The sequence below is a fragment of the Pseudomonas sp. SIMBA_041 genome, from assembly GCF_046535095.1.
GTDB lineage: Bacteria > Pseudomonadota > Gammaproteobacteria > Pseudomonadales > Pseudomonadaceae > Aquipseudomonas > Aquipseudomonas mucoides.
This window is the reverse complement of sequence record NZ_JAWRXJ010000011.1, coordinates 57,672-114,818: the sequence shown is the minus strand read 5'-3', so window position 1 is coordinate 114,818 and position 57,147 is coordinate 57,672. Positions and strand designations below refer to the sequence as shown.

Annotated in this window: 52 protein-coding genes and 1 tRNA gene (1 of these 53 cut by a window edge); 26 read left to right on the top strand and 27 right to left on the bottom strand. The window is 60.3% G+C overall.

Annotated elements, in window-relative coordinates; translation table 11 throughout:
- Positions 1 to 2: 2 nt before the first annotated feature.
- Positions 3 to 404 (top strand): heme-binding protein, encoded by a 402-nt coding sequence (locus SB725_RS24570; RefSeq protein ID WP_410922695.1) that lies wholly within the window; start codon positions 3 to 5, stop codon positions 402 to 404.
- 74 nt (positions 405 to 478) lie between these two features.
- On the opposite strand, the gene SB725_RS24565 is transcribed toward SB725_RS24570, so the two are convergent.
- The 5 genes from SB725_RS24565 to SB725_RS24545 form a co-directional block, all read right to left on the bottom strand.
- A complete protein-coding gene (locus SB725_RS24565) occupies positions 479 to 808 on the bottom strand; it encodes a hypothetical protein (RefSeq protein ID WP_027924744.1) in 330 nt (109 codons plus the stop codon).
- A gap of 144 nt (positions 809 to 952) precedes the next feature.
- Positions 953 to 2,494, bottom strand: a complete 1,542-nt coding sequence (locus SB725_RS24560; protein WP_027924745.1) for an ArnT family glycosyltransferase — start codon at positions 2,492 to 2,494, stop codon at positions 953 to 955.
- Between the two features lie 3 nt (positions 2,495 to 2,497).
- Entirely contained in the window at positions 2,498 to 2,776 is a 279-nt protein-coding gene (locus SB725_RS24555; RefSeq protein WP_027924746.1) for a lipid-A-disaccharide synthase N-terminal domain-containing protein, read from the bottom strand.
- Positions 2,773 to 3,513: a glycosyltransferase gene (locus SB725_RS24550; RefSeq protein WP_059182679.1), complete on the bottom strand. Its 741-nt coding sequence runs from the start codon at positions 3,511 to 3,513 to the stop codon at positions 2,773 to 2,775. Before SB725_RS24550 ends, SB725_RS24555 begins: the two co-directional genes overlap by 4 nt.
- A gap of 43 nt (positions 3,514 to 3,556) precedes the next feature.
- A complete protein-coding gene (locus SB725_RS24545) occupies positions 3,557 to 4,534 on the bottom strand; it encodes an NAD-dependent epimerase (protein ID WP_194940307.1) in 978 nt (325 codons plus the stop codon).
- Positions 4,535 to 4,679: 145 nt separating this feature from the next.
- Here SB725_RS24545 and SB725_RS24540 point away from each other — a divergent pair, with 145 nt between their 5' ends.
- Complete coding sequence (locus SB725_RS24540; RefSeq protein ID WP_410922694.1) at positions 4,680 to 6,101, top strand: M15 family metallopeptidase; 1,422 nt, start codon at positions 4,680 to 4,682, stop codon at positions 6,099 to 6,101.
- A gap of 31 nt (positions 6,102 to 6,132) precedes the next feature.
- On the opposite strand, the gene SB725_RS24535 is transcribed toward SB725_RS24540, so the two are convergent.
- The 6 genes from SB725_RS24535 to speB all read right to left on the bottom strand — a co-directional run bounded on the left by SB725_RS24535 (position 6,133) and on the right by speB (position 13,384).
- A complete protein-coding gene (locus SB725_RS24535) occupies positions 6,133 to 6,591 on the bottom strand; it encodes a GNAT family N-acetyltransferase (protein ID WP_027924750.1) in 459 nt (152 codons plus the stop codon).
- A gap of 23 nt (positions 6,592 to 6,614) precedes the next feature.
- Positions 6,615 to 7,268: a peroxiredoxin gene (locus SB725_RS24530; protein ID WP_059182676.1), complete on the bottom strand. Its 654-nt coding sequence runs from the start codon at positions 7,266 to 7,268 to the stop codon at positions 6,615 to 6,617.
- Between the two features lie 214 nt (positions 7,269 to 7,482).
- A complete protein-coding gene (gene betA, locus SB725_RS24525; protein WP_410922693.1) occupies positions 7,483 to 9,171 on the bottom strand; it encodes a choline dehydrogenase in 1,689 nt (562 codons plus the stop codon).
- Between the two features lie 2 nt (positions 9,172 to 9,173).
- On the bottom strand, positions 9,174 to 10,742 hold the full coding sequence (locus SB725_RS24520) for a purine-cytosine permease family protein (protein WP_027924753.1): 1,569 nt from the start codon (positions 10,740 to 10,742) through the stop codon (positions 9,174 to 9,176).
- Positions 10,743 to 10,842: 100 nt separating this feature from the next.
- Positions 10,843 to 12,351, bottom strand: coding sequence for an aldehyde dehydrogenase family protein (locus tag SB725_RS24515; RefSeq protein ID WP_027924754.1), 1,509 nt, complete (start codon positions 12,349 to 12,351; stop codon positions 10,843 to 10,845).
- Positions 12,352 to 12,379: 28 nt separating this feature from the next.
- Positions 12,380 to 13,384: an agmatinase gene (speB, locus tag SB725_RS24510; RefSeq protein ID WP_027924755.1), complete on the bottom strand. Its 1,005-nt coding sequence runs from the start codon at positions 13,382 to 13,384 to the stop codon at positions 12,380 to 12,382.
- 151 nt (positions 13,385 to 13,535) lie between these two features.
- On the opposite strand from speB, the gene SB725_RS24505 reads away from it, so the two are divergent.
- The 5 genes from SB725_RS24505 to lipA all read left to right on the top strand — a co-directional run bounded on the left by SB725_RS24505 (position 13,536) and on the right by lipA (position 19,110).
- A complete protein-coding gene (locus tag SB725_RS24505) occupies positions 13,536 to 14,450 on the top strand; it encodes a LysR family transcriptional regulator (RefSeq protein WP_027924756.1) in 915 nt (304 codons plus the stop codon).
- Positions 14,451 to 14,529: 79 nt separating this feature from the next.
- The gene (locus SB725_RS24500; protein WP_410922692.1) at positions 14,530 to 16,038 is read left to right on the top strand and encodes a sigma-54-dependent transcriptional regulator; all 1,509 of its coding nucleotides are present in this window, start codon (positions 14,530 to 14,532) and stop codon (positions 16,036 to 16,038) included.
- Positions 16,039 to 16,364: 326 nt separating this feature from the next.
- Positions 16,365 to 16,748 carry a glycine cleavage system protein GcvH gene (gene gcvH, locus SB725_RS24495; RefSeq protein WP_027924758.1) on the top strand — a complete coding sequence of 128 codons (384 nt, stop codon included), beginning with the start codon at positions 16,365 to 16,367 and terminating at the stop codon, positions 16,746 to 16,748.
- A gap of 32 nt (positions 16,749 to 16,780) precedes the next feature.
- Positions 16,781 to 18,037 carry a serine hydroxymethyltransferase gene (glyA, locus tag SB725_RS24490; protein ID WP_410922691.1) on the top strand — a complete coding sequence of 419 codons (1,257 nt, stop codon included), beginning with the start codon at positions 16,781 to 16,783 and terminating at the stop codon, positions 18,035 to 18,037.
- Positions 18,038 to 18,129: 92 nt separating this feature from the next.
- Positions 18,130 to 19,110 carry a lipoyl synthase gene (gene lipA, locus SB725_RS24485; protein ID WP_410922690.1) on the top strand — a complete coding sequence of 327 codons (981 nt, stop codon included), beginning with the start codon at positions 18,130 to 18,132 and terminating at the stop codon, positions 19,108 to 19,110.
- Positions 19,111 to 19,183: 73 nt separating this feature from the next.
- Here the strand turns inward: lipA and SB725_RS24480 are convergent.
- The 5 genes from SB725_RS24480 to SB725_RS24460 form a co-directional block, all read right to left on the bottom strand.
- Positions 19,184 to 19,258, bottom strand: a tRNA-Gln gene (locus SB725_RS24480).
- Between the two features lie 133 nt (positions 19,259 to 19,391).
- Positions 19,392 to 20,498, bottom strand: coding sequence for an agmatine/peptidylarginine deiminase (locus SB725_RS24475; RefSeq protein ID WP_059182673.1), 1,107 nt, complete (start codon positions 20,496 to 20,498; stop codon positions 19,392 to 19,394).
- 70 nt (positions 20,499 to 20,568) lie between these two features.
- Positions 20,569 to 21,672: an extracellular solute-binding protein gene (locus SB725_RS24470; RefSeq protein WP_027924762.1), complete on the bottom strand. Its 1,104-nt coding sequence runs from the start codon at positions 21,670 to 21,672 to the stop codon at positions 20,569 to 20,571.
- Between the two features lies 1 nt (position 21,673).
- Positions 21,674 to 22,582, bottom strand: coding sequence for an N-carbamoylputrescine amidase (gene aguB, locus SB725_RS24465; RefSeq protein ID WP_059182672.1), 909 nt, complete (start codon positions 22,580 to 22,582; stop codon positions 21,674 to 21,676).
- A gap of 4 nt (positions 22,583 to 22,586) precedes the next feature.
- Complete coding sequence (locus SB725_RS24460) at positions 22,587 to 23,651, bottom strand: agmatine/peptidylarginine deiminase (protein ID WP_027924764.1); 1,065 nt, start codon at positions 23,649 to 23,651, stop codon at positions 22,587 to 22,589.
- Between the two features lie 134 nt (positions 23,652 to 23,785).
- Here SB725_RS24460 and SB725_RS24455 point away from each other — a divergent pair, with 134 nt between their 5' ends.
- Complete coding sequence (locus SB725_RS24455; protein WP_410922689.1) at positions 23,786 to 24,643, top strand: LysR substrate-binding domain-containing protein; 858 nt, start codon at positions 23,786 to 23,788, stop codon at positions 24,641 to 24,643.
- 106 nt (positions 24,644 to 24,749) lie between these two features.
- A complete protein-coding gene (locus SB725_RS24450) occupies positions 24,750 to 24,911 on the top strand; it encodes a DUF2986 domain-containing protein (RefSeq protein ID WP_194940313.1) in 162 nt (53 codons plus the stop codon).
- 10 nt (positions 24,912 to 24,921) lie between these two features.
- Here SB725_RS24450 and SB725_RS24445 read toward each other — a convergent pair whose 3' ends face one another.
- A complete protein-coding gene (locus tag SB725_RS24445; RefSeq protein WP_027924766.1) occupies positions 24,922 to 25,377 on the bottom strand; it encodes a winged helix-turn-helix transcriptional regulator in 456 nt (151 codons plus the stop codon).
- Between the two features lie 110 nt (positions 25,378 to 25,487).
- Here SB725_RS24445 and SB725_RS24440 point away from each other — a divergent pair, with 110 nt between their 5' ends.
- The gene (locus tag SB725_RS24440) at positions 25,488 to 26,729 is read left to right on the top strand and encodes an MFS transporter (protein WP_410922688.1); all 1,242 of its coding nucleotides are present in this window, start codon (positions 25,488 to 25,490) and stop codon (positions 26,727 to 26,729) included.
- 100 nt (positions 26,730 to 26,829) lie between these two features.
- Here SB725_RS24440 and SB725_RS24435 read toward each other — a convergent pair whose 3' ends face one another.
- Positions 26,830 to 27,189, bottom strand: a complete 360-nt coding sequence (locus SB725_RS24435) for a DUF6124 family protein (protein WP_410922687.1) — start codon at positions 27,187 to 27,189, stop codon at positions 26,830 to 26,832.
- A 591-nt stretch (positions 27,190 to 27,780) separates the two neighbouring features.
- On the opposite strand from SB725_RS24435, the gene SB725_RS24430 reads away from it, so the two are divergent.
- Together SB725_RS24430 and SB725_RS24425 are read left to right on the top strand one after the other, a co-directional pair.
- Entirely contained in the window at positions 27,781 to 29,199 is a 1,419-nt protein-coding gene (locus tag SB725_RS24430; protein ID WP_410922686.1) for a DUF2252 domain-containing protein, read from the top strand.
- A gap of 213 nt (positions 29,200 to 29,412) precedes the next feature.
- Positions 29,413 to 30,735, top strand: coding sequence for a DUF1329 domain-containing protein (locus tag SB725_RS24425; protein WP_410922685.1), 1,323 nt, complete (start codon positions 29,413 to 29,415; stop codon positions 30,733 to 30,735).
- A gap of 96 nt (positions 30,736 to 30,831) precedes the next feature.
- Here the strand turns inward: SB725_RS24425 and SB725_RS24420 are convergent, their stop codons facing one another.
- The 4 genes from SB725_RS24420 to SB725_RS24405 all read right to left on the bottom strand — a co-directional run bounded on the left by SB725_RS24420 (position 30,832) and on the right by SB725_RS24405 (position 36,535).
- On the bottom strand, positions 30,832 to 31,713 hold the full coding sequence (locus SB725_RS24420) for a metallophosphoesterase (RefSeq protein WP_050590215.1): 882 nt from the start codon (positions 31,711 to 31,713) through the stop codon (positions 30,832 to 30,834).
- A gap of 383 nt (positions 31,714 to 32,096) precedes the next feature.
- A complete protein-coding gene (locus SB725_RS24415) occupies positions 32,097 to 35,033 on the bottom strand; it encodes an EAL domain-containing protein (protein ID WP_410922684.1) in 2,937 nt (978 codons plus the stop codon).
- A gap of 136 nt (positions 35,034 to 35,169) precedes the next feature.
- Positions 35,170 to 35,865: a tRNA (adenine(22)-N(1))-methyltransferase gene (locus SB725_RS24410; RefSeq protein ID WP_027924771.1), complete on the bottom strand. Its 696-nt coding sequence runs from the start codon at positions 35,863 to 35,865 to the stop codon at positions 35,170 to 35,172.
- Between the two features lie 133 nt (positions 35,866 to 35,998).
- Positions 35,999 to 36,535 carry a dihydrofolate reductase family protein gene (locus tag SB725_RS24405; RefSeq protein WP_059182666.1) on the bottom strand — a complete coding sequence of 179 codons (537 nt, stop codon included), beginning with the start codon at positions 36,533 to 36,535 and terminating at the stop codon, positions 35,999 to 36,001.
- Positions 36,536 to 36,737: 202 nt separating this feature from the next.
- Between SB725_RS24405 and gltS the strand changes: the two genes are divergently transcribed.
- On the top strand, positions 36,738 to 37,952 hold the full coding sequence (gene gltS / locus SB725_RS24400) for a sodium/glutamate symporter (RefSeq protein WP_027924773.1): 1,215 nt from the start codon (positions 36,738 to 36,740) through the stop codon (positions 37,950 to 37,952).
- A 35-nt stretch (positions 37,953 to 37,987) separates the two neighbouring features.
- Here the strand turns inward: gltS and SB725_RS24395 are convergent, their stop codons facing one another.
- From SB725_RS24395 to SB725_RS24385, 3 genes are all read right to left on the bottom strand, one after another.
- A complete protein-coding gene (locus SB725_RS24395) occupies positions 37,988 to 38,251 on the bottom strand; it encodes a hypothetical protein (protein ID WP_059182665.1) in 264 nt (87 codons plus the stop codon).
- A 58-nt stretch (positions 38,252 to 38,309) separates the two neighbouring features.
- A complete protein-coding gene (locus SB725_RS24390; protein WP_410922683.1) occupies positions 38,310 to 40,073 on the bottom strand; it encodes a SulP family inorganic anion transporter in 1,764 nt (587 codons plus the stop codon).
- Between the two features lie 75 nt (positions 40,074 to 40,148).
- Positions 40,149 to 40,808, bottom strand: a complete 660-nt coding sequence (locus SB725_RS24385; RefSeq protein WP_027924776.1) for a membrane protein — start codon at positions 40,806 to 40,808, stop codon at positions 40,149 to 40,151.
- Between the two features lie 285 nt (positions 40,809 to 41,093).
- Between SB725_RS24385 and SB725_RS24380 the strand changes: the two genes are divergently transcribed.
- From SB725_RS24380 to SB725_RS24360, 5 genes are all read left to right on the top strand, one after another.
- A complete protein-coding gene (locus SB725_RS24380; protein WP_410922682.1) occupies positions 41,094 to 42,392 on the top strand; it encodes a flavohemoglobin expression-modulating QEGLA motif protein in 1,299 nt (432 codons plus the stop codon).
- A 132-nt stretch (positions 42,393 to 42,524) separates the two neighbouring features.
- Complete coding sequence (locus SB725_RS24375; protein ID WP_027924777.1) at positions 42,525 to 44,102, top strand: DUF3300 domain-containing protein; 1,578 nt, start codon at positions 42,525 to 42,527, stop codon at positions 44,100 to 44,102.
- An 80-nt stretch (positions 44,103 to 44,182) separates the two neighbouring features.
- On the top strand, positions 44,183 to 45,016 hold the full coding sequence (locus SB725_RS24370; protein ID WP_410922735.1) for a DUF2950 domain-containing protein: 834 nt from the start codon (positions 44,183 to 44,185) through the stop codon (positions 45,014 to 45,016).
- Positions 45,017 to 45,355: 339 nt separating this feature from the next.
- Complete coding sequence (locus SB725_RS24365; RefSeq protein WP_059182663.1) at positions 45,356 to 46,546, top strand: cation:proton antiporter; 1,191 nt, start codon at positions 45,356 to 45,358, stop codon at positions 46,544 to 46,546.
- Between the two features lie 128 nt (positions 46,547 to 46,674).
- Entirely contained in the window at positions 46,675 to 47,382 is a 708-nt protein-coding gene (locus SB725_RS24360) for a potassium channel family protein (protein WP_059182662.1), read from the top strand.
- A gap of 59 nt (positions 47,383 to 47,441) precedes the next feature.
- On the opposite strand, the gene SB725_RS24355 is transcribed toward SB725_RS24360, so the two are convergent.
- A complete protein-coding gene (locus tag SB725_RS24355; RefSeq protein ID WP_059182661.1) occupies positions 47,442 to 49,409 on the bottom strand; it encodes an alkyl/aryl-sulfatase in 1,968 nt (655 codons plus the stop codon).
- Positions 49,410 to 49,806: 397 nt separating this feature from the next.
- Positions 49,807 to 50,166, bottom strand: coding sequence for a DUF6124 family protein (locus tag SB725_RS24350; RefSeq protein WP_059182660.1), 360 nt, complete (start codon positions 50,164 to 50,166; stop codon positions 49,807 to 49,809).
- Positions 50,167 to 50,594: 428 nt separating this feature from the next.
- Between SB725_RS24350 and SB725_RS24345 the strand changes: the two genes are divergently transcribed.
- From SB725_RS24345 to SB725_RS24310, 8 genes are all read left to right on the top strand, one after another.
- Positions 50,595 to 51,266: a GntR family transcriptional regulator gene (locus SB725_RS24345; protein ID WP_027924781.1), complete on the top strand. Its 672-nt coding sequence runs from the start codon at positions 50,595 to 50,597 to the stop codon at positions 51,264 to 51,266.
- 114 nt (positions 51,267 to 51,380) lie between these two features.
- Positions 51,381 to 52,313 carry a 4-hydroxyproline epimerase gene (locus SB725_RS24340; RefSeq protein ID WP_027924782.1) on the top strand — a complete coding sequence of 311 codons (933 nt, stop codon included), beginning with the start codon at positions 51,381 to 51,383 and terminating at the stop codon, positions 52,311 to 52,313.
- Positions 52,310 to 53,425, top strand: a complete 1,116-nt coding sequence (locus tag SB725_RS24335) for an NAD(P)/FAD-dependent oxidoreductase (protein WP_059182659.1) — start codon at positions 52,310 to 52,312, stop codon at positions 53,423 to 53,425. Before SB725_RS24340 ends, SB725_RS24335 begins: the two co-directional genes overlap by 4 nt.
- A complete protein-coding gene (locus tag SB725_RS24330; protein WP_027924784.1) occupies positions 53,418 to 53,654 on the top strand; it encodes a (2Fe-2S)-binding protein in 237 nt (78 codons plus the stop codon). Before SB725_RS24335 ends, SB725_RS24330 begins: the two co-directional genes overlap by 8 nt.
- Complete coding sequence (locus SB725_RS24325; RefSeq protein ID WP_027924785.1) at positions 53,651 to 54,907, top strand: FAD/NAD(P)-binding oxidoreductase; 1,257 nt, start codon at positions 53,651 to 53,653, stop codon at positions 54,905 to 54,907. The genes SB725_RS24330 and SB725_RS24325 overlap by 4 nt, the downstream gene beginning before the upstream one ends.
- A 74-nt stretch (positions 54,908 to 54,981) precedes the next feature.
- Positions 54,982 to 55,731 carry an AraC family transcriptional regulator gene (locus tag SB725_RS24320; protein ID WP_059182658.1) on the top strand — a complete coding sequence of 250 codons (750 nt, stop codon included), beginning with the start codon at positions 54,982 to 54,984 and terminating at the stop codon, positions 55,729 to 55,731.
- A gap of 232 nt (positions 55,732 to 55,963) precedes the next feature.
- The gene (locus tag SB725_RS24315; protein WP_027924787.1) at positions 55,964 to 56,782 is read left to right on the top strand and encodes a transporter substrate-binding domain-containing protein; all 819 of its coding nucleotides are present in this window, start codon (positions 55,964 to 55,966) and stop codon (positions 56,780 to 56,782) included.
- Between the two features lie 10 nt (positions 56,783 to 56,792).
- On the top strand, positions 56,793 to 57,147 hold the 5' portion of the coding sequence (locus SB725_RS24310) for an aconitase X (RefSeq protein WP_059182657.1). 1,421 nt of this gene lie beyond the right edge of the window; the window shows 355 of its 1,776 coding nt (coding positions 1-355); its start codon is at positions 56,793 to 56,795; its stop codon lies off the right edge, out of view.

Genomic DNA, 57,147 nt, shown 5'->3' with positions numbered 1-57,147 from the left:
CCATGAAGCGTAAAGCCATACTGAGTCAGGCCGAAGTCAGCCAGATCCTCACCGCCGCCCGCACCGAAGCACAGAACAATCAATGGGCCGTAACCATTGTGATTGTCGATGACGGTGGCCATCCCCTGGCGCTCGAACGCCTCGACGGGTGCGCGGCCAGCAGCGCCTACATCGCCACTGAAAAAGCCCGCACCTCGGCCTTGGGCCGGCGTGAGTCGAAAGGTTATGAAGACATGGTCAACGGCGGACGCTTCGCCTTTTTATCGGCGCCGTTGCTGACGTCCCTTGAAGGTGGCGTGCCGATTATTTACGACGGCCAGGTGATCGGCGCGATCGGCGTGTCCGGGGTCAAGGCTGAACAGGATGCACAAGTGGCCAAGGCCGGGGCGCAGTGCATCAAGTAATCCGCAAACAACACAACCCCTGTAGCAGCCGGACGCAGGCTTCGCCAGCGGCTACAAAGTGCGTTCGTGCTCGGTTACTTGCGCGCCAGCTTGTACCGAATGCACTCTTCATAAAAGCTCTGCCGCACCGCAGCCGGTTTGAACCGCGACGGACTGTCGTAGGTCTGCTCGGTAATGCCCATGGCCATCATGTGCATCCACGGTTTGTTGAATTTGTAGGTCTGAATCTTCTTGCGAGCGGCATACAGCGACACCCCGGACAACTTCAGCTCCTGGGCCCTGGCCGCCGTCCCCGCGCCCCAGTCGCACATATATCGGTCATTGGCCACCAACTCCCTGGCCTGGGCCGCACCGGCCATGCTCGCCAGGGTAAACGAGATCATCGTGATCGCTACATTGCGCAATTGCATTCCGCCTAACCACCTGAAAATAAAGTGATTTTGGCGACTGTTTTGCGCCAGCGGGGCCAGCAGTTTGCCTTATCTGCACCTAATAACCGCATTCGGACTCAATGGGCCGGGATCAGCCCCGAGCCCATGTGGTTTTTTTTAGCGCAGCGCCGCCTTCAAGTCATTGACCCGCTCGTTCCAGGTGAAGTGATAGACGTTGACGGGCGGCAACGGATGACATTTACCGTTATCCGCGTCGGCCCCCACAATCGACCACTGGGCACGCGAGGTTTCGCCCAACTCACGGGCGGTCTGGGGATTGAAACACTTCTCCAGCTCCTCGTCGGGGACCAGCGCGTACGCCTTGGGATGGTCGCGCAGCCATTGTGCGGCTTGCTCGATGGAGGAGCCGGCCATGCCGAAATGCACAATCGGCTGCCGGGCGTACAACCAGTGACCCTCACGCCAGTCGACCAGCACCAGTTCTGCGCCACCGGTCATGGTCGCGGCCTGCGCCATGATCGCGTTATGCGGGTTGGCACCGTCCCTGACCGGTTCGATGAAACCACGGGCGAACCACAGCGCAAACCAGATCACCGCCACCACCTGGAACACCTGACGACCGCGTGGGCGCTGGCTGAACCAGCGTTTGAGCAGCCAGGGAATCAGCGGTGCCGCCACCAACACCAACCCTGGAAGCGCCGGGTAGATGTACAACTTGCGCTTGCCGCTGCTGATGCAGAAAAACAGCACCACCAGCAGGACCCACCCCAGCAGCACCAACACCCGGCCGTCATGCTTTTGCAACTGCCGACGCCACGCCGGCACCAGCCACGGCAACGCCAGCACCAGCGGCAGCCAGTATTGCGGGATCACGTAAACGAAGAAGTACCAGAACGGTTCACGATGGTCCCAGGCCGCGGCATATCGCCCTGCGGTTTGACGCAGCAATATTTCCTTGGCATAGGCGATTTCCTCGGCGCCGCCATTGAGCACGATGGACAACGCCAGGGGCAGCAACCAGATCGCCGTGGCGCCCAACATCACCGCCAGTCCCAGCCACCACTTGCGCGCCTCCCCCGGCATCGCCACCACGCCAGGCCAGTCTTTGCGCACCGCATAGGCATACGGAATCAACATCAGCGCCGGGACAAACCCGACCCCCTTGGTGATTACGCCCACGCCCATGGCCGCGCAGCCGATGTAAAACCAGCGCCAGGCCGGGCCAAGCAACAAATGACGCGTGAGACCGTAGAGGCCGACCGAGGTAAACAGCACCAAAAAGCTGTCGATCTGGCCGGTCTGCAAGATGCTGTAGGTTTGATAGGTGGCCAGGTACAACAGGGCCGCGATCCGGCCGATGCGCTGGTTCCACAGGCGTCGGCCAAGGTCGTAAACCACTGCGGTGACTGTCACACCGGACAACAGGCCCGGAATATAAAGGGCAATCGCAGGCTTCCCGGTCAGCCAAGTGAAGAACGCCACGGTCCACATGAAAATCGGCGGCTTGTCGCCGTAGATCTCTGCCGCCCGGTGCGGAATCAGCCACGCGTTGTTGTGCAACATTTCCAGGGCCACGCCGAGGAATCGTTCCTCGTCGACATTCTGCGGCTGACGCAGCCCCAACCCGGCGCCGATCAGCAGCAGGGCCAGCAACATCAAGCCCAGGCACTCGACGCCGGGCGATAGCGTTCTACGCATGACTCATTCCTTAGCGGGGGTGCTTTTGGCAATCAGTTGCAAATTGCGCAGGTAGACGATCGAGCCAAATGCCTGACCGGCGATAAACACAGGGTCCTGGCGGTAAATGGCGTACGCGAGCAGCAACGTGCTGCCGACGATGCTCAAGTACCAGAAACTCGTCGGGATCACGCTGCGCTTCTGGTATTCGCTGTACAACCATTGCAGGACAAAGCGGCCGGTGAAGGCGATCTGGCCAATGAAACCGACCGCCAGCCACAGGGCTTCGCGGGAGAGGTTCATCCTTCGATCTCCTGCGCCTTGGTGTTCAAGCGCGTGCGTTTGATCAGCCACCAGACCCCGAACAGATCAAGAATGCCCACCAGAGCCCGGTCGAGGTTGCCGTACTTGGACACCCCGGCGGTACGCGGACGATGGTTGACCGGGTGGACGATCATGCGGCCGTTGTGACGCTGGATCAGCGCGGGCAGAAACCGGTGCATATGGTCGAAGTACGGCAAGCGCAGAAATGCCGCCCGCTCGATCAGCTTCAACCCGCAACCGGTGTCCGGCGTGGCATCGTTGAGCATGCGCCGGCGCAGTCCGTTGGCGAAGCGCGAGGCCCAGCGTTTACTGGCGGTGTCGCGGCGATTAACCCGGTGACCGGCCACCAGTTGAACATCGACCGGACCGTGACCGCCCCGCACCAGTTGCAACATGCCGGGAATGTCCGCCGGGTCGTTCTGGCCGTCACCATCGAGCGTCGCCAGCCACTGCCCGCGCGCGGCGAGCGCGGCATGGTAAAGCGAGGTGCTTTGGCCCAGCGAACGCTCATGGCACAGAATGCGCAGCGTGCTCAAACCGCTGTTTTTGATCTGTTGCAGTTCGTGCAGGGTGGCATCGGTGCTGCCATCGTCGACGACGATGATTTCGTACGCTTCATCCGCCAACGCCACACGGATTTCCTCAATCAAAGGCTTGAGGTTATTGGTTTCGTTTTTCGCCGGAATCAGTACCGATACGAAAATGTCTTGGCTCATAGGGTTCTCCCCCCGCTAATGGTTGTTCTCAAGGGTGAACGCTTCATCGCTGATAAAAGTGCCGATACCACTTCACAAACTCCGCCACACCGGTCTCGACTGCCACTTGCGGGCGGAAGTCGACCCAATCCGCCAACGCCGACACATCGGCCCAGGTCTTGATCACATCGCCCGCTTGCAGCGGCAAATAGTTGCGCCGCGCCTTGATGCCCAGCACGTTTTCCAGACACTCGACGAACGCCAGCAACGGCATGGGTTCGCCCCGTCCGATGTTGAAAATGCGATTGAGGCCTTCGCCGGCACTGTCCGCCAACGGCGGTTTGGGCCGCAGGCGCACGATACTTTCGACGATGTCATCGATGTAGGTGAAGTCCCGCGCCATCTCGCCGTGGTTATAGATGTCGATCGGTTCGTCGTTGAGCATCGCTCGGGTGAACTTGAACAGCGCCATGTCCGGCCGCCCCCAGGGCCCGTAAACGGTGAAAAACCGTAGGCCACTGGCGCGGATTCCGTAGAGATGGCAATAGCTGTGCGCGAGCAGTTCATTGGCGCGCTTGCTGGCGGCATATAGCGAAACCGGATGCTCGACGGCGTCTTCGACACTGAACGGCATTTTGCTGTTGGTGCCATACACCGAGCTGCTCGACGCGTAGATCAAATGCTCCGGGCGATGGTGCCGGCAGGCTTCCAGCACATTCACAAACCCCACCAGGTTCGATTGCGCGTAGACGTCGGGATTGTCCAGCGAATAGCGAACGCCGGCCTGGGCGGCCAGATGCACGACCTCGGTGAATCGATGCTCCTGAAACAGCCCCATCAGGGCCGCTTTATCAACAATATCCAGTCGCTGGAAGCGAAAACCCGGCAACGACTCCAACTCTTTGAGCCGTGCCTGTTTGAGTTCTACGCTGTAGTAGTCGTTGAGGTTATCGATACCGACGACATCAAGACCTTGCTGGCACAGCCGTTTAACCGTGTGATAGCCAATAAAACCGGCAGCGCCGGTAACCAGAACAGTCATAGCACCTCATTATTATTCGAAGCCCGATTCAACTTCATGCCCGGCACCATTGATAAGTCCTTGAGGCCCGTGACATCGTTGACACGCTGCCCCGTTACCTTGCCTGCCCAATGGTGAAATTTTGTTACATATTTATTTAATTTGTATGAAGGCAACAAGAGTGCGAAATCGCGTTTTAGCGCTACTGATAAGCCTTGTCATTTGCGGCATGGCCCATGCCGAATCAAGGCCTGAAAACATGGTGTATTTGCGCACCATCGACCCGAGCATCGAACAGGACATGCGCTACGCCAGTGCCCACAATTTCACCGGGCACCGGCTCGACGGTTATGACGCGGCCGAATGCCTGTTGTCCGTCGACACCGCCAAGGCCCTCGCCCGGGTCCAGGCGGAATTGCGCACTCAAGGCTACGGTTTGAAGGTGTTCGACTGCTATCGACCCAGCCGCGCCGTCGCCGACATGGGGCGCTTCGCGACAGAACCGGGTGACCCGCGCAAGGCCGAGTTCTATCCGCGCGTGGACAAGCAGGACTTCTGGCGTTTGGGCTATGTGGCGCGGGTGTCGGGACACTCCAAAGGCTCAACCGTAGACCTGACGCTGATCGGCCCGGATGCGCTGCCCGCCGACACCTGGACCCCGACGGCGACGCAAGTCGATTGCACCGCGCCCTATGACCAGCGCTGGCACGACGGCGCCCTGGATATGGGCACCGGTTTCGATTGCTTCGACGAGCGCGCACATACCGCCAACCCGACGATCAACGCCACCGCCAAGGGCAACCGTCAACGTCTGAGCAGTGCCATGGAGAAAGAAGGGTTTGCCGGGTATTCGAAGGAATGGTGGCATTTCACATTCAGTGGCGAGGGCGCGCCGAAGGACGTGATGGATTTCCCGATCACACCGATGAGCGCCAGCGACACGGTCGGCAGCAGTGGTCAGTTGATTGTGGTCACCAGCAAAAACTGGGATGACATTCAGGGCACCGCTCAGCGCTATGAACGTGACGGGAAAACCTTTCGAAAATACGGCGATGCCTTTCCCGTCGTGGTCGGCAAAAACGGCATGGGCTGGGGCAAAGGCGTGAGCAGTGTGGGTGATGTTGAAGGCCCGATCAAACGCGAAGGCGATGGAAAAGCACCGGCGGGAATCTTCAAACTGGGCACGGCGTTTGGTTTCAACAACACGGTCGACACCCACTTGCCTTACCTCGCGCTGACACCGACCACCGAATGCGTGGATGACAGCCAATCCAGTCACTACAACAAACTGGTCGACGGCGCAGCGACAGCTACAGACTGGAGCAGCTCGGAACACATGCGTAACGAAGAGGGGTATCGCCAAGGCATTTTCATCGAGCACAACACCTCGGCCACAGCCGGTTCGGGTTCGTGCATTTTCTTCCACATCTGGCGCGGCCCCGCGTCACCCACAGCGGGCTGTACGGCCATGGATCAGGGAGATATTGCTGCGTTGCTCAAGTGGCTCGACCCTCGCGAGTCGCCATTGCTGGTGCAGATGCCGGAGGCGCAGTACGAGCAGTTTCGTGAGGCGTGGGCGTTGCCGTGATGTGGGTGGGGGTGCATGACCACCACCCTTCTCAACCCTGCTTCAAATCAAGGCAATACGTGTAATACCCCCCATCACGCACATACCCCAACGACTCATACAACCGCTGCGCACCCACATTGTCGGTGGCGGTTTCCAGCACCATGCCCTTGGCACCGCTCAACACCGCAAAGGCACGGGCGGTGTTCATCAGCAACGTTCCCACCCCTAGCCCGCGGGCCTCGGGGGTGGTGAACAGGTCGCTGAGCAACCAGGTGCGGTGGGCGTCGATGGAGGAAAACGTCGGGTACAACTGCACGAAACCCAACGCGTGGCCCGCGGCGTCTTCGGCGAGGAAAATCACCGATTCGTCCCGGGCAATGCGTTCGGCGATGAAGTCCCGGGACTGGGTCGGGTTCGAGGGCTGGCCGTAAAAGCCTCGGTAGGCGTCGAAGAGGCGCGCCACCTTGTCGAGGTGGCTGGCGTCGGCGCGCAGGGCTTTTACGTCCATTTCGGGATCCCTCGAAGGTTGGATTACTTGGGCTGCGCCACAGTGCGCAAGTACGGTTTGATGGTTTTGAAACCGTCCGGGTATTTTTTCCGCGCATCTTCATCGGACACCGATGTCGGGATGATCACGTCTTCGCCCGGACGCCAGTTCACCGGCGTGGCGACGGTGTGCTTGGCGTTCAATTGCAGAGAATCGAGCAGACGCAGTACTTCATCGAAGTTGCGCCCGGCACTCATCGGGTAGATGAGCATGGCCTTGACCTTTTTGTCCGGGCCAATGATGAACACCGAACGCACGGTGGCGTTGTCGGCGGCGGTGCGGGTGCCGCCACTGGCATTCGGGTGGATCATGTCGTAGAGCTTCGCCACCACCAGGTTTTCGTCACCGATCATCGGGTAGTTGACCGCGTGCCCCTGGGTTTCTTCGATGTCCTTGGCCCAGCTTGCATGGTTGCTGACCGGGTCGACGCTGAGGCCGACGATCTTGGTGTTGCGCTTGTCGAACTCAGGCTTGAGCCCGGCCATATAGCCCAGTTCGGTGGTGCACACCGGGGTGAAGTCCTTGGGGTGCGAAAACAGGATGGCCCACTTGTCGCCAATCCATTCGTGGAAATGCAGCGTGCCTTCGGTGCTCTCGACGGTAAAGTCCGGTGCCTCGTCGCCAATGCGGATTGCCATGTTCGTTCTCCTTACTGTGGGGTCGTAGGGAAAACCGTCGGAATGCTGGGTGCGTCTCCAACGGCATTCAGGATCGGTGTTGAACCTGCCAACGCGGATCAGTATAGGAGACGCTGCAAGACAAGGCCGTTACCGCTAAAACCCGCCTGAAAAACACAAAAAGCCAGATCGACTCGGCGTCGACCTGGCTGTTGTTGAGCAAAAAACCAGGGCATTAAACCCGGACGTTACGCCCCGGCAACGTCGAGCGCTGGCTGTTTTCCCAATTCTCCACCAAGCCAACCGGTGCATCCGAGGCCGGCAGCATGTTGCGTCCGCGCACCAGATCGCTGGCGCGCTCGGCGAGCATGATGGTCGGCGCGTTGAGGTTGCCGTTCGGCTCGGTCGGGAACACCGACGAGTCGATCACGCGCAACCCGGCGATGCCATGCACACGCAACTCGGAATCCACCACCGCCATGTCGTCCTCGCCCATGCGGCACGAGCCGCACGGATGGTAGGTGCTTTCGAGGTTTTCCCGCACGAAGGCGTCCAGCTCTTCATCGGTGTTCACCCGCGGGCCGGGGGCGATTTCGCCGTCGCGGAAACGGTCCATCGCTTTCTGGCCGATGATCTCCCGGGTCAGGCGGATGCAGCGGCGGAAGCCTTCGCGGTCTTCTTCCCGTTGCAGGTAGTTGAACTGGATCTGCGGGTGCTCGTACGGGTCCGCCGAACGGGCGCGCACGTAGCCGCGGCTCTTGGGTTTGTTCGGCCCGGTGAGCACCATGAAGCCGTGGCCCTTGATCGGTTTGTTGCCGTCATAACGCATGGCGGCGGGCAGAAAATGGAACTGGATGTCCGGCCAGCGCAGGCCCTTGTCCGAGCGAATGAAACCTCCGGCCTCAAAATGGTTGGTGGCGCCGAGCCCGTCCTTGAACAGCAGCCAGCGCAGACCGATCATCAGTTTGCTCAGCGGGTCCATTTTGCTGTTGAGGGTCACCGGTTCCTTGCAGCCGAACTGGATGTACACCTCGGCGTGATCCTGCAGGTTCTCCCCTACCCCCGGCAGGTCATGGCGCACGCCGATCCCGGCTTTGCGCAGGACCTCGGCCGGACCGATACCGGAGCGTTGCAGCAGGTGCGGCGAACCGATGGGGCCGGAAGAAATCAGCACTTCGCGGTGGCAGTAAACCTGGTGCGTCTGGCCATCGTGGTCGTACATGACGCCAACCGCCCGTTTGCCTTCAAGGAGGATCTGGCGGGTCATCGCGTGGGTGATCACCGTCAGGTTCGGACGGCCCATGGCCGGGCGCAAATAGGCGTTGGCCGTGGAGCAGCGTACGCCGTTTTTCACCGTCATGTGCATGGCGCCGAACCCTTCCTGCATGTAGCCGTTGCAGTCTTCGGTCTTGATGTAACCGGCTTCGGCACCGGCTTCGACCCACGCCCCATACAGCGGGTTTTTCATGTGGTTGCCGTTGGTGGTGTGCAGCGGCCCGGTGCCGCCGCGATAGCCGTCGCCACCCTCCTCGTAATGTTCTGCCCGTTTGAAGTACGGCAGGCAATTACGGTAGCCCCAGCCCTGGGCACCGAGGGATTCCCACTCATCGAAGTCGTAGGCGTGGCCACGGATGTAGACCAGGCCGTTGATCGACGAAGAACCGCCCAGCACCTTGCCGCGTGGACAGTGGATGCGCCGCCCGTTGAGGAACGGCTCTGGCTCGGTTTCGTAGCGCCAGTTGTATTTCTTGGTGTTCATCGGGATCGAGAAGGCGCTCGGCATCTGGATCACCACACTGCGGTCGCTGCCACCGAATTCCAGCACCAACACCGAAGTAGCCGGGTCTTCGCTCAAGCGGTTGGCCAACACACAGCCCGCGGAGCCGGCGCCAATGATGATGTAGTCGTATTTTTGCGTAGCCATGGTTATCTCCCGGCCGTCGATTCGTTGAACACTGGGGACGGGCGATGGGTCAGCGAGTCGCCAGTGGTGTATTGCGGAGAGGTTTTCTCGATGTGCTGGATCACGGTTTCTTCACGCTTGAGATCAATCGAGCGGCTGAACCAGTAGTACACCAGCCCCGAAACGATCAGCCCGACCAGCCAGGCGATGTCGATGCTGCCCAGGGCTTTGGCGAGGGGGCCGACATAGACCTCGCGCTGCTCGACGCCGTCGTAGATGTAGAAGAACGGAATCATCGACACGAAACCGATGGCGTACGCGGCGATGCCACGCAGGCCCCAGTTGCCGTAGATGTTGCCGTGGGGCATGAAGAAGTGCGGGATGGCATAGCGGCCCTTGCGCACGAAGAAGTAGTCCGTCAGGTTGACCGAGGTCCAGGGCACGAGGAAGTACAGCATCACCACCAGGTAGATCCCCAGCACCGACAAGCCTTTGCCCGAACTCTGGATGCTCAGCGCCACGCCGAGTTGCAGCAGGATCACAAAACCAATCGCCAGGATGCGGGCCTTGCGGGTTGGTTCGATGTGCTTGATGGAGTCGACGCAGGTCAACGTGGTCAGTTTCGCGCTGTAGATGTTCATCGCGATCACCGGCAGGAACGCCAGGATCGTGATCACCACCACCGCGGTGCCGATCAGTGGCGAGACGACGTTGCCGACCTGACCGAGGGCGACCAGCACGTCCGTGGAATGCAGGTGATCCGCCAACCAGCCACCCACCGAAATCATCCATGCGCCGGACAACGAGGCGCCAAGAAACACCACGGCAATCAGCTTGCCGCTGGAGGTGTTCTTCGGCAGGTAACGGGAATAGTCGGACACGTACGGGGCGTAAGCGATGTTGTAACTGGCCGCCGCCGCGAACTGGGCGATGAACCCGGTCCAGTTGAAGCCCAACGGCGCTGGCGCGACTTCTCCCGCAGCCAGTACCGGCATCGCGGCATCCGGTACCCAGCCCATCAGCACCGCCAGCGTCACCAGGCCGTACAGCGGAATCGACAGGTACAACGCCCATTTGAAACTGCGGTGCATCCAGTCATGACCGAGGATCGCCAGGACTGCCGCCGGTATCGTCACCGCCACCGCAATCGCCCAGGGATGAAAGCCGAATAGCGTGTGCAAACCCTGCATCATCAACACCAGGTTGACGATGTTGAACCCGGCAAACACAAACAGCGTCGCCAGCAACACGAGGATCACACCGCGATAGCCGAACTGCGCCCGCGACTGGATCATTTGCGGCAAGCCCAGGTGCGGGCCCTGTGAACCATGGAACGCCATGAACAGTGTGCCGAACATGATGCCCAGCGTGCCGGCGAGTGTGGTCCAGAGCGCGGTCAGGCCGACGCTTGGGCCGACGAAGCCGATGGTCATGGTGAAGAAAGTGAAATTGCCGAGGAACCAGAACGGGCCTTGGCTCGCCAGTTTGTCGGTGCGTTCGTGTTCCGGGATGAAGTCGATCGAATGGCTTTCGACGATGGGTTTATCGTCGAGGAGCGACACGCTAGGAGCGGCTTTGGCGTCAGTGTTCATGATGGACTCTTATTGTTGGAAGATCATGACGGAACTGCATTCCTTGCGATGAGCACCTTGAGGCGAGGGAGCTTGCTCCCTCTCCACGGGTGCCGCGTGCTTAAGGCAACGTGATCCAGACGGCCTTTGTCTCGAGCAGGTAATCGAGCTGCTCGGCGCCCAGGTCCTTGCCGAAACCGGACTGTTTGTAGCCACCGAACGGCATCGACGGATCGAGGGTGCCGTGGGCGTTGACGTAGACCGAACCGGCCTTCAACCGTGGGATCAGGCTGTGCACCTTGCCCAGGTCGTTGGAGTACAGCGCGGCGGCCAGGCCGTACACCGAGTCATTGGCCAGGGCCAGCGCCTCTTCCTCATCGTCGAACGGTGCGGTGACCAGCACCGGACCAAAAATCTCTTCCTGGACAATGCGCATGTCGTTGCGGCAATGGGCGAAGATGGTCGGCTCGACGAAGAAGCCTGGGCCATCGACGGGCTGGCCGCCGTAGACCAGTTCGGCGCCTTCCTGCTTGCCGGTTTCGATGTACTCGGTGACCCGCTGCTTTTGCAGGGCCGAGACCAGCGGGCCAATGAAACAGTCTGGATCCAGACCCGGTGCAATCTTCAGGGTGCGGGTGTAGGCGATCAGCTCACGCAAAAATTCGTCGTAGACACTGCGATGAATATAGGCGCGTGTACCGGCGTCGCACACCTGGCCCGAGTTGAAAAACACACCGTTGGCGACCGCTTGCGCGGCCGCGGGGATGTCCGCATCGGACAACACGATTACCGGTGATTTTCCTCCCAGTTCCAGGGTTAGTCGCTTCATTTCGTCCAGTGCCGCACGCCCGACGGTACGGCCGACCGGGGTCGAGCCGGTAAAGGTCAATTTATCGATGCCGGGGTGCGTGGCCATGGCCGCGCCGACCACGCTGCCGCGTCCCGAGACAATATTGATCACGCCGTCGGGAATCCCGGCTTCCTGCACCAGTTCGGCAAAACGCAGGGCTGACAGCGAGGTCAGTTCAGCGGGTTTGACCACCACGGTGCAACCGGTGGCCAGGGCGGCGCCGAGCTTCCAGGCCATGGTTTGCAGCGGGAAGTTCCACGGCACGATAGCGCCGACCACCCCCACCGCTTCCTTGCGCGTATACGCCAGATAGTTGCCCGGCAGCGAAGGCTCGACGGTGCGTCCGTGCAGCTTGGTCGCCCACCCGGCGAAATAACGCAAGGTATCGACGGTGCCCTGGATATCGACGTCCTTGGCAAACGCGACCGACTTGCCCATGTCGATCGATTCGATTTCCGCCAGTTCTGCCGCATTCTGCTCGATCAGGTCCGCCAGGCGTTGCATCAAACGCTCGCGTTCCACCGGTTTGGCCTGGCTCCAGGCGCCACCGTCGAACTGTGCGCGAGCGGCTTGCACGGCGCGGTCCAGATCCTCGGTGGTGCCCATCGGAATGCGTGTGATCAGGCCTTCGGTCGACGGCTCGATGACGTCGGAAGTCTGTCCGTCGCTGGCCTCGACAAAGGCGCCACCGATGAACATCTTCTGCACCTTGCCGAGGAAGGTCTGGGTCGCTTCGCAGACACCGAATTTCTGCAGGTACTGCTTAACACTCGCGTCCATTTTTCATGCCCTCTGTGCGGCGGTCAGTTCACGCCGATTCGGTGGTGGTTGCGCTCACGGCGTGCTTCGCCTGAGCCCGTTCATGGAAGATGAAACCGATACTGTTAAGCAGCAGTTGCGCCGCCAGAATCGAGGTCATACCGCTCGGGTCATACACCGGTGCAACCTCCACCAGGTCCATGCCGACAATGTTGCCTTTGCTGCGCTTGGCCAGGGCCTGGATGATTTCCAGCACTTCGTAGTAGAGGAAACCGCCGTGGCTCGGGGTGCCGGTGCCGGGGGCGATGGACGGGTCGAAACCGTCGATGTCGATGGTGATGTAGTAGTTGATGTTCTGCGGGATCAGCGCCAGCACTCCTTCGACGCCGAGGCGGCGGACATCCCTCACCGAGAGGATTTTCGAACCGGCGGCGTGGGCCGCTTCGTAGTCATCGCGGTTGGACGACGAGACGTTGCGAATGCCCATCTGGGTCATGCCGACAATGTGGTTCATTTCCGAGGCGCGGCGCAGCGGGTTGCCGTGGCCGTAGCGCACACCGTGCCGTTCGTCGACGAAATCCAGGTGCGCATCGAAGTGGATGATGTGGATCGGGCCGCGGCCCTCGAAAGCCTTGATCACCGGCGCGTGCACCGAGTGGTCGCCGCCGAGCACCACCGGCATGACGCCGGCATCGAGGATCTTGCGCACAGCGTATTCGGTGTTTTCGTTACTGGTGACCATATCGGTGTGCACGATGTCGGCGTCACCGACGTCGACCATGCGCACGTCGGCGGCGGTCAGGTACATCACGTCGTCTTCGTGGTCGTAAGCGCCGGCGTGGCCGAAGGAAAACAGCGTCGATGCTTCGCGAATCCCGCGTGGTCCGAAGCGTGCGCCGGAGCGCCACTGGGTGCCCATGTCATTGGGCACGCCGAGCACCGCGACGTCGGCATCCAGCGCGTCCCAATCGGTGCACACCGGGGATTTGCCAAAGGTGCAATGACCTACGAATGGCAGGTTCAGGCGACCGGATTCATAACCGTTATTCGACATTTCAAGCCTCTCCACTTTTTGTTATCGGCTGGGCGGACTGCAAGGCGACCGCCGTTGGAATGACTATGGGCGCAGGTTTTCGTGGAAAAAATGCTAAACATCAGATACTCATATCGGCATTACCGATGCATCCACGTGCGGGAGGTCCAAGGTGATTCAGCTACACGATGTCGATCTGAAATTGCTCAGGGTGTTTGCCACGATTGTGCGGTGCGGGGGCTTTTCCGCCGCGCAGGCCGCGTTGAACGCCGGTCAGTCGACGATCAGCGAACAGATGACTCATCTGGAAACCCGGCTCGGGGTCAAACTCTGCCAACGCGGGCGCAGTGGGTTTCGCCTGACCGAGCAAGGCGTGGCGATACATGAAGCCACCCAACGCCTGCTGTCGGCGGTGGAAAATTTCTGCATGGACGCCGACGTGCTCAAGCAGCACATCAGCGGCAAACTCAACCTGGGAATTATCGACACCACCATCACCGACCCCGATTCGCCGCTGCCACGCACCACTCAGCGCTTCGTGTCCCGGGGGCATGACGTGCACCTCAACGTCTACGTCGGCACCCCCGCCGAACTCGAAGAACGGGTGCTCGACGGCCGCCTGCACCTGGCCATCGGGCACTTCCCGATCCATGTACCGGGGTTGCTGCACACACCGCTGTATCAAGAGGCCTTGGGCTTGTATTGCGGGCGCAGGCATCCGCTGTATGGCAACAAGGCCGAAGGCGACGAACTGCTCGAAGAAATCGCCGCGAGCCGCATTGTCGTACGCGGCTACATGCAGCAATACGACCTCGAACATTTGGGTGTCAGCAAAGCCGCCGCGACCGTGGACAATATCGAGGCGCTGGCGATTTTGCTGATCTCCGGGGCCTACCTGGGCTTTCTGCCAGCGCATTTCGCCGCGCAGTGGATCAAGACCGGGGAGATGCACCAACTGGCGCCGAACAGCCTGCAACTGGTGTCGCCGTTTGACGTGATTACCCGACGCGGCACGGCCCCGCCACCGATCCTCCAGGCCTTCCTGGAGGACCTGGCGGCCAGCTCGCGTAAAACCGCCAATGGCTGATCTGCGCTCGCCACAGCCACGCAGTGCCCGGCATACTCATTGATGCAATCACCCCGCTCACCACCCTTGCAGGCCCGTTATGCGCATCCACGTCACCTTCATCGACCGCGTCGGCATCACCCAGGAAGTGCTGGCCCTGCTCGGTGGGCGCCGGTTCAATCTGGACGCCGTCGAGATGGTGCCGCCGAACGTTTACATCGATGCGCCGACCCTCGGTGCCGAGGTGCTGGAAGAGTTGCGCGAGGCCTTTCTCGGGGTGCAGGGCGTGCAAGCGGTGACGATGGTCGACATCCTTCCGGGGCAGCGCCGCAGCTTGCAACTCGATGCCTTGCTCGCGGCCAGCACTGACGCCGTTTTGGCCGTGGATGATCGCGGTGTCGTGCTGCTGGCCAACCCGGCACTGATTGCATTGTGTGGGCGCGAACCGGCTGGTGAATCGCTGACGGCATTGTTTGATGATCCGTCCCTGCAACACACGTTGATCGAACACCACTTCCGCCTGCCCATGCACGAGGTCAGCCTGGGCGGCCAGACGTTACTGCTGGACTCCATGCCAATCACCGACGCCGGCGCCCTGCTGACCCTGTATCACCCGAGCCGCATCGGCGAACGCCTGTCGGCGCTGCACCATGACCATGCCGAAGGGTTTGATGCGCTGCTGGGCGAGTCCCCGGCGATCCGCACGCTCAAGGCCCGTGCCCAACGTGTGGCCACCCTCGATGCGCCGCTGTTGATCCAGGGGGAAACCGGCACCGGCAAAGAGCTGGTCGCACGGGCCTGCCACGCGCTCAGCACACGTCGGGAGGCGCCATTTCTCGCCCTGAACTGCGCGGCGCTTCCGGAGAGCCTCGCCGAAAGCGAACTGTTCGGCTACGCCGCCGGCGCGTTCACCGGCGCCCAGCGCGGCGGCAAACTCGGCCTGCTGGAACTGGCGGATCAGGGCACGGTGTTTCTTGATGAAGTCGGTGAGATGTCGCCCTACTTGCAAGCCAAGTTGCTGCGCTTTTTGAGCGATGGCTGCTTCCGCCGGGTGGGGGGGGATCGCGAGGTCAAGGTCAACGTTCGGGTGCTGAGTGCAACCCACCGGGATCTGGAAAAAATGGTCAGCGAAGGCCACTTTCGCGAAGACCTGTTCTACCGCCTCAACGTGCTCAACCTGCAAGTACCGCCGCTGCGCGAACGCGGCCACGACATCCTGCTGATGGCCAATCACTTCATGCAACAGGCCTGCGCGCAGATCCAGCGCCCGGTCTGCCGTCTGGCCCCGAGCACCTTTGCCGCCCTGCTCGGCAACCGCTGGCCGGGCAATGTGCGCCAGCTGCAAAACGTGATTTTCCGCGCGGCGGCCATTTGCGAAAACCCGCTGGTAGACATCGACGATCTGGACATCGCCAGGACGGCGGTGGAGCGCCAGAACGACGGTGAAGTTGGCAGCCTGGAAGAAGCTGTCGAAGGGTTTGAAAAGCACCTGCTGGAGCAGCTCTACCGCAGCTACCCGTCCAGCCGCCTGCTCGCCGCCCGCCTGCAAACCTCCCACAGCGCCATCGCCATTCGCCTGCGCAAATACGGCATTCCCGCCAAGCCCTGAAACCCTGCCCACCTCCTACAGGGGGCTATGTGCTGTCGATGCGGACTGTTTGCAAATCGATACAGCGTATCGAATTCAAGACACAGCCCTTCCACCCCGTGTTTTCTTGCCCTGCTCGCTACACGCCTGTTGCCCGTATTGATTTCAATACAGGCAACACCCTTTGCCTCTCAACAAATAACTATAAGCCATTGATTTAATACAAATAACAAACATTGGCACCCCCCTTGCTATCACTCCCTGCAACCACGCTCGCTGCCCCCGCACGAGCCTGTAAACGTCATCCGCCACCAGCAGCGGATGGGTCTGAACAATGAGGAGTGGGTATGAGCGAATTGCGTTTTACCGTCGATCACGAATGGCTGCGGCTTGAGCGTGATGGCCTGGTCACCGTTGGCATCACGCCGTACGCGCAGCAGGCTTTGGGCGATGTGGTGTTCGTGCAAGTGCCGGAACTGGGGACGTTTGGCGCCGGTGATGAAGTGGCGGTGCTGGAGTCGGTGAAAGCGGCCAGCAACATCGGCATGCCGCTAGACGGCGAAGTGGTCGAAGTCAACGCGACGCTGGAATCCTCACCGGAACGGGTCAACGAAGACTCACTGGGCGAAGGCTGGTTCTTTCGTTTCAAACCGGCCGACGCTGCAGCCATTTACCAACTGCTGGATCAGGACGCCTACGCGCGCCTGACCCAGGAATCCGCCGAAGCCTGAACCCCTTCCCGCTTACCACACAGGACACCACCATGTTCAGCAAACACGATCAGATCAAAGGCTACGACGACGAACTGCTGGCAGCGATGAATGCCGAAGACGCACGGCAGGAACACCACATCGAGTTGATCGCCTCCGAGAACTACACCAGTCAACGGGTGATGGAAGCGCAAGGCAGCGGCCTGACCAACAAGTACGCCGAAGGCTATCCGGGCAAGCGTTATTACGGCGGCTGCGAACACGTTGATGTGGTCGAGCAACTGGCGATTGATCGCGCCAAACAATTGTTCGGTGCCGACTACGCCAACGTCCAGCCGCACTCCGGCTCTTCGGCCAACAGTGCTGTGTATCTGGCCCTGATCCAGCCTGGAGACACCATTCTCGGCATGAGCCTGGCCCACGGTGGCCACCTGACCCATGGCGCCAAAGTGTCTTCCTCGGGCAAGCTGTATAACGCCGTGCAGTACGGCATCGACACTAAAACCGGGCTGATCGATTACGACGAAGTCGAGCGCCTGGCCGTCGAGTGCAAGCCAAAGATGATCGTTGCCGGTTTCTCGGCTTACTCCAAGACCCTCGACTTCCCGCGTTTCCGCGAGATTGCCGACAAGGTCGGCGCATACCTGTTCGTCGACATGGCCCACGTCGCCGGGCTGGTGGCGACCGGTCTGTACCCTAACCCGCTCCCCTTCGCCGACGTCGTCACCACCACCACGCACAAAACCCTGCGCGGTCCGCGTGGCGGCCTGATCCTGGCCAAGGCCAATCCGGAACTGGAGAAAAAGCTCAACGCCGCGGTGTTCCCCGGCGGCCAGGGCGGCCCGCTGATGCACGTGATCGCAGCCAAAGCGGTGTGCTTCAAGGAAGCGCTGGAGCCCGGTTTCAAAACCTATCAGGCGCAGGTGATTCGCAATGCCCAGGCCATGGCCAAGGTGTTTATCGACCGTGGGTTTGACGTGGTGTCTGGCGGCACCGACAACCACCTGTTCCTGGTCAGCCTGATCCGTCAGGGCCTGACCGGCAAAGACGCCGACGCCGCCCTCGGTCGAGCCGGGATCACGGTGAACAAGAACGCCGTGCCCAATGACACGCAGTCGCCATTCGTGACGTCGGGGTTGCGCATTGGCACGCCGGCGATCACCAGCCGTGGTTTCAAGGAAGCGCAAAGTATCGAGTTGGCGGGATGGATCTGTGACTTGCTTGATCACCTCGGTGATGCCGATGTCGAGGCGCAAGTCGCCAGCCAAGCCGCCGCCATGTGCAGCGACTTCCCGGTCTACCGCGACTGATCAGCCACCCCGTAATCCCTGTGGGAGCGAGCTTGCTCCCACATTGGACTGTGTGTGGGCTCGCCTCTGCCTTCCGAAGAAAGAAAATACTCATGAACCCCATTGTGGAATCAACCAACCCCGCCCCGGCCAAAATGCAAGTCGGCGTCAAACTGCGCGGTGCGCAAAAGGTCGCGCGGATCCCGGTCAAGATCATCCCGACCGATGAGTTCCCGCGCAAACCCGACTGGATCCGCGTGCGCATGCCGATCTCTCCCGAGGTCGACCGGATCAAACAATTGCTGCGCAAACACAAGCTTCACAGCGTCTGCGAAGAAGCTTCGTGCCCCAACCTCGGCGAATGTTTTTCCGGTGGCACCGCGACCTTCATGATCATGGGCGACATCTGCACCCGCCGTTGCCCGTTCTGCGATGTCGGCCACGGTCGGCCAAAACCGCTGGACGCCGATGAGCCGATGAACCTCGCCGTGGCCATCGCCGACCTGCGTCTGAAGTACGTGGTGATCACCTCCGTGGATCGCGACGACCTGCGCGACGGCGGCGCCCAGCACTTCGTCGACTGCCTGCGCGAGATCCGCAAGCTGTCGCCGGGCGTGCAACTGGAAACCCTGGTCCCGGATTACCGGGGGCGCATGGATGTTGCGCTGGCGATCACCGCGACGGAGCCGCCCGATGTGTTCAACCACAACCTGGAGACCGTGCCACGGCTGTACAAAGCCGCGCGGCCGGGTTCGGATTTCGAGTGGTCGCTGGACCTGTTGCAGACCTTCAAGTTACTGGTCCCGTCCGTCCCGACCAAGTCCGGCCTGATGCTCGGCCTTGGTGAAACCGACGAGGAAGTGATCGAGGTCATGCAGCGAATGCGTGAGCACGACGTCGACATGCTCACGCTCGGCCAGTACCTGCAGCCGTCGCGCAGCCATTTGCCGGTCCAGCGTTTTGTGCACCCGGACGTGTTCGCCTGGTTCGCCGAGGAAGGCGCAAAAATGGGCTTCAAGAACGTCGCCTCCGGCCCGCTGGTGCGCTCGTCTTACCATGCAGACCAACAAATGCAGGGTGCAAAGGAAGTCTGAGGTATGTCGCCTGGAAGAAAGTGACGGGCATAAAAAAACGCCAGACCCGATAGGATCTGGCGTTTCTTGAAGATGGCAGGGGCGGCTGGATTTGAACCAACGCATGGCAGGATCAAAACCTGCTGCCTTACCGCTTGGCGACGCCCCTGTAGCACTTGCTACGTGTGGACGGGAATTTAACAACTTTCGCGCCGTCCGGGAAGCCCCTGCTTAAAATATTTTTCTTCTAAAACAGCCACTTAACATTAATTGATTGCAGATACAACGGGCGCCGCAGCCGATTAAACCCCTGGCTGATGACTGGTCACACAGTGAATGCCGCCGCCACCGGCCGAGATGGCGTCGATATTGAGCTGCACCACCTCACGGTCTGGGTAGAGCTCTGACAGCAGGTCGAAGGCCTTGGTATCGGCAGCTTTGTCCCCGAACTCAGGCGCAATGACCGCCCCGTTGATCACGAAGTAGTTGATGTAGCCGGCGGCGAAGTCCGGGTTGTTCTTGTTGAACTTGCTCTTGCGCGGGTACAGCGGTGGCGACACGGTATGCACTTGGAGCTTGCGGCCATCGGCGTCCGTGGCGTTTTTCAGAATCTCCAGGTGCGCCAACGTGACGTTGCGGTCGTAGGACTCGGGGTCGTTGTCGAGGTTGGCGATCACGACGCCCGGCTTGACGAACCGTGCGTAGAAATCGACATGAGCGTCGGTGATGTCTTTGCCTTTGATCCCCGGCAGCCAGATGATTTTGCGCAAGCCGAGGCGCTCCTTCAGTTCTTGCTCGACCTCGGCCTTGCTCCAGTCCGGATTGCGATTGGCGTTGATCCAGCTGCTTTCGGTCATGATCCCGGTGCCGTGACCATCCACTTCGATGCCGCCGCCCTCGCCCACCAGTTCGGTGCGCAGGTTACTGGCCTCTGCGTTTTCAGCGACCAGACCGGCCAGCTTCGCGTCCTTGGCGTGCTGCTGTTTGTTGCCCCAACCGTTGAAGTTGAAGTCCACAGCACCCAGTCCGCCGTCGCCGTCGATGACGAAGTTGGCGCCGATGTCGCGCATCCAGATGTCATCGAGCTGGGTGTTGATATAGGTGATGTTGGCCGTACCGCACAGCTCCTCGGCCAGACTTCGCTCGTTGCTGCGGCAGAACACCGTGACCGGCTCATAGCGGGCGATGGTGCGGGCGATCCGGCCAAGGGCTTCTTGCACATCGGCGGTGAAGTCCTCCCAGATCGCGTCCTGTGCGCCAAAAGCGATGAAGGCGCGTTGGTGTTTATCGCCTTCATCGGGCATGAACCATGGGCCCCGGGTGGCGGCGTTGACCCAGCCCATGGACGCGGCGGCGCCGAGACCTGCGACCACGGAGACGTATTTGATGAACTCGCGACGCGTCGACATATGTAAATCCTTGAATAGCGGTTCGTAATTGCGCAAAAGGTGAAGGCCGGCACCGGGTGCCGGCCGGATGTCACTGCGCAGTGGCAGTCTTGAACTTGGTCCAGGTGCGCATCCGCGCGCGCATATCGGCTTGTGAAATGTCCTTGCCCGGGATCAACCGTGCGTATGTGGCGTCGTCGAGGTAGATGTCCGGGTTATTGCGCATGGCCGCATCGACACTCGGCCGCGCCTTGGCGCTGGAAGTCGGGTATCCGGTGAAATTGCTGATAGCCGCCATGTTCTGCGGGCGCATGACGAAATTGATGAACGCATAGGCGTACTCCGGATGTTTGGCATCGACCGGAATCGCCATGGTGTCCATCCACACCGTGGTGCCTTCACGGGGAACGCGGTACTGGAACGTGGTTTTCTTGCCGGCTGAGTCCGACGTCCGCTGCGCTTGGGTCATGTCGCCGCTGTAGCCGAGTGACAGGCACAGGTTGCCATTGACCAGATCGGTCACCGGCTGCGATTGGAACTTGCGAATGTACGGCCGCAATTTCATCAGCAGATCACTGGCGGCGGCGAGGTCGGCCGGTTTGGCGCTGCGTGGATCTTTGCCCAGATAGTTGAGCACCACGGCCAACACTTCGTCCGGCGAATCGATCATCGAGATCCCGCAATCGGCAAACCGCGCGGCCAGTTCCGGTTTGAACAGCATGTCCAGGCTGCTGACCGGCGCGTCCGGCATGCGCTGCTTGATCTGCTCGGCATTGTAGGTCAGGCCGATGGTGCCCCAAGTGTAGGGAACGGTGGCCTTGCTCGAATGCTCATAGTGCGAGCGCAGCTTCTGCAAACCGGGTTCGACGTCCCCCATCGCGGTGAGTTTCGACTGGTCCAGCGCTTGCAGGCTACCGGCGCGCATCAAGCGTTCGGCCACGGTGTCACCGGGGAAGATCAAGTCATAACCGCTGCCCCCGGCAAGCATCTTGGCTTCCAGGGTTTCACTGCCGTCCATCACGTCGTAGATCACCTTGATTCCGGTTTCCGCGGTGAACTGGCTGAGCGTGTCCTCGGCAAAATAATCGGCCCAGTTGTACAGGCGCAGGGTTTTCTCTTCGGCGTGCAGCGACGGGATCGCGCAGCACAGGGTCAGGCCCAAGGCGCCGAGCAAGCGTTTGTTGGCAATGTGCATGTCAAACCCCTTGAGTGTTCCAGCGAGCATTGAGGTGACGGCCATCCTGGCTCAACAGCGCTCCGTACATGTCCGGACGGCGATCGCGATAGATGCCCCAGCTCAAACGCTCTTCGCGCATGGCAGCGAGGTCCAGGGTGTGGACCCGCACGCCCGTGCTGTCGCGGTCGGCTTCGGCGAGCAACTTGCCTTTGTGGTTACAGATGAAGGACGAACCGTAGAAACTCATTTGCAGTTCGGGATCGGTGGTCGCCACTTCGCGGCCGACGCGGTTGGCGGCCACCACCGGCAGGATGTTGGCCGCCGCATGGCCGCGCATGGTCATTTGCCAATGATCCCGAGAGTCCAGCGCTGCGCAGCCAGGTTCAGAGCCGATGGCCGTGGGAAACAGCAACACTTCGGCGCCCATCAACGCCAGGCAGCGAGCGGTTTCGGGGAACCACTGATCCCAGCAGATCCCCACGCCGAGGCGCCCGAACGCGGTGTCCCAGACCCGGAAGCCGGTGTCGCCGGGGCTGAAATATTCCTTCTCCTGATAGCCGATGGCGTTGGGAATGTGCGTCTTGCGATACACGCCCAGCAGGCGCCCGTCGGCATCGGCCACGCTCAAGGAATTGAAGTAGGCGTTGCCAGCCTTTTCGAACCAGCTCAGCGGCATCACCACACCCAATTCCCTGGCCAGCGCGGCGAAGCGCTTGAGCACTGAGCTGTCGCTGTATTCTTCAGCCAGCGCCAAGTGTTTGTGGTTTTGCTCGATGCAAAAATACGGCGTGGCAAACAGCTCCTGCAGCAGAATGACCTGCGCGCCCTTGGCCGCCGCATCGCGCACTAATTGCTCGGCCAGATCGAGGTTGTTTTTCAAGTCCCAGGTGCAGGGCATTTGCGTGGTGGCAATTGTCAAAAGTGTCATCAGATCAACCCTCCACCGGCCACGCCGGCTGTTGTTGGGTGATGCAATGCACCCCGCCGCCGCCATGGGCCAGATGATTGATCCGCACCGGCACCACTTCACGTCCGGGAAACGCCTGGCGCAGTACATCCGCCGCATCATCGTCGGCGTCGATGCCATAAGCCGGCATGATGATCGCGCCGTTGGCGATATAGAAATTGGTGTATGACGCGCAGAACACTTGCGCCTCGGTGTCGACGGCATCGGTGGCTTCGTACAACTCGATCATCTCGAACTTGCGCCCGTGGGCATCGCTGGCCAGTTCCAGGGCGCGACGGTTTTCGCGCACCACGTCGGCATACACCGAGCCTTGGTCGCGGGTGGCGTCGACCAACAACACACCCGGACGCGCAAACGCACACACGCCGTCGACGTGACCATCGGTCATGTCACCGGTCACGTAGTCCGGATCACCCGGCAGCCAGATGGTTTTCTTCACGCCCAGCAACCGCGTGAAAATCTCTTCCATCTCGGACTTGCTCATGCCCGGATTGCGATTGGGGTTGAGCAGTACCGATTCGGTGGTGATCAACGTGCCCTCGCCATCGACATGGATCGCGCCGCCTTCGTTGCTCAACGGTGTGCCAAAGCACGGTAAGCCCAGATGATTGAGCGCACGGCGCGCCAGGCTTTCGTCCAGCTCATGCGCCGACTTGCCGCCCCACGCGTTGAAGCGCCAGCTCACCCCGGCCATGCCGAGTTGCGGGTGGCAGACGAAGCTTGGGCCGGAATCGCGGCACCAACTGTCGTTCACCGCCAACGGGATCAGCTCGATGTTCGGCCCGCACAAGGCTTTGGCACTGGCGACAGCAGACGGGTCGACGACCATTTTTACCGGTTCGAAACGGGCAATGGCATTGGCCACACGGGCGAAATCCTCTTGCACCAGCGGCAGTGTGACGTGCCAACCCGACTCCCAGAGTGCCTGGTTGTGCGGCCACACCATCCAGGTCGCGGCATGGCGAACCCACTCCGCCGGCATCCACCAACCACTGTTTTGAATTTCCTGCTGCTGCTTGACCTGCTGCATGATAAAAAGCCCTTTTAGTTAAGCCATTGTGTTCAATGAAAACTGCCTTGGCGGTCTTGGCATGCATGCTACGGCTGGAAAAACGGGCGAACAAACGATGGATTTTGCGCAGAAGTGATTAGGAGAACTTATCAATGCTCAAGCACTGGCCACCCCTCAGCACCCTTCGCGGCTTTGAAGCTGCGGCCCGTTTGGGCAGTTTTCACAAGGCCGCCGACGAGCTGAACCTCACCCAGTCGGCCATCAGTCAGCAGATCCGCAGCCTGGAGGCGTACCTCGAACAACCGCTGTTCTTTCGCAGCGGCCGCAGCGTCGCCCTGACCGACGCCGGCCACGATTTGCTCAGCACCACCCAGGCGCTGCTGCAACAATTGGCGGTCGGCATTCGCCGTCTCGGGCAATACCAGAAGCCCAATCAACTGGTGCTCAACACCACGCCGGCGTTCGCCCGACATTGGCTGTTGCCGCGTTTGGGGGACTTCCGCGCTCAACATCCAGAGGTGGACCTGTGGATCTACAGCACCGATGAAGTGCCGGACATGACCACCCAGACCATCGACATTGCAGTGCGCGACGACATCAGCTCCCAGGCTGAATGCAGCTTCAAAGTGCTGCACGCCGACCGACTGTTCCCGGCGTGTCACCCAAGCCAATTGGCACTGCCGAGCGAACAGCGCACCACCCTGCACGGCGAGCGGGAAATGGACTGGAGTCATTGGGCGGTGGAAGCCGGTATCGACGTGGGCCAGCAGGATCAGGGACTGAACTTCTCCGATCCCGGTTTGCTGCTGGACGCGGCGTGCGCGGGGCTGGGTATTGCGTTGGTGAGTCAGTTATTGAGTCAAAAGGCGTGCAGTGACGGGTTGTTGCAGCCGTTGGTGGAGCAAACCATTCGCGGGCCGAATTGGGCGGTGCTGACGCATCGCGACAGCGAGAGCAGTGCGAGGGGGTTTCGTGAGTGGTTGGTGAGTCATCTGGAGGCGATCGGCTAATGACCTGACAAGGTGGGGCGAGGCATCGCGTATCGAGCGCATCACAGGATCTGAGTTAACATTCAAGTCTCGCGTCATTCAAGACCAGGCAAGCCGAGTAAAAAACATGAACCGCCGTAAAAAAATACAGCAGCTATTAAAGGCTCACGCCAAAAAGGCCAGCGCCAAACTGGCGCCGCAAAGCAAGGAAAAATACATCAGCAAGGCTGACCGGTTGAAACTGGAGGCCGAGGCCAGTTCAGACTCAGCCGTTACCGCTGAAAGTTGATCGATACGTCTTAAACGCCGACAACCAGTCTCACCCTGTGGCAGTCAGAAGGCTCAAGTTTTTGACCGTTTGATGAGCGAACCTCAAGCGGCATCAGTGGCTGGCCGAACTGGTTATCCAGCAGCACAGAACGCGTCTCTTGGGGCTGGAACAGAAAACGTTCGCCCCACTGCCTGATACTGACCACTACCGGAAAGATCTCCCGTCCTTTTTCCGTCAGCACGTACTCCTTGTACGCGCTGCCATCTGACGCCGGTCGAATGTCGAAGACCCCGACTTCAACCAACGTTTTCAGGCGCGACGCCAGAATGTTTTTGGCCACGCCGAGACTCTTTTGAAATTCGCTGAAGCGGCGAATGTCATCAAATGCGTCACGAATGATCATCAGCGACCAGCGATCTCCGATGGCCTCCAGTGTTCTGGCGACCGGGCATTCGTTGCTTTGCGGTGAAGCGTCTTCGACCATTTTTTTTGCCCTTCCCACAGGTGGCTTTTCAGGTTGCAATTTGAAACCAGATGCAGCAACAATCGCATCCGGTTTTTATTTGAAACCAGATTAACACCATGGAGGTGTGCATGACAGCCAAGGTCGACTTAACCACCCAACAACTGTCCACGCAGCCTGCGGGGCTTTCTCCGTCGCTCACGTTGTTGTTTTCTGTCACCTGCGCGCTGGCCGTCGCCAACGTTTATTTCGCGCAGCCTTTACTCGACTCAATGGCTCAGAGCCTCGGCGTGGAATCATCCATGATCGGGGTTGTGGTGACGGCCACTCAGGTCGGTTACGCGCTGGGGTTGCTGTTCATCGTCCCGCTGGGTGACTTGGTCAACCGCAAGCGGCTGATTCTTTCGCACGTGTTGCTCTCCGCCGTTGCGCTCGCAGCGGTCGGCGCAGCGCAGCAATGGCTGACCCTGTTGGGTGCGATGGTCGTGATGGGGTTGTTGGCCGTGGTCGTTCAGGTGCTGGTGGCTTATGCCGCCGTGCTGGCAACGCCCTCACAACGCGGGCATGCCGTGGGGACGGTCACCAGCGGCATTGTCCTGGGCATTCTTCTGGCGCGGTTTACTTCAGGCCTGATTGCGGACCTCGCGGGCTGGCGCGCCGTGTACTGTGTGTCCTCAGGATTGATGCTGACGCTCGCGGCGGTGCTCTGGCGAGCGGTGCCTGTCACGGCGTCGCCAAGGCATGAAGAGTCCTACCTGATGCTGATCAGTTCTCTGTTCAAACTGTTCATCACCGAACCCGCGTTGCGTGTCAGGGGCTTGCTGGCCCTGCTGATCTTCGCCGCTTTTTCCGTGCTGTGGACCGCCATGGTGCTGCCGTTGAGCGCCCCGCCGCTGTCGCTCTCACACACGGCCATCGGCCTGTTTGGCCTGGCCGGTGTCGCCGGTGCCCTGGCGGCCAGAAGAGCCGGTCGCTGGGCCGATCAAGGCCTGGGACAGCGGGTGACCGGGATTTCGCTGGCGCTCCTGACGTTGTCCTGGCTGCCCATCACGTTTGCCGAGACGTCCCTGATCGCGCTGGTCTGCGGCGTCGTCCTGCTCGACTTCGCGGTGCAGGCCGTACACGTCACCAACCAGAGCATCATTTTCGCGGCGCGACCCGATGCCCAGAGTCGTATGGTCGGCGCCTACATGTGTTTCTACTCGGTCGGTAGCGCGCTGGGCGCCGCTGCCGCGACTCAAGTTTATGCGGTATGGGGATGGATGGCCGTCAGTTTGTTGGGGGCCTTGATCAGCGTGACTGCCTGGTTTGTGTGGTTTGTCACGTTGCAGCGGGTTTCGCAGCCGTGTCTGCCATTAGGACGCCGTCCATGATCGCGAGGACTGCGGTCGAGCGCGACCCCGGCTCGAACGCAGCCTCGCGGGCTCGGCAGCGGCTACAAGATGGTGGTGTTAGCCTCGTCTGTAGCAGCGGTTACCTGGGGGGTTCTATTTTATCCAGCACGCCGTTTGCCGTGATTTCGGCCACCATGATGCTGTTTGAAATGCCCAGCAGCGCGTAGCGGGCCTCCCCCTCCAGATGATCCACCAACTGATGGACCATCACGTCGATCGAGGCCAGTGTCTCGACCAAAAATACGCCCAGGGTTTCGGCGGTGGCGTGCGGGTCCACGGAAAACAGCGTGCTGCGGGTTCGCGGTTTGGCTTTGATGTCGGCGTTCGACGGGAAATGGAAATTGAGGGCGCGTTCGGCGGCTTCGTTGAGTTTTTTTGAATCGGGTTCGTACGGGGATGCCGGATCGGTGTCCGGTGGGTTGGGTGTTACTTTGAACATATGCTCGCTTCCATGATTGAGCGCCACCCTCCTGCGACTAAACGAGAGGGAGGCAGCTGTACGCAGGTTAGTCGACCGGGGAAGCTAGCAAAGCCGGCGCGCCCGAAGGCGCCCTGCGCACAGCCACCATCAAGTGCAGGCATGGGAATGCCTGAATGACAGAGCTAATGCACCTTACTTTTAACCCCGGGCGACTAAACCCGACCACTGATGGGCAGTGGCAGGGAAACGATAGAGGCCAGGGACAAAGCAAACAAGCCGGCGGATTCTGTCTTACCCGTAGGCGATGGCGCAAGGCGTTGTAGCCTCTGAGTGGTAACCGAAGGCTTCATTTAAACGCTGGCGATTTTTCTTGTTTAAGCCAGCCTGTCGACTGAACACGCGGCTTACCTGAAACCGGAAACCCTCGCAGAAATAACACAAAATAATCCGCGCCAAGCGGCACCCCGGATAAGAGCTGCTACGCTTCAAGCATTAACTTTCGCGCTTTCCAACACGCTGGCGCACACACTCTCTGCAGGCTGATGGAACAGCCGAATGACCAGCTCCTGCGCCCAACCGAATCACACTTCGTTGAGCAAAGGAGTGAACATGCCGCCCCGTAAAAACAGGCCTACCGACAACACGTCTGGGCAATCGCGAGACAACGGGGAAGAACGGGTCTTTCACTCACGCAAGGAACGCCTGTACGCCGGTGAGCAATTACGCGTGAGTCTGCCGCATGCCCTTCACGCCGAATGGAAACCCGCGCGCAAACACCGCGACCCTATCGCACTCCTCGAAGAGTCCAATCGCTATCGACTGCCCAATCTGGTGCCCGTGCGCTACGGGCGCATGCTGGCCAGTCCTTTCACTTTTTTACGCGGCTCTTCGGGGTTGATGGCCCATGACCTGGCGACGACCCCGATCACCGGCTTTCAGGTGCAGGCGTGCGGGGATTGTCACCTGATGAATTTCGGATTGTTCGCGACACCTGAGCGCAATCTGATCTTCGACATCAACGACTTCGACGAAACCCTCCCCGCCCCCTGGGAATGGGATGTCAAACGCCTGGCGATCAGTTTTGCCGTGGCCGCCCGCGACAACCGCCTCAACGATAAAGCGGCAAAGGCCAGCGCCGCCGAATGTGTGCGTGCCTACCGCGAGAATCTGCGCAAATTTTCCAAGATGAGCCCGGTGGAGGTCTGGTACGACTGCCTGGACGCCCAAGCGATCATCGACATGGCGCCCAATGCTGAAATCAAGAAAATCCGTGAGCAATTGGTCGCCAAGGCCAAGCTGCGTGTTGGCGATTACCTTTATCCCAAAATCAGCGGTGAAGTCGGAGGGCGACGGCGTCTGATCGATCAACCGCCGATTCTGTTTCATGTGTATGAAAAGGGCTTCGTGCGCAACGTCCATCTGGCGCTGCAAGATTATCGATTGTCGCTGCCCCATGAACGGCGCGTGCTGTTCGATCGCTACCGTCTCGAAGACATTGCCGTCAAAGCGGTGGGCATTGGCAGCGTCGGTACTTATTGTTTCGTCGGCCTGTTCTTTTCCGCAGAAAATCACCCGTTGCTCCTGCAATTCAAGGAAGCCTGTCCCTCGGTACTCGCGCCCTATGCCGGCAAGAGCGAATACGAGAATCAGGGACAACGTGTCGTCACGGGGCAGCGTCTGATGCAGTCGTCCAGCGACATCTTTCTGGGCTGGACACGCGGTCAAAACGGCCGCTATTTCTTTGTGCGTCAGTTGCGCGACATGAAAATGTCAGCGCCCATCGAGGGCATTTCCGCCCCACGATTGAAGATGTACGCCGAGTGGTGCGGTCTGACCCTGGCCCGTTCCCACGCCAAATCCGGGGATGCTGCACTCATCAGTGGCTACCTGGGCAAGACCGACTCCTTCGACCAGGCCATCGGAACATTTGCCCTCACCTATGCCGATCAAAACGCAAAAGACCATGCCTCGCTGGTGGCCGCCGAGAAATCAGGTCGGATCATTGCATTGAGAGAAGAAGAGCTATGAGGCCGAGTTTGCCGGTGGGCGTGATTTTTCGCGTCTGTCACGAATAGCCAAGCGACTGTCGTCGAATGAAAAGCGCCCCCGATTCGGGGGCTTTTTAATGGGAGTCATAAAAAAGCATCTGGCGCTTGAGCCCGTCTGATCGCCCACAAGGCGAATGCGGTTGCTCCGCCTGAGCCACGAGTGGCCTGATGCACTCAGCAAGAGAATAACAATATGAAAATCGTGAAAAGTCTTCTGGCTGCCTCACTCCTGATGACGCTGGCCATTGAGGCCCAGGCCTCTGTATCGAGTCAGCAAGCTGCGGAACTTGGCACCAACCTGACGCTGGTCGGTGCTGAAAAAGCCGGTAATGCCGATGGCTCCATCCCGCCCTATAGCGGAGGCCTGACCACGGCCCCCGCCAGTTTCAAGATCGGCGACAGCATGCGCCCGGACCCTTATGCCGGTGAGAAACCGCTGCTGGTGATCAATGGCCGCAACGTTGATCAGTACAAAAGCATGCTGACGGCCACCACCGTTGAGTTGGCCAAGCGCTACCCCGGCTACCGCATCGACGTGTACCCGACCCACCGCACCGCATCGTTGCCACAGACGGTGCTGGACAATAGCCGCAAGAATGCCACCACCGCCCGGTCCCTCAATGGCGGGATTGCCTTCGACAATGTATTGCCCGGTGTGCCGTTCCCGATCCCGCAATCGGGTGCCGAAGCGATGTGGAATTTCCTGCTGCGCTACCAGGGCGTCAACATCCATTCCAAGTACGACTCCTGGAACGTCGACTCGGCGGGCGTGGCAAGCCTGGCCGTCACCGGGGAGGCCTTCGTCTCCTTCCCGATCTACGAGAACCTGTCCAAGCCCATCAACAACTCCGACCTCTACTACCAGTTGAAACTGTCCTATACCGGGCCTGCGCGGCGAGCCGGCGAGTCGATCATGCTCAAGAACGCCACCAACCCGCTGCAGCGTCCTGGCCGTGCCTGGCAGTACATGCCGGCCCAGCGCCGGGTCAAACAGATTTCAATCCTGGCCTACGACACGCCGAACCCCGGCACCGCCCGAGCCCTGGAACTGTATGACTGGACGCTGGTGGGCAAGCAAGAAATGATCGTGCCCTACAACACCTACAAACTGACCTACGCGCGGGAGGCCAAGTCGCTGACCACCCCCAATTACCTGTCCCCGGATTTCGTGCGCTGGGAGAAACATCGGGTCTACGTGGTGGAAGGCAACCTCAAGCCCGGCGCCAGTCACATCTACCAGAAGCGCCGCTTTTACCTGGATGAAGACACCTGGGCCGCAGTCGCCTCCGATCAGTACGACACGAGTGGCAAACTTTACCGGGGCTCCTTCGCGTTCCTCAGCCAGAGCTATGACGAGCAGGTCCCGGATGCCACGCCTTTCATGACGTACGACCTGTCGCGCGGCTCGTACAACATCAATGGCGTGGTCGGCCCGCATGGCGGGATTCGGTATATCGAGCCGCTGTCGACGGCGCAGTGGATACCGGAGTCGATGGCGGGTGCGGGTATCCGCTAGGTGCAGGGTGATGGCGAGGACTGCGTCCTCGAACGCAGCCTCGCGGGCTAGGCAGCGGCTACAAAAGGCAGCGCCAATTGTCCCTGTTATCGGTGCCTATTGAGCCGACTGCGCGAGGGTCCCTTGGGAGTCCTCGGGCCGTAGACAGCCTTTGGCCATCCACTGGCAGTCTCTGGCCCAGTGATAGCTGGTTTCCAGATCGCCTCGATCGTTGTAATACGCCAACCTCAATTGATCGGCGTTCAGGTCGAGTTTGGCAAACCCGGCCCGCGATGCGGTGAACGCGCTATCGGGCGTCGGCGTGTTCAGGGCATACAGTTTCTGCCCTCCCGCACCGGAGATGACCCACGCTGGTTCGCCGGCACGCAACAGCAATTGCTGATTGTGATCATGGCCTGACAACAGCAGATCAACGTTGTTGCGCTGCAGCGCCGGCAAAAGCCTGGCGACCAGATCCGACTCCTCTCCATGCTGGCCCTGATTGCGCACCGGGTGATGGGACGCTGCGATTCGCCACACCGGCGCCGGACCGGGTGCCTGGAACGCCTGATCAATAAAGTCGATTTGCTGCTGCAAACTTTCACGCGGCGCCGACGTGTCGAGGAACACCATTCGCACCAATGGGCGACCGTCGACTTCACCGAAATCCTTGGCGTAAAAATTCATCGGCATCTGCCAGCGGCCCGATCCCTTGTGCTGTTGTCCGTACTTGATCTCGTACTTTTGCGACACCGGGTAATCGTGATTGCCCAGTACCGCGTAGAACGGCACATGACTCAGCCAATGCCCCCAATAGACGCGCTCGAACCGGGTTTGCCAACTGGAGTCATGGGTACTGGCCAGCGACTTGCCGTAGAAGTTGTCGCCCAGGAACACCACCATGTTCAGGCTTCCCTCATTGGCGGCGACTCGCTCCATGGCCCGCCCCACCCGCCACTGCTGCAGGTTACCGCTGCCTTGATCGCCCACGGCGATCATCGACACCGACGCAGGGTCCGGGCTTCTTAGCGGAACGTAAGGCGCTGGTGGCGTGTATAACCAGTAGCCACCCGCCATGGACAGACAGATGAAGGCGACGCTTGAGCACAGCGCGAGCCGTCTGAGCAGCAAACGTTTTGCAATCTTCGAGGGGGGCTTTATGCGCTTCAAGGGTGACTCACTGGGTGTCAGCGTTCGGAGGAAGTTCTGGTGAACTTTTCTCTTAATTGATCACACCAGTTGTTCACGCTTTGTTAAAAAATCGTGCGGTATACATTTTCAAAATGATTATTTCGACGCGATGGCGAGGACTGCGGTCCAGCGCGACCCCGGCTCGAACGCAGCCTCGCGGGCTCGGCAGCTGCTACACAGTCGACAGGGTTTTAGTGAGTGATTGGCGAATTATCTGCAAGCACCCGGCTGGATGACCCCACCAGCGAACTCGCCAACAACGCCTCCAACCCCATCGGCTTGGCGAAGTAGTAACCCTGGGCCTGCCCCGCACCTATTTCGCGCAGCAGCTCCAGCGTCGCTTCATCCTCGACACCTTCGGCAACCACACTCAGGTCCAGCGATTCGGCCATCCGCACAATCGCCCGGACGATGGCGCGGCTGCGCGCACTGGTGGTCAGTTCGAGGATGAACGATTTGTCGATCTTCAAGCCGCTGAAACGGTATTGATGCACATAGCTCAGGGACGAAAACCCGGCACCAAAGTCATCGAGCACCACCGACATGCCATTGTCGGCGAGTTGCTGCATGGTCAGGCGGGCGATGGCCGGCTCAGCCACCAGCGCACCTTCGGTCAACTCCAGGCAAATCCGCGAGGGCGCAACTCCGTGCCGCGCCAACAGTGCAAGCACTTCACTGGCAAAGTCCGGACGGGTCATGCTGTAGCTGGAGCAATTGACGTGCACCGCAGGCCAATTGGCATGTTCAGGCTGGGCGAGGATCACCGCAACGCTGGTGAGCATGTACAGGTCCAGTCGACCGATCAGGCGCAAGCCCTCGACATCCGGCAAGAACTCGCCCGGCGCGATCACCCGGCCGCCCGGCTGATGCCAGCGCACCAGCGCTTCAAGGGCAATCAGCTCGCCGGTGTCAACACTGACAATCGGCTGGAAATACGGCAGCAGTTCGTCAGTGCGTTTGAGCGCGTTGCGCAAGGCCCCTTCCCGCTCGACCTGGTCCGAAACTTCCCGGCGCACTTCCTGGTTGAACACCGCGTAGCTGTCACGCCCGGCGCTCTTGACCCGGTACATCGCCGCGTCGGCATCGCGCAGCAAGTCGGCGGGCTCGTGATGGAACTGACTGTCGGCACTGACGATACCGATGCTGCAGGACGAAAACACTTCATGGCCATTGATGAAAAACGGCAGGTCGAACGCCACCAGAATCCGCTCGGCGATTTCGATCACCACCTCCAGCGATGCCTCGGGCGCCAGCACCGAAAACTCATCGCCCCCCAGGCGCGCCAGCATGTCGGTTTCGCGCAGGCAACCGCGCAGACGCTGGGCGGCCTGCATTAACAGCAGGTCGCCAAAATGGTGACCGAGGCTGTCGTTGACCATCTTGAAACGGTCGAGGTCAATGAACATCACCGCCAGGTGCCCGCCGACGCTGCCGAACTCCAACCAGGCCTGGCTCAGGCGCTGTTGCAGGTAGGTACGATTCGGCAACCCGGTCAGCGCATCGTGGGAGTTTTCGTGTTGCAACTTGGCATTGGCGTGATCAAGCTCACGGGTGCGGTTCTGCACCCGGGCCTCCAGCTTGAGATTGGCGGCATGGATCGCTTCGGCGGCCGTGCGGCGTGACAACGCGGTGTCGATATGCCGCGACACGAACGTCAACAGTTCCTGATCACGCAGGGTATAGCGCACCTGCGAGGTATAACTTTGCACCGCCAGCACGCCGCGCACCACATCGCCATCGAACAACGGAATGCCCAGCCAGGAGTAAGACCGGACAGACTCATTGGCCAGTTCGATTTCACCCTGCGCCGCCAATCGTTCAGCCTCGCCGACGTCAATCAGGCACGGCCGGCGCTGCCGGATAACGTACTCGGTCAAGCCCCGGCAGCCACGCCGTGCCGGCGGACAGATCGTCTGCCGCTCATCGACGTAATACGGAAAGGTCACTTCACTGATCGAGTCGTCGAACAGCGCAATGTAGAAGTTCTGCGCGAACAGCAAATCACCGACGATGCCATGCAAGGTTTGAAACAGCTCAGCCATGTCGCCGGGCTGGCTCGACAGTTCGGCAATCTGGAACAGCGCGCTTTGCAGATGCTCGGCGCGCTGGCGGTCGGCCACTTCCTGCCTCAACGCATCGTTGACGGCCGACAGCTCCAGGGTGCGGCGCATCACCGTCTCTTCCAGGTCTTCGCGGTGCAGAATCCGGTCCAGCGCCATGGCCACGTGGCGGGCCACCACCAGAAACAATGCGCGGTCTTCAGCGCTGTAGGTCCGGGACACCTCGTAGACTTGCATGGCCAGCATGCCAAAGACGTCGTCCGAGGCATTTTTCAACGGCGCGCCCATCCAGAACTCCGGACGATCACCCACGCAGTAGAAACGGTCCTCCGCCTGCGCCGCGATGATGCCGGCGGCGTCGATCAGCAGCGGCTGGCCCGTGGTCAACACCTGGCCAGTCAACGACAGGTGCGAAGGGTCGAGGTATTCATAGTGCTGGGACTCCACGGCATCCACGTCGATGATGTCGACATAATACGGGTAGTCAATCTTGCCGGTGTGCGGGTCATACAGCGCGAGATAAAAGTTCTCGGCGTCAATCAGGCTGGCCAGTAACTGGTGAACCCCCACCAGAAACACCGAGCGGTCGCGGGTCGAACTGGCCAGGTAGGTGATTTCATACAGCACACGCTGAGTAATCTGCGCGCGGGCCAGGGTATTGGTCTGGACCTGAATGCCCAGGCGCTGGGCGAAATCGGCGAGCGCCGGGTCCGCCGCTTCGTTGAGGGGGGCAAGTAGCCAACCCAGCTCGCTTTCGCCTTTACCGGTCGGCCAGCGGTGCAAGCGCCGGGTCTGGCAAAAGGCGTCAAAGTCTTCATTCGCCACGCTTGCCGGCCACTGCACCTGCGGGTCGCCCTGCCCGACCAGATGCATTTGTTCACCGGCGCGGTAAACCGCCCACGCCGTGGAGTGCGCCCAGTGGCGCGCGGGGATGAGCAATTGCTCGAGGGTGTCCTTGTTGCCAGCGTAGGTCATGCCGACCGTATCCAGATGTCCATTCAGTTGAGATGCGACAACGTCGCAATCGTTCGATTGCCGCAGGGTGTCGGTCCATGGACGAACTCTCATCAACGCTCCCTGAGCCAAAAACTGGCAATACTCACTTACAGATTGCTGGCAATGTGCCGGTTAGCTTCCCGTTTAAAGCTAATGGGAGTTTTTTTCAATCGTTTTATTGGGTGGTCGCTCTAAATGGACGACCAACTCACACCAGCAGCTCAGTGATCCACCGAGCCTGTCGGGCGATGTCTTGCAGCTTCTCCTGCGGCACGGCCTGCCGCGCTCGGGCGAGCTGGCTCAGGGTCTTCTGCTTTTCGCGCAGCAGGCGCTGCCACTTGGCCAGGAACGCCGGACTGCGTGCCTGCATCTGCAGTGGGCCGAAGTATAGCTCCTCAGCGGTGTACATCACCGGGCCGGCGCGCTCGGCAACGATGATTTCGTAGTCGAAGCGATTTTCCCGCAGCAGTTCCTCGCAGAGGATGCGGTAGCCATTTTCCATCAACCATTGGCGCAGTGGCTGCTCGCCGCCGTTGGGCTGCAGGATCAAGCGCTCCTGCCCGCTCAGCCGCGCCTTTCCGTTGTCGAGGATGTCGCGAATCGTCTCGCCGCCCATGCCGCAGATGCTGATCGCGGTGATCCCGTCGCCCGGCTCGATGGCCGCCAGTCCATTGGCCAGGCGCACGGTGATCCGCACGTCCAGGTCGTTCTCGCGCACGGTGCGTTCAGCCGCGTGGAACGGCGTCAACGCCACCTCACCGGCGACGGCCGCCACGATGGCGCCACGGTGCATCAACGCCACGGGCAAGTAGCCGTGATCGGAGCCGATATCGGCCAGGCGCGCACCGACTGGCACATGCGCCGCCACGCGTTCCAGGCGCATGGACAATGTCTGTTCGTTCAACTGCAGTTCCCTTCACCACGAATGCCCGGCACCGTTGGCCGGATCGGGACGCGATTGTGTCGGGCAATGCTGCGCATTACAAATTCCTGCGACCGGGGCCCGGATCGGCCCCGTCCTGGCGCCTGCGTCAGGGTCATCGGACCAGCCGATACGTGGACTGCACCAAACCGGAAGGAAAGCAGCAACTGGAGACCAGTTTCAAGTCAACATCCTGCTGAAGACGCCCGAACAATGGCCTTCCCGACCCGATCAGCACGGGCACGGTGGTAATCACCATGTCAGCAACTAACCCATCGCGCAGGAATGACTGCACCAACTGCCCGCCATCGACATAAACCCGATGCACGCCCTGCCCGGCCAGTTCCTCCATCAAGGCCGCGGGGGTGAGACTGGAAAAACGCAGCTTGCCCTTCAACGCATCGGGCACCGGTGCATTGGCCAACTGTTCAGACAGCACCACGACGGGCCGGTCATAGAACCATGATTCGAAGGTCAGCACTTTCTCGTAGCTTCCCCGCCCCATCACGATCACATCCTTGTCGGCGATGAAGGCTGAGTAGCCATGATCCTCGGCCGGATCATCACGCTGCAAAAGCCAGTCGATGTCCCCATCAGCGCGGGCGATGAAGCCATCCAGACTGGTGGCAATGAATACATGTGCGGTGGCCATCAGGTCCCCCTATTTATCCGTCGTAGGTCAAAGCATGATCATACGTGTGAATTTGAGGAAGACCTGGACAAGCAAGCATTTGGGCGCGACAGGAAGGATTTGACCCGCCTGCTATGCTGCATCCACCGTTCATTGACTCAGGTCTAAACGCTGAACGGTCGAATCCTGATAATGATTTTTCATATTTTTAGGCAGGCTCTGAATGACTCCACAGATCTTCCAGATTCACGGCCTCGTGAGTTTTACCCTCGCCATCCTCCTGCTTTTTCTCGGCAAATCCCTTGTTCAGCGCAATGCCTTGCTCCGTCAATACTGCATTCCCGAGTCGGTGGTTGGCGGCTTTGTCTGTGCGGCAGTGACGACCCTGTTTTATTTCGGCCTTAACATCGAGATCGAATTCGATCTCGATGTTCGCGACACCCTGCTGCTGTATTTCTTTGCCGGCATTGGCTTGAACTCGGACATGCGCCAGCTGCTCAAGGGCGGCGTCCCGCTGCTGATCCTGCTGGTGCTCGCGGGGGTGTTCATCGTCCTGCAAAACGCGCTGGGCATGGGCGTGGCCGAGGCATTTGGACTCGATCCCAAGGCCGGGTTGATGGTGGGCTCCATTTCCCTGACGGGTGGCGCGGGCACGACCCTGGCCTGGGCGCCGCTGTTCGTCGACAAGCTGGGCATCAATAACGCGCATGAACTGGGCATGGCCAGTAACACTGTCGGCCTGATTGCCGCGTGCGTGATCGGCGGCCCGATCGCCAACCGCCTGATACGTCGTCATCAACTGACACCTTCCGGGGACGGGAGCCTGGAAGTCGGCGTCCTTGAACAGCAACCCCACCAGTCAATGGACTACTACGATGTGCTCTGGGCGTGGATGTGGCTTAACCTGACCCTGATGCTCGGCTACGGACTCAACCTGCTGCTGGTCGATGCCGGTATCACCCTGCCCAAATTCGTCAGTTGCCTGTTCGCGGGTATCGTCATTCACCACATCGTTCTCGCGGTGATGAATGAACAACGGTTGAAATCCTGGGGCGGCGCCCGCCTGGGTCTGTCGCTGATCTCCGATATCTGCCTGGGCATGTTTCTGACCATGGCGCTGATGGGGCTTCAGTTATGGCAGCTCAGTGGCGCGTTGTTGTTCATTCTGTGCGCCCTGAGCCTGCAAATCCTGCTGACGGTGCTCTACACGTATTTCGTGGTGTTCCGCTGCATGGGCCGCAATTACGAAGCCAGCGTGATAGCGTCCGGCTTCGGCGGCATTGCCCTCGGGTCCACGGCAACGGCCATCGTCAACATGACGACCGTGACGCAAAAATACGGCGCGGCACATCAAGCCTTCCTGATCGTGCCGCTGGTGTGTGGCTTTTTCATTGACCTGGTCAATGCGGTGATCATTGGTATGTTCAGTGGTATCTAGTTCCGCCCCGGTCCATGGCGATCGGCATCAGGGCATCAATATTTGATGTCCCGGGCAGTGCGGCGCGTGTCCTGTTTGGTGCTGCGCTTGTCCTGGCGGCATTGCGCGTTGCTTTTCTCACTGGCCTGTCTGCAATCGACCTTGGTTTGCCGTGCATCCGAGCGCCCTGTCTGGCGTGTATCCCGCGCTTCACGCCGCTGTTCTCCCTGCTCGGTCGCGTAAGCCGTTACCGATACTGACTGCACCCCCACGGCGACGACCAGTGTCGCCAGGGCCATCATGCTGTATTTGCGAATCATGATATTCCTCCCGTTAAAACGCTTGGCTGGCTCACGGCCAATCAGTTTAGTCGTCCACTCAGTTGGCGGGGTACATCGCGAGGTAGCTGTCGACGGCCGTGTCTACCGTTGGAAAAAACGCCGTTTCGCCAAACTGCGAGAACAGCCCGAACCGCTTCAGTTTGTCCTTGACCGGGTCTTTCATCTCGGCCAGACACAATTCGATGCCTGCTGCGCGCAAGGTTTCGTCCAGTTCGGCCAACATGTCGGCCGACGTCACGTCGACGCTGGTCATCGGTTCCGCCGCCACCACCACCCAACGCACGGGCGTAGGTGATGCCGCCACGGCGTCCAGTACCCGGTCGTTAAACAGTTCGGCATTCGCGAAAAACAACGGGGCGTCCCAGCGAAACAGGACCAGGCCGGGGATGAGCCGGGCATTGGGAAAACGCTTGAGGTCGTGGTAACCCTGGACCCCTTCGGCACGTCCCAATACGGCGGAGTACGGCCGCCAGCCATCCCAGAGGAATTCGATCACCGCCAGCAGGATGGCCAGGCCAATACCCTCGATGGCGCCGAACACCGCGACGCCGACGGTGCAGGCAATGGACAGCCAGAACTCCCAGCGTTGAATGCGATAGATACGCCGCAGATCAGTGATCTCAATCAAGCCGATGGCCGAAGCGATGACTACCGCCGCCAGCGCGCTGTTGGGCAGGTCCTGCAACAGGTTCGGCGCCACCATCAGCAGCAACGCCACCGCCAGCGCGCCGACGACACCGGACAATTGGGTTTTGGCGCCGGCGGCCTCGGCCACCGGAGTGCGTGACGAACTGCTGCTGATGGGAAAACCCTGGAAAAAACCGGCCGCCAGGTTGGCGACGCCGAGCCCGACCATCTCCTGGTTCGGATCGACGTAAGTGCGCGAACGCGCGGCATAGACACGCGAAAGAACACTGGTGTCCGCGAACGAAACCAGCGCGACGGCGCAACCACCGATCAGGACCGGAACCATATCGGCGGAAGTGATCCAGGGAATGGCGAACGCGGGCATGCCTTGTGGAAGTTCACCGAGCACCGATATGCCGTATTTCGTGGCAAAGTCCAGCACACCGACGGCGATGGTTGCCCCTGCCACGGCAATCAAAATACCCGGAATGCGTTTGTGCCCCTTGAGCAACAGGATTACCACCAGGGTGGCAGCGCCGACCGCGCAGGTGACCCAGTTGGTTTTTCCATGCAGCACGGCGGTGAAGATCGCCCATATGTTTCTCAGCGGTCCGTCGGACTCGATCTTGAAGCCGAAAAACTTGGGTAACTGGCTGATCAGTACGGTCAGCGCGATACCGTTCATGTACCCGTAGCGGATCGGTTTGGAGAGCAGTTCGGTGATGAAGCCCAGGCGCGCGATGCCGGCCAGGATGCAGACCACCCCTGACACGATTGCCATCATCCCCGCCAGGGCAACGGCGCGATACGGATCGCCACCGGACAGTGGCAGGATCACCGCCAGGATGACTGCCGCCAGGGAGGAATCCGGCCCCAGCACCAGAATCCGGCTGGGCCCGAATAACGCATAGGCGAGCAGCGGGATGATCGTCGCGTAGAGGCCATAGATGCCGGGCACACCTGAGGCCACCGCGTAGGCGATACCGACAGGCACCAGCATCGTGGTCAGGACGAGTCCGGCCACAATGTCATTTCGCAGCCACGCAATCTGATAGTGGCGCAGGGTGTTCAGCCCCGGCAGCCAGCGCACCAGCAAGCTCTGATCGGTGCCTGCAACGCGGCGGGCAATGCGCCCCGGCTCCGGGGCGGAAGGTGGAGAATCTGAATCGCTCATAGAACTGTAACCCCTTGGTGTACAGCGCATGTTGGCATGGGAGGCAGCGCCTATTGATGGCTTCCTCCTCTGTTTTCAACCACCGAGAGCGATGATCGCAACGATCAGCACAGCGCCAGTGAGCGCCATTGCCAGGCCGCCCTGCCACGGCTTTGCACCGGCGTATCGTGCCAGCATCCAACCGGCGATGAACAGCACGGCGAGGCCGACCAGGTTGGACAAGCGAACGGCGAGCGCCGTGTCTTCGAGTAACAGGAAAGGCACGACCAACGGAAAGGTCGAGGCCACCACCAACAGAAAAACACCCAGCGCCCCCTTGAAGTCATCCAAGCCGAGGCCCGACCGGACCGACGTGGCCGGGTACTGGACCAGACGGCTGCGTAACAACTCCAGGGTCTCGGGCTTGGCCGCTGCCGCCAGGTGCGACGGCAATGCAGCCGCCACCAGCGTCTGGCCGGTGGCCGCGTCTGCCCCGCCGAGCTTTTCGTACAAGGTGCTTTTGCGCGTGCGGTCGATCAAGGCCCGCAACAGATACATCACCGCGTCCGCGAGTCCCCACGCCAGGTTGCAACCGAGTGCGGCGAACATCATTGTCCGTTCCGCCTCCTGGCCCGACGTCGCCACGCTGATCGTTCCGGTGAACGTCATCGCCATGAGCAAGCCGAAAATCACTTCTGTAACACGATCAACGGGGTCGAGTATCCGTGCCCGCTTTTGTTCCCCTGTGTTCGGCATGCGTCCTACCTCGCTGAAAAGTCCTGTGCGGTGCAAGCTTTCAAAGGCCAGAGCACAGCGCTTTCAGGCGGCGCTCTTTTTCGATTTCACTTCATTGTAGTGACAAAAAAAATTGTCGCTGCCGGTGTGCGCGAGTCTCCAAAGCAACACGATTGCCTATGAGCGAAATCGCACTCTGTAGCAGCCGGACGCAGGCTTCGCCAGCTGCGGACGGTGTTGTTCCTTGTATATCGGCCGCAACGACTAAGCTTTTTCAGGTCAATCTCGTCGCCCCAGGAGATTCCGATGCACGCCGCGCCCCTCTCTGAACTCGATGCCGCCCTGCCCGGTCTGGCCCGCAAAATCCGCGTGCTGGACGCCCTGTCCTGGCCGGATGGGGTCGAAGAAACCTTTCTGGCAAACTGGCGGGCCGGGAAAGCCGCATTGCCCGACGTCGCGCTGCGCCCGCGTGACCACCGCGCCGACATCACCGCCCTGGAAGCCTTTATTGAGCGATGCGATGTGGGGCATCCCGCTGGCAACCACCTCGCCATGACCGCGCGAAGCTACGCCACGGCCGGGCGCATGCTCGGGGCGATTGGCACGCCAGCATTCACCGACTATTCGTCAGCGCTGTACCGGCGTCCGGACTTTTATTACCACCGTCTGAAGCTGAGCATGCTCGACGCCGCCCGGTTTTTCCTCAACACCACCGACGCCCTGCTCGGCGGCACGCGGATTCCACCGAGCCCGGCCGAGATCCCGGCCCAGGCCTTCGCTGCCTGGATGCAGCCGGAACTGGACCGTTTCTTCGGCGAGGGGCGGATCACGGTCGTGCTCGATCCGACCCTGGCCGCCAAAGCCATCGCCGGGGCGAGCCGCATCCGCCTGCGTGCCAGCGCGCTGTTCTCGGAACTGGACAAGAACCAGTTGCTGCAGCACGAGGCGTTCGTGCATATCGCCACGGCGCAAAACGGCGCGCTCCAACCCAACCTCAAAAGCCTCGGCCTGGGCGCGCCACGCACAACCCAGACTCAGGAGGGTATTGCCACCCTGGCCGAGCTGTTTACCGGCAGCATGGACATCAACCGTTTGCGTCGCCTGGCCCTGCGCGTGCTCGCGGTCCAGCAAGCGCTGGATGGCGCCGACTTCATTCAGGTGTTCGAAGGTTTTCTGGCGGCAGGCCAGTCGCAAGAGGAGTCGTTTCGCTCGACCCAACGGGTATTCCGCGGCGCCGATCTGCGGGGCGGTTCGGCGTTCACCAAGGATGCCGCGTACCTGACCGGCTTGCTCGGCGTGCACACCCTGCTGCGCATCGCGATCCGCGACAACCGGCCGGAGCTGGTCGGCCATTTGTTTGCCGGGCGCCTCAGCCTGGGGGATACCGTACGCCTGGCGCCGCTGTTCGACTCCGGCTGGCTCACGGCGCCGGTCCATCTGCCAGCCTGGGCCAGCGATCTGCGCCTGCTCGCCGCCAACCTCGCCTTCTCGGCCTTTATCACTCGGATTCAGCTGGACGTGCTCGATCTAGAGGTGCTCATGGCGTTCGCAGACGAGCACGAAACCGATGCCAGTGGTGGCGCCAGGCCGGGTGAACGTAAATAAATGGCAGATATTTTTTGTTTGCTACGCTTAGTGAGCGGCGTCGAAGTCAGGACCTGAGGCTTGCACTGTCGGCTTCTACTTCCGGGGCATTGATTCACTTATTTCAAACCTGCCTGACTACAGGGAGTTGCAATGCGCATTCCAGTATTTTACGCGCTGTCGGCTGTCCTATTGTTGAGCGGGTCTAACTGCATTGCAGGTGCGACCGCACCTGCGCCGGCAAACGCTGCCGCTACGGCACCGGTCCCCGCTCCCGTCACGCCGCCTGCCAAAGACCCCGTGTTTACCCAGGAACAGCTGGATCAAATGCTGGCGCCCATTGCGCTGTATCCCGATCCACTGCTGGCCCAGGTACTGATGGCCTCCACGTATCCCGGAGAGGTCGCCGAAGCAGTCACCTGGTCCAAAGCCCATCCGGACGCCAAGGGCGACGATGCGGTCAAACAGGTGGCGAGCCAACCCTGGGACCCAAGTGTGCAGGCACTTGTCGCCTTCCCGCAGGTGTTGGCAACGCTGGGGCAGGATCCCGTCTGGGTGCAACGCCTGGGTGATGCCTTCCTCGCGCAGCCCGACGATGTCATGAACGGGGTGCAACGTTTGCGTCGTCAGGCCCAGGAAGCAGGCAACCTGCAGAGCAACCAGTATCAGAACGTGACCATTCAGAATAATCCTGCACCCGCACCCGCACCCGCAGCGCAATCCGCGCCCGCAGCTGCGCCCCCTGCCAGCAGCAGCTCCACCATCATTATTCAACCCGCCGATCCACAGGTGGTGTACGTCCCCACGTATAACCCGACAACTGCCTACGGCACTTGGCCGTATCCGGCCTCGCCGCCAGCGTACTACCCACCGCCGCCCGCCTATTACCCTGGCCAGGCCTTGATGGCCGGGCTGGCGTTTGGTACCGGTGTGGCCATCGTCGGTGCGTTGTGGGGTGAATGTGACTGGAACGACAACGACGTCGACATCGACGTTGAACGCTACAACAACATCAATGGCAACAACCGCATCAACGTGAATCAGAACAAGTGGGAGCACAACGCCGCGCACCGCAATGGCGTTCCCTATCGCGATAACCGAAGCCGCGAGCAATACGGCCGCCAACTGGACGGTGCCAGTCAGCGTCAGGCCTATCGAGGGGACAATGCCCAGCGCGCCCAGGCCCGCGAAAACGCCCGCACCTCAATGGACAGGGCCGGTATCGAACGCCCTCCTACCAGCAATCGCGAAGCCCGTGATCAAGCGCGTGATGCTTCCAGAGCTAACGCCAGCAATCGGATGCAAGCCGGTACGGACAGACCGAACACGGCCAATAGAGCGCAGACCTCCGACAGACAAAACACAGCGGATAGACAGAAGGCCGCTGACAGAGCCAAGGCTGCGGACAGAAGCCAAGGGACTGCCCGAAACAATCAGGCGAATCAGCAGCCGAGAAAACAGACCGCTCAGACAAATCAGCGACAGGGCAACGCGCAGGCGCGTCAATCGACGCAAAACCGGCCTTCCACGACAGCCGCCAGCAAGGGCAGTGCCCGCAACAATGCCTTTGCCGGCGCGCGCTCACCGTCCCAGGTCAACGCACAAGCCAGTCGTGGCCGGGCCAGCCAGGCATCCGCCCAGCGCCCCAGTGCCTCGCGAGCCGCCGGCCATCAGGTCAGTCGGCCGTCCAATCCACCAGCGCGTCAAAGTCAAAGGGGTGGCCGTCGTTGAATAACTATCCTCAATTGAAGGCACGCCTGGGTGTGCTTCTTCAGGCCTTGGCGATAACCGCCGGTTTGGCGTGGTCGTGCATGGCGACAGCACAGCAGGAATTCCCAACCCCGGAAAAAGCCACTCAAGCGTTCGTCGAAGCACTGGGTACGACACACGCCGATCACGAACGCCTGACCGAGTTGCTGGGTAAGGAATGGCGCAGTTTCATCCCTCGCGAAGGCGCAGAGCGTAAAGACGTGGAGGCGTTTCTAATGCAGTACCACGAAGAAAACCACATCGAAAAAACCAACGACCGCACCGCGATTCTGTCGGTCGGCAGCAACCACTGGACACTGCCGATTCCCATCGTGAAAACCACCAACGGTTGGCGCTTCGACATCAAGGCCGGCAGTGCCGAGGTCCGGGCACGTCAAATTGGACGCAACGAACTGGCCGCGGTGCAAGCGGCGCTGGCCTATCACGACGCCCAGATGGACTACGCCTCAGTGGATCGTGACGGTGATGGCGCGCTGGAGTATGCGCAGAATATTTTCAGCACTCCCGGCACCCATGACGGACTCTATTGGGCGGACGACGACAGCGGCCAGATCAGCCCGCTAGGCCCTGAGTTCGGCAAAACCATTGCCGGCGAAGGCTGGCATGGCTACCACTTCCGCATTCTCAATGGCCAGGGTCCTTCAGCACCCGGTGGCGCCTACAGCTACCTTATCGGCGACAAGATGAGCCGAGGCTTTGCACTGATCGCCTGGCCAGAAAAATACAATGACACCGGCGTGATGAGCTTCATGATCAGTCATGAAGGACAGGTGTTCGAGAAAGACCTGGGGCCTGACAGTGAAAAAGTGGCGAAGGCAATGAAACGCTTTGATCCGGATGACAGCTGGAAGGAAGTGACTGCAGATTCGGAGTAGGCGGTGTCGTTTCAAAATCCGACTTAATCAGGGGACTTAAAAAATTGTTAAAAGGGGACGGATTTATTGTTCCGTCACCTTTTGAAAAATAAACCTGTCCCCTTTTTCTCTGCTTTTTCTCTGATCGAGATCGATCCATCCTGCTGGAGCCAGGTGGGCGTTTCCGTTCGTCTGTTGTTGCGGTGAACAGCGCATTGAGATGCGCATTCAAAGGGCGACCACCTATGCTTACCACACGCCACATCAGGCACCATCAGCCACGCCTGAAGCCCGCCCCCTTCAAGCTTTTACCTCAAGGCTGCGTGTTCTAACTGCCCACCCTGAACAGGCAGGTCATTGATGTATCAGAACTTAGCGCTACTGGCCGCCTTTCTCCTGACCTACAGCATATTTGCGGGGCGCTTCGAGTCACGTCTGCTCAATGGCCCGCTTATGTTCATGCTGGCCGGTCTAATTCTGGGCCCGGCATTTCTGGGCATTCTGCAACCCCGGATTGACAGGGATGGCCTCAAGTTCCTGGCCGAGCTGACGCTGGCGATTGTGCTGTTCAGCGATGCGGCCAACGCCGACCTGAAGGTCTTGCGGGCCAATGAAGGACTTCCGCTGCGCTTGCTGATGATCGGGCTGCCACTGACCATCGCGGGGGGTTGGCTGGTCGGCCTCTGGTTGTTCCCACAGGTCCCACCGTTGGAACTGGCAATACTGGCAACCCTTCTGGCTCCCACCGATGCTGCACTAGGCAAGGCTGTCGTGAGCAACCCCAAGGTTCCGGCACCCGTGCGTGAAGGCTTAAACGTCGAGAGCGGGTTGAATGATGGGATTTGCGTCCCCGTGTTGCTCATGTTTGTGGCATTGCTGGTCGAGCAATCGACACAGTCCCCTGTCTCACTGGCGTTGGAGTTAGTGATCGAGGAGCTGGGCATCGGCGCATTCAGCGGTATTGCTCTGACGCTCATTGCCTGGCAGTTGCAGCGCTACTCCGCAAAACACCACTGGCAAACGCCCATGTGGTCACAGCTGACTCTGCCCGGTCTCGCCATTCTGTGCTTTGCCACAGCACAAACACTCGGTGGTAGCGGGTTCATCGCCGCGTTCGTCGGCGGGTTGCTCGCAAGTTTTCTGTTTACCGAACAAAAGCACCAGATTCTCAAGGCCAGCGAAGAGTTTGCCAGCCTGTTATCGGTCATTACCTGGGTCGTGTTCGGCGCACTGGTGATTCCATGGGCCTGGAGCAGTCTCACCCTGAACATCTGGATTTATTCGGTGCTCAGCCTGACTGTGATTCGCATCCTGCCTGTGCTGATCAGTCTGGTGGGAACCCGCTTCGATTTCGAAACCCGCCTCTTCATCGGCTGGTTCGGCCCGCGAGGTCTGGCCAGCATTGTCTTCGCCGTCATGATATTGGCCTCCCCCCTACAAGCCAGTCGTACGGTGGTGGCTACTGCTGTCTGTACCGTTTTACTCAGCGTGTTGTTACATGGTTTGAGTGCCAACCCATGGGTTGCACGGCTGGCCAATCGTGATCATTGATGCTGGTCAAAACCCGCAAAGCTTGGGCGGGTGGATGTGTTGGCGACCCGGCCGTGATTGCACCCGCTTGGGCTCAGGCAGGTGAGTAGTACGTCGGGGATCGAGCGTTATTACTCTGGGAAACCCCTATGACCACTTCGCAAGATAACGACGAGTCCGACGCAGATTTAGCTCAGCTGGTAATAGGGCAAGGGCCCTGCACTTATCTATTGCTGCTCTTATTAGGATTGATCCTGCTGTTTCCCTTTCTTGAGGAAGGGATATTTGCTCGCACGTTGCTCGGCATTGTGTTTTCCATCGTGCTGCTCGTGGGCGCTTTCGCCACCAGGCAGACTCGATGGGGGCTAATCCTCAAGCTGGGGCTGGCGTTTCTTGGGGTCAGCCTTCTATGGACGTCGTTGTGGGTCAAGAGCATCGCGATTTTTAACCTTGCCGGGATAGCGTATACGGCGTCTCTTGCCGTCTCGTTTAGCGGAGTGCTGCGCTACGTGCTCAAGCGCGGGCCAATTACAGCCGACAAGCTGCATGGCGCGCTGGCGGGTTACATCATGCTGGCCTTCGTGTGGTCCTTCGTCTTTGCCCTGGTGGAGATATCCAATACTGGCTCATTCGGCCCCGGCCACCTCGACTTCATGCAGCCCGGTACTTTTTTCAAACTGATCTATTTTAGCTTCACGACGCTCACGACCACCGGGTACGGTGACGTTATCCCATTGACCAACCACGCCCGTTCACTGGTGATGATCGAAGAATTTTCTGGCGTCTTTTACGTTGGCGTTGTGATCGCGCGGCTTGCCGGTCTTTACCCGTCGAATCAGAGGAATCAGGCGAAGTGATTCTCGTGGCTAAACGCCCCAACTCTGGGGCGCTCCATACCGGTCCGGGTTTGCCTGGATTAAGGTTCAGAAAGGGTGAACCAGAAGTCAAAGGTGTCGAAGTTGGTCAGCATTTCCTTAAATTTGGCTTTGTCGCCGTCGATAGTCACTTCGCCGCTTTCCGACAGATTGCCCAATTTCAGCTTGCCCAGGGCGATGTCATCGAGGGTGGTTCGGTTAAGAGTGACCGTGCCGTCGGCCTTATCCCATTGCTTGTCTTTGCTGTAGTTCATGACGCCGTTTTGTACGGTCAACACGTACTTGGCGTGCGTGTCCGGGAAGTTGAGATTGAAGGCATAGGACTTCTCGCCGACTCTCGGGCCATTCAAGTGAATAGCAAGGAAGTCGAGAAACATTTCAGTGGTCATGCCGCGAATGATGTCGGGTGAACTGGTATTGGGCGTGGCCATTTTTTTCACGCCACCGCGCAGCTCCTGCGCACCGGACAGGTAGAAGTTACGCGCCGGCCCGGACTCCGCCTGGTAACCCATCTGCTCCAGGGCATCGGCCTCAATTGCACGCGCTGCCTGGTTTTTCGGGTCCGCAAAAACCACCTGGTTGGCCACGGTTGCGGCCCAGCGATACTCTCCTTTGGCGTAGGCTGCCGTGGCGGTTTTAATCATTTTGTCGGCGCCCACCATTTCGACATATTTTTTGGCCTCTTCCACCGGCGGCAACGGATCGAAATTTGCCGGGTTGCCGTCCCAGAACCCCAAATACAGTTGATAGGTCGCGCGCACGTTGTGTTTGAGATTGCCGTAGTAGCCGCGGTTGTAAAACTCTTTGGCCAGGCTATCAGGCAGGACGAACGCCTCGGCGATCTCGTTCATCGTCATGCCCTGGTTGGCCATGCGCAGTGTCTGATCGTTAATGTACTTGTAGAGATCGCGTTGTTTCTCCAAATGCTGCACAACGCGATCGTTACCCCACTGTGGCCAATGGTGGCTACCGAACGACACCACTGCGTCCGTTCCCCACAGATCAATGGTTTGCCCCAGAGCACTGGCCCATTTTTGCGCGCTGCGAACTTTTGCACCTCGCAAGGTAAGAATATTGTGCAAGGTGTGGTTGGCATCCTCGGCCAGGTCAATGGCTTTGAATTGCGGGAAATAGAACAGCATCTCGGCAGGCGCTTCGGTGCCAGGCGCCATTTGGAATACCACCTCGATGCCATCGACTGTGAGTGTTTCTCCGGTTTTCTCGACCAGTTTGTTCGGTTCAAGCAAAGTGATGGTGCCTGCAGCCGTGGTGATGCCCAAGCCACCGCTGACCGTACCTTTGGGGTCTTTAGGCAACAGATTGCCGTACATGTAAGAAGCGCGACGGCTCATTGCGGTGCCGGCAAACACGTTTTCACTGACCGCTTCCTCCATGAAGCCTTCAGGGGCGATCACCGGAACTTTACCGGACTTCACATCGGCCTCATCGACCATCGCACGCACGCCAGCGAAGTGGTCAACATGCGAGTGAGTGAAGATCACCGCAGACACTGGCAGCTTTTCAACTTTGTCGTTGACCAGTGCCAGCGCCGCTTTGGCTGTTTCAGCCGAAGTCAGTGGGTCAATCACGATCCAGCCCGTCTTGCCGCGGACGAAGGTGATGTTGGCGAGGTCGATGTTGCGTACCTGGTAGATTCCGTCCACCACTTTGAACAAACCTCGAATGGCCAACAATTGCGATTGACGCCATAGACTCGGGTTGACCGTGGCAGGTACTGGCCCTTCTTTCTTGAGGTAGTCGTACTGAGACAGGTCGATAACGGTATTGCCCGCATCGCCCTTGATCACAGGACTGGGTAAATCGGCAATGAAGCCGTGGTTCGCATCGTCGAAGTCTTGTTTGTTGGAAAAGGGCAAGTAGCTGAGCAATGCATCATTGGCTTTTCGCGTTGCATCGCTGGCGTCGTTGGGAGCGGCATGTGCCGCGCCGATGACGACACAGGTCGATAAAACGGCGAGCACCAGTTGTTTGGGAAGTAGAGCTGGCATTGGGCTTCTCCTCAGGTTGGCAAGCACACTCCCGCTACCACTTCTAACGTCGGGAATAATGTGTACGAATCAACGAAAAATGCAGGTTGCAAAATCGTCACCGCACGGCGCAGAGGAGGCAGTTTGATTGCGCTCCATTGACCCCGTGCTCGAGTCTGCCTCTATTATTTTCGCGCTCAGCACCCTTGGAGTATTACGAAGCCAGAGCAGACAGCGTTGAGATAAATCAAATAGTTCAGTGATCGTGTATGCGGTTAGTGAGGGCGGGGAACGCCCTTGGACGTTCTGGATACAGCGCCGCAAAGACAGTGCCCCGAGGCGATGTGTGTCTCCTTTGAACAATGATTCATCGGTGTTTTGAGGCGAAGGAGCAGCGTCCCTCGCCACAGGGCGGTGGTTACACGGTGGGTTCTATTTTATCCAGCACGCCGTTTGCCGTGATCTCGGCCACCATGATGCTGTTTGAGATTCCCAGCAACGCGTAGCGCGCCTCCCCCTCGAGATGATCCACCAACTGATGGACCATTACGTCGATCGAGGCCAGTGTCTCGACCAAAAATACGCCCAGGGTTTCGGCGGTGGCTTGTGGGTCCACGGAAAACAGGGTGCTGCGGGTTCGGGGTTTGGCTTTGATATCGGCGTTCGACGGGAAGTGGAAGTCGAGGGCGCGTTCGGCGGCTTCGTTGAGTTTTTTTGAATCGGGTTCGTACGGGGATGCCGGATCGGTTTCCGGCGGGTTGGGTGTTACTTTGAACATAAACTAGATCCTGATATTGAGTGCCACCCCTCTTGCGACTAAACGAAAGGGGAGGCAGCTGTACGCAGGTTAGTCGACCGGGGATCTAGAACCGGCGCACCCGAAGGCGCCCTGCGCACAGCTACCATCGAGTGCAGGCGTGGAAATGCCCGACTGATAGAGATTGTGCACACTAGAAACTACGAGCGACTAAACCCGACCACTGATGGGCAGTGGCAGGGAAACGATAGAGGCCGAGGTCAGGGCACACAAGCCGGCCGATTCTGTCTTACCCGTAGGCGATGGCGCAAGGCGTTGTAGCCTCCGGGTAGTAACGGAAAGCGTCATTTAAACGCAGACGATTTTTCTTGTTTAAAACAACGGATCGCGAGGTTCGCCAAGGAATTTCGTATACCCTATCCCCATCTCACTGCAAACGACCTGCCGACGTGAACCTACCCAAACTCAACGCTCCCGACCTTGGCAATACGCCTTCGACCTCGGAAATCATCACCCGCCATCTGCGGGACGCGATTGTTGCCGGGCATTTTGCCGAGGATGAACCGATTCGCCAGGACGACATTGCCCGGCAGTTCAACGTCAGCAAAATCCCTGTGCGCGAGGCGCTCAAGCGGCTGGAGGCCGAAGGGCTGGTGATGTTCCAGCGCAATCGCGGGGCGATGGTCACGCGGATTTCCGATGCGGAACTGGCGCAGATGTTCGAAGTGCGCATGTTGCTGGAAGACAAGGTGTTGCGCCTGGCCATTCCCAACATGACCGAAGAGACCTTCGCCCGCGCCGAGCGTATCTGCCAGGAATTCATCGGCGAAGACGACGTCGGGCGCTGGGCCGAGCTCAACTGGGAGCTGCATTCCTGCCTTTACGAGCCGGCGCAGCGGCCGTTTCTGGTGAGTCTGATCCGTTCGGTCAACGATAAACTGGAGCGCTACCTGCGCATGCAGATGAGCCTGTCCGCCGGCAAGGAGCGCGCCGATCACGAACACCGCGAGATCCTCGCGGCCTGCCGTGCCGGGGATGTGGACCTGGCGGTGAAGCTGCTGGATGAGCACATTGCCGGGGTCTGCAAAACCCTGTTCGAGCACCTGCCCCACGCGCACTGATCGCTGCGGGCACTGTGCCGATTTCGTCATCGGCACAGTTTAAATCCATCAAGCCGCCACCCGACCGCACGGGCCACTCTAGCGTTCACTCAACCGAATGGACGTGGCCCTCCCATGAAACACATCTCCGTCATCGACTCCCACACCGGCGGCGAACCGACGCGTCTGGTGACCGCCGGTTTTCCTGATCTGGGCCGCGGCAGCATGGCTGAACGGCGCAAAATCCTCGCTGAACAGCATGACCCATGGCGTGCAGCGTGCGTGCTCGAACCGCGCGGCAGTGATGTGTTGGTGGGCGCCCTGCTCTGCGAACCGGTTGACCCGAGCGCCTGTGCCGGGGTGATTTTCTTCAACAACAGCGGTTATCTGGGCATGTGCGGCCACGGCACCATCGGCCTGGTGGCCTCGCTCGCGCACATGGGCAAGATCGGGCCTGGCGTGCACAGCATCGAAACGCCGGTGGGCACGGTCCAGGCCACCCTGCACGACGACCACACGGTCAGCGTGCGCAATGTCCCCGCTTATCGTTATCGCAAGGACCTGACATTGCAGGTACCGGGGATCGGTCAGGTGACCGGCGATGTCGCCTGGGGCGGCAACTGGTTTTTCCTGATCGCCGACCATGGCCTGCGGGTGGCCGGTGACAACCTTGAGACGCTGACCGCGTACACCTACGCCGTACAGCAAGCGCTGGAAACCCAGGGTATTCGCGGTGAAGACGGCGGCCTGATCGACCATGTCGAGCTGTTCGCCGATGACGATCACGCCGACAGCCGTAACTTCGTACTCTGCCCCGGCAAGGCCTACGACCGTTCCCCGTGCGGCACCGGCACCAGCGCCAAACTGGCGTGCATGGCGGCGGATGACAAATTGCAGCCAGGGCAGATCTGGCGTCAGGCCAGTGTGATTGGCAGCGAGTTCGAAGGCTCTTTCGAATGGCAAGGTGAGCGCATTATCCCGACCATCCGTGGCCGCGCCTTCATCAGTGCCGAAGCGCGCCTGATCATTGAACAGGACGATCCATTCGCCTGGGGCATTCGCCCATGATTGAGGGGCGTGTGGCCGATGTGATCGTCATCGGCGCCGGCATCATCGGCGCGGCGTGCGCCCAGGCGCTGGCGCGGCGTGGCTTGCAGGTGCTGGTGCTCGATGCCGGCCTGCACAACGCGACGGCGGCGGGCATGGGGCACTTGCTGGTGCTTGACGACAACCCGGCCGAACTGGCCTTGAGTGATTACTCCCTGCAACGTTGGCGCGAGCTCGGGCCGGGCTTGCCCGACGGTTGCGCTTACCGCAACAACGGCACGCTCTGGCTGGCCGCCAACGCCGAGGAAATGGCGGTGGCCCAGAGCAAATACCTGAACCTGCAGGCTCAGGGAATCGCCTGTGAACTGATCGGTGCCAGTGCCTTGCGCCAGCGTGAGCCGGAGCTGGCCGAGGGACTTGAAGGCGGACTGCTGATCAAGGGTGACGGCATACTCTATGCGCCGGCCACAGCCAACTGGATGCTCGACACCCCGAACATCCGCCAGCGCAGGGCATGCGTCGCGCAAGTCGATGGCCCTCGGGTACGCCTCGAGGACGGCCAGTGGTTGAGTGCCGACGCCGTGGTGCTGGCCAACGGTACGCAGGCCAATCAATTGTGCCCCGAGTTGCCCATCGAGCCGAAAAAAGGTCACTTGCTGATCACCGATCGCTACCCCGCTACCGTCACCCACACCCTGGTGGAACTGGGCTACGTCACCAGCGCTCACAATGCCAAAGGCCCGTCGGTGGCCTGCAATATTCAACCGCGTCCGACCGGGCAATTGTTCATTGGTGCCTCGCGGCAATTCGGCACGACTGACCCGCAAGTCGAAGGCTGGATGCTTGCGAAGATGCTCAAGCGTGCGGCCGGCTACATGCCGGGGCTGGCCCGGCTGAATGGCATCCGCGCGTGGACCGGGTTTCGTGCCGCCAGCCCTGACGGTTTGCCGCTGGTGGGTCAGCACCCGCAACGTCAGGGCTTGTGGCTGGCGGTCGGGCATGAAGGACTGGGGGTGACCACCGCGCCCGGCACGGCGGATTTGCTGGTCGCGCAACTGTTCAACGAAACCCCGCCACTGGCCGCGCAACCTTATCTGCCGCAGCGATTCCTCGGAGAATCTGTGTATGCCTGAATTGATGCTCGACGGTCATGCCCTGACGGTCGCCGACGGTACCAGCGTCGCCGCAGCCCTGGCGCTAGGCGGCAATGGTTGCAGTCGCACCTCGGTCAGCGGACAACGCCGCGCACCGCTGTGCGGCATGGGCATTTGCCAGGAATGCCGGGTGACCATCGACGGTCGCCGCCGCCTCGCTTGCCAGACCCTTTGCCGTGACGGCATGCAGGTGGAGACACAGCCATGAACGAATACGCCGACCTGTTGATCATCGGTGCCGGCCCTGCCGGGATGGCCGCTGCATTGGCCGCGGCCCCCAGCGGCGCACGCATTGTCATGCTCGACGACAATCCGTTTGCAGGCGGGCAGATCTGGCGCGACGGCCCTCAAGCCAGCCTCCCCGCTCAGGCCCGTCAGTTGCGTGAGCGCTTGCAGTCCCACGGCAATATCCGCCATCACAGCGGCACGCGGGTGATTGCCAATCCCGGCCCGAAACAACTGCTGGTCGAAGACGACGAAAATGGCTGGCTGATCAGCTATGACAAATTGATCCTGTGTACCGGTGCCCGCGAGTTATTGCTGCCCTTCCCCGGCTGGACGTTGCCTGGGGTGACCGGGGCCGGAGGTTTGCAGGCACTGATCAAATCCGGACTGTCAGTGCGCGATGAACGCGTGGTGATCGCCGGGAGCGGGCCATTGTTATTGGCCAGTGCGGCGACTGCCACAAAACACGGAGCCTCGGTGCTGCGCATCGCCGAGCAGGCTTCATTAACGTCTGTCGTCGGTTTCGCTGCGCAGTTGCCACGCTGGCCAGCGAAATGGTTGCAATCGTTCAGCCTGTTCAACCGTCACTACCGTGCAGGCACTCATGTGCTGGCTGCGCTTGGCACCGACCGACTCGAAGGCGTGCGCCTGCAACAACAAGGCAAAGTCGTCGAGCTGGAATGTGATCGGCTGGCCTGTGGGTTCGGCCTGATCCCGAATATCCAGTTGGGTCAGGCATTGGGTTACGCCATCGAAGGACAGGCGTTGAAGGTGGATGCCTGGCAAGCCAGCACCCGGGCCGATCATTACGCGGCAGGCGAATGCACCGGGTTCGGCGGCAGTGAACTGGCCCTGGCCGAAGGTGCGATTGCCGGGCACAGCGCCGTGGGTGAGGTTGAACAGGCCCGCCAATGGTGGCCACGCCGGGCACGCTGGCAGGGTTTCGCCAAGGCATTGAATCAGGCCTTCGCCCTCGACCCGCAACTCAAGTCCCTGGCCCGTCCCGACACCCTGGTCTGTCGCTGCGAAGACGTGCCCTACGCCGCACTGACCGAACACAGTGACTGGCGCGCGGCCAAACTCGCCAGCCGCTGCGGCATGGGCGCCTGTCAGGGGCGAGTGTGCGGCGCAGCGGTTGAGCACCTGTTTGGCTGGCAACCTTCGGCGGCGCGTCCACCTTACAGCCCGGCGCGGATCGAGACGCTGATGTGCCTGGACGACACGCCGCCCGCGTGATGAGTGAGACTGGGGTTTCGGTCATGCGACCGAGCCTCTATGATCCGGAGGTCGCCCTCGGACCTCCCAGCGCTATGTACCCCTCACTCACCACGTTCAAACCCTGCGATCTGCCGACGCTGTTAAGCAACCTTCAGCCGATCGCGCCGCTGCTCGACACCCTGTCGGACGTGGTGTTTTTCATCAAGGATCTCGACGCCCGTTACGCCTTCGTCAACCAGACGTTGGCGCGGCGCTGCGGCTTTAAACACAGCGATCAGTTGCTCGGGCTTACCGCCGACAGGGTGTTCCCGGAACACTTCGGGCCGCTGTACACCGAGCAGGATCGACGGGTGTTATCCAGCGGCCGGATGCTCGCCGACCAACTGGAACTGCACCTGTATTTCGGCAACCAGCCGATCTGGTGCCTGACCCACAAACTGGCCCTTCACGACGAACAGGGTCACATCGTCGGCCTCGCCGGCATCTCCCGGGATTTGCCAACGCCTCAGTCCACTCACCCGGCGTACGTGAAGCTCGCTGCCGTGGATGCGCATATCCGCAGCCACTTCGCGCGGCCCATCAGCCTCTCTGAATTGACGGCGATTGGCGGCTATTCCGTCGCGCAACTGGAGCGTCACTGCAAGCGGGTGTTCCAGCTCACACCGCGGCAGATGATTCACAAGGCGCGCCTGGAAGAAGGTTCGCGGCTGTTACTGAGCACCGATTTGCCCATCACCGAAATCGCCCTGCGCTGCGGTTACACCGACCACAGTGCGTTCAGTCGGCAGTTCCGCGCACTGACCAGTTTGTCGCCGAGCCAGTACCGCGATAATCAGCGTTAAGCCCGTCACCGGTGTTCCCTAAAGGGGCGCACGCACCACCATTGCTCCCATCTGTAACACCAGCACGCAGAACGCCGGCGCGGTGTTGTGCCACTGCAAACCTTCTACTTCAAGGGCTGACGCTAAATTCACGGTTCTGACTGGAAATCGGCACGTTGATTGCTATTGTTAATATCGTATACGAAATCCTCAATACGATTTTTCAACAGCACTTCACACGAACGAGGCCTCTATGAAAAACCCCGCATTTGCCGTAGCCCTCAGCGCTGTTCTCAGTACCTCCTTTGTCGCCAGCGCCCAGGCGGACAAGCTCGACGACATCATCGGTTCGGGCAAGCTGCGCTGCGCCGTGACCCTGGACTTCCCGCCGATGGGTTTCCGCGATGCCGGTAACAACCCGGCCGGTTTCGATGTGGACTATTGCCGCGACCTGGCGAAGATCCTCGGGGTCGAGGCGGAAGTGGTCGAGACGCCGTTCCCGGACCGCATTCCGGCGCTGGTCTCCGGGCGGGCCGACGTGATTGTCGCCTCCACCTCCGACACCCTCGAACGGGCCAAGACCGTCGGCCTCACCGTGCCTTACTTCGCGTTCCAGATGGTGGTGCTGACCCGCGACGACACCGGCATCAACGGCTTCGACGACCTCAAAGGCAAACCCGTCGGTAACACCAGCGGCACCTATGAAGCCATCGCCCTGGAGAAAGACGTGAAGAATTGGGGCACCGGCAGCTTCCGGGCCTACCAGTCGCAGAACGACACCCTGCTGGCCGTCGCCCAAGGCCACATCGACGCGACCGTGGTCACCAACACCGTCGCTGCCGCCACCCTCAAATCAGGGAAATACAAAAACCTGAAAGTCGCCGGTAACGCGCCGTACGTCATCGACTACGTGTCCCTCGGCGCCAAGCGCAACGAGTATGGCCTGCTCAACTACCTCAACCTGTTCGTCAACCAACAGGTGCGCACCGGGCGTTACAAAGAACTGTTCGTCAAATGGGTCGGCACCGATATCTCCCCAGCCAACCTGACCGTGCCACAGGTCTACTACTAAGGTGTCCGGCATGCCTAGGTCTGTTTCTCTGACCGGTCGCAGCCTGGTCGAGGGCGCCGCTCAAGGCGCCCTGTTGTTCGCCGATGTCGGGTTGAGTTTCTGGGGCGGCGTTGATTCCGCCAGTGGTGAGGTCATCGATCGCCACCACCCGCTCAGCGGTGAGTTCCTGGCCGGGTGTGTGCTGGCGATTCCCAGCGGACGCGGCTCTTGCACCGGCAGCAGTGTGTTGATGGAACTGATCAGCAACGGCCATGCACCGGCGGCACTAGTGCTGGCCGAACCGGATGAGATCCTGACCCTGGGCGTGCTGGTCGCGCAGACCATTTTTGCCCGTTCCCTGCCGGTGCTGTGCATCGGCCGGGAGG

What these genes read in the sequence shown, in the direction of transcription:
- SB725_RS24570 (WP_410922695.1), top strand. Translation starts at nt 3, where the DNA reads ATGAAGCGTAAAGCCATACTGAGTCAGGCCGAAGTCAGCCAGATCCTC.
- SB725_RS24560 (WP_027924745.1), bottom strand. Translation starts at nt 2,494, where the DNA reads ATGCGTAGAACGCTATCGCCCGGCGTCGAGTGCCTGGGCTTGATGTTG.
- SB725_RS24555 (WP_027924746.1), bottom strand. Translation starts at nt 2,776, where the DNA reads ATGAACCTCTCCCGCGAAGCCCTGTGGCTGGCGGTCGGTTTCATTGGC.
- SB725_RS24550 (WP_059182679.1), bottom strand. Translation starts at nt 3,513, where the DNA reads ATGAGCCAAGACATTTTCGTATCGGTACTGATTCCGGCGAAAAACGAA.
- SB725_RS24545 (WP_194940307.1), bottom strand. Translation starts at nt 4,534, where the DNA reads ATGACTGTTCTGGTTACCGGCGCTGCCGGTTTTATTGGCTATCACACG.
- SB725_RS24540 (WP_410922694.1), top strand. Translation starts at nt 4,680, where the DNA reads ATGAAGGCAACAAGAGTGCGAAATCGCGTTTTAGCGCTACTGATAAGC.
- SB725_RS24535 (WP_027924750.1), bottom strand. Translation starts at nt 6,591, where the DNA reads ATGGACGTAAAAGCCCTGCGCGCCGACGCCAGCCACCTCGACAAGGTG.
- SB725_RS24530 (WP_059182676.1), bottom strand. Translation starts at nt 7,268, where the DNA reads ATGGCAATCCGCATTGGCGACGAGGCACCGGACTTTACCGTCGAGAGC.
- betA (WP_410922693.1), bottom strand. Translation starts at nt 9,171, where the DNA reads ATGGCTACGCAAAAATACGACTACATCATCATTGGCGCCGGCTCCGCG.
- SB725_RS24520 (WP_027924753.1), bottom strand. Translation starts at nt 10,742, where the DNA reads ATGAACACTGACGCCAAAGCCGCTCCTAGCGTGTCGCTCCTCGACGAT.
- SB725_RS24515 (WP_027924754.1), bottom strand. Translation starts at nt 12,351, where the DNA reads ATGGACGCGAGTGTTAAGCAGTACCTGCAGAAATTCGGTGTCTGCGAA.
- speB (WP_027924755.1), bottom strand. Translation starts at nt 13,384, where the DNA reads ATGTCGAATAACGGTTATGAATCCGGTCGCCTGAACCTGCCATTCGTA.
- SB725_RS24500 (WP_410922692.1), top strand. Translation starts at nt 14,530, where the DNA reads ATGCGCATCCACGTCACCTTCATCGACCGCGTCGGCATCACCCAGGAA.
- gcvH (WP_027924758.1), top strand. Translation starts at nt 16,365, where the DNA reads ATGAGCGAATTGCGTTTTACCGTCGATCACGAATGGCTGCGGCTTGAG.
- glyA (WP_410922691.1), top strand. Translation starts at nt 16,781, where the DNA reads ATGTTCAGCAAACACGATCAGATCAAAGGCTACGACGACGAACTGCTG.
- lipA (WP_410922690.1), top strand. Translation starts at nt 18,130, where the DNA reads ATGAACCCCATTGTGGAATCAACCAACCCCGCCCCGGCCAAAATGCAA.
- SB725_RS24475 (WP_059182673.1), bottom strand. Translation starts at nt 20,498, where the DNA reads ATGTCGACGCGTCGCGAGTTCATCAAATACGTCTCCGTGGTCGCAGGT.
- SB725_RS24470 (WP_027924762.1), bottom strand. Translation starts at nt 21,672, where the DNA reads ATGCACATTGCCAACAAACGCTTGCTCGGCGCCTTGGGCCTGACCCTG.
- aguB (WP_059182672.1), bottom strand. Translation starts at nt 22,582, where the DNA reads ATGACACTTTTGACAATTGCCACCACGCAAATGCCCTGCACCTGGGAC.
- SB725_RS24460 (WP_027924764.1), bottom strand. Translation starts at nt 23,651, where the DNA reads ATGCAGCAGGTCAAGCAGCAGCAGGAAATTCAAAACAGTGGTTGGTGG.
- SB725_RS24455 (WP_410922689.1), top strand. Translation starts at nt 23,786, where the DNA reads ATGCTCAAGCACTGGCCACCCCTCAGCACCCTTCGCGGCTTTGAAGCT.
- SB725_RS24450 (WP_194940313.1), top strand. Translation starts at nt 24,750, where the DNA reads ATGAACCGCCGTAAAAAAATACAGCAGCTATTAAAGGCTCACGCCAAA.
- SB725_RS24445 (WP_027924766.1), bottom strand. Translation starts at nt 25,377, where the DNA reads ATGGTCGAAGACGCTTCACCGCAAAGCAACGAATGCCCGGTCGCCAGA.
- SB725_RS24440 (WP_410922688.1), top strand. Translation starts at nt 25,488, where the DNA reads ATGACAGCCAAGGTCGACTTAACCACCCAACAACTGTCCACGCAGCCT.
- SB725_RS24435 (WP_410922687.1), bottom strand. Translation starts at nt 27,189, where the DNA reads ATGTTCAAAGTAACACCCAACCCACCGGACACCGATCCGGCATCCCCG.
- SB725_RS24430 (WP_410922686.1), top strand. Translation starts at nt 27,781, where the DNA reads ATGCCGCCCCGTAAAAACAGGCCTACCGACAACACGTCTGGGCAATCG.
- SB725_RS24425 (WP_410922685.1), top strand. Translation starts at nt 29,413, where the DNA reads ATGAAAATCGTGAAAAGTCTTCTGGCTGCCTCACTCCTGATGACGCTG.
- SB725_RS24420 (WP_050590215.1), bottom strand. Translation starts at nt 31,713, where the DNA reads ATGATCGCCGTGGGCGATCAAGGCAGCGGTAACCTGCAGCAGTGGCGG.
- SB725_RS24415 (WP_410922684.1), bottom strand. Translation starts at nt 35,033, where the DNA reads ATGAGAGTTCGTCCATGGACCGACACCCTGCGGCAATCGAACGATTGC.
- SB725_RS24405 (WP_059182666.1), bottom strand. Translation starts at nt 36,535, where the DNA reads ATGGCCACCGCACATGTATTCATTGCCACCAGTCTGGATGGCTTCATC.
- gltS (WP_027924773.1), top strand. Translation starts at nt 36,738, where the DNA reads ATGACTCCACAGATCTTCCAGATTCACGGCCTCGTGAGTTTTACCCTC.
- SB725_RS24395 (WP_059182665.1), bottom strand. Translation starts at nt 38,251, where the DNA reads ATGATTCGCAAATACAGCATGATGGCCCTGGCGACACTGGTCGTCGCC.
- SB725_RS24390 (WP_410922683.1), bottom strand. Translation starts at nt 40,073, where the DNA reads ATGAGCGATTCAGATTCTCCACCTTCCGCCCCGGAGCCGGGGCGCATT.
- SB725_RS24385 (WP_027924776.1), bottom strand. Translation starts at nt 40,808, where the DNA reads ATGCCGAACACAGGGGAACAAAAGCGGGCACGGATACTCGACCCCGTT.
- SB725_RS24380 (WP_410922682.1), top strand. Translation starts at nt 41,094, where the DNA reads ATGCACGCCGCGCCCCTCTCTGAACTCGATGCCGCCCTGCCCGGTCTG.
- SB725_RS24375 (WP_027924777.1), top strand. Translation starts at nt 42,525, where the DNA reads ATGCGCATTCCAGTATTTTACGCGCTGTCGGCTGTCCTATTGTTGAGC.
- SB725_RS24370 (WP_410922735.1), top strand. Translation starts at nt 44,183, where the DNA reads ATGGCGACAGCACAGCAGGAATTCCCAACCCCGGAAAAAGCCACTCAA.
- SB725_RS24365 (WP_059182663.1), top strand. Translation starts at nt 45,356, where the DNA reads ATGTATCAGAACTTAGCGCTACTGGCCGCCTTTCTCCTGACCTACAGC.
- SB725_RS24360 (WP_059182662.1), top strand. Translation starts at nt 46,675, where the DNA reads ATGACCACTTCGCAAGATAACGACGAGTCCGACGCAGATTTAGCTCAG.
- SB725_RS24355 (WP_059182661.1), bottom strand. Translation starts at nt 49,409, where the DNA reads ATGCCAGCTCTACTTCCCAAACAACTGGTGCTCGCCGTTTTATCGACC.
- SB725_RS24350 (WP_059182660.1), bottom strand. Translation starts at nt 50,166, where the DNA reads ATGTTCAAAGTAACACCCAACCCGCCGGAAACCGATCCGGCATCCCCG.
- SB725_RS24340 (WP_027924782.1), top strand. Translation starts at nt 51,381, where the DNA reads ATGAAACACATCTCCGTCATCGACTCCCACACCGGCGGCGAACCGACG.
- SB725_RS24335 (WP_059182659.1), top strand. Translation starts at nt 52,310, where the DNA reads ATGATTGAGGGGCGTGTGGCCGATGTGATCGTCATCGGCGCCGGCATC.
- SB725_RS24330 (WP_027924784.1), top strand. Translation starts at nt 53,418, where the DNA reads ATGCCTGAATTGATGCTCGACGGTCATGCCCTGACGGTCGCCGACGGT.
- SB725_RS24325 (WP_027924785.1), top strand. Translation starts at nt 53,651, where the DNA reads ATGAACGAATACGCCGACCTGTTGATCATCGGTGCCGGCCCTGCCGGG.
- SB725_RS24320 (WP_059182658.1), top strand. Translation starts at nt 54,982, where the DNA reads ATGTACCCCTCACTCACCACGTTCAAACCCTGCGATCTGCCGACGCTG.
- SB725_RS24315 (WP_027924787.1), top strand. Translation starts at nt 55,964, where the DNA reads ATGAAAAACCCCGCATTTGCCGTAGCCCTCAGCGCTGTTCTCAGTACC.